This is a genomic window from Bacillus sp. ISL-55 (genome assembly GCF_018613155.1).
Lineage (GTDB): Bacteria > Bacillota > Bacilli > Bacillales > Cytobacillaceae > Mesobacillus.
Map to the genome: position 1 here is coordinate 1 of NZ_JAGGQU010000052.1, position 57671 is coordinate 57671.

The window sequence follows — 57671 nt, forward strand, 5'->3', positions numbered from 1 at the left end:
AGGTCTAAATCTCCATTTAAATTTTTCATGTTTACTTCGATATGTGTCTAGCTCCAGCGCCTAGCCCCTCGAGTCGCATGTTTTGTGTCGCCTCCTAGAAACTCCGAAACTTCAACTCCGCCGGCAGAAGCAAAAAGCGCTTCTTTGTCGGAGTCTCCAGTTTCTGCGTTTCTGGGCAGTCGGCTATACTTTTCGATTTCGAGCCGCCCATTGAAGTCAAAGAACGACTTCATTGGGCGGCCCTCCGAGGCACACGACGTGCTAGACCCGCCAGCCACACGATGTGGCGTTTCAGGCGGGCAGCGCTTGTCGGGGCTGAACGAGGCGCTTGCGCTTTTTGTTCCTAGGGAGGAAGAACTGTTTTTCACTGATGTTTTGTCGAAATATTTCGAAAACGATAAAGAAAAAATGATTCTTTTAACATATTTCTATGGATTTTTATCTTTGTCAAATTCATTTGAATAATAATTTAGACCTATTTTTCTGGATAAAGACTGGATTTGACTGTCGAATTCATTATATTGCTAAAGTGTAGTTTTTGAATATAATGAAAATTAAGATAAAAGGAGGGGTAATATGTCGACAAGAAAAAAGCTTTATGCAGGAACACTCGCTGTTCTTCTGGGAGCGGCTACCATTTTTAATGCAGGCGTTACAAAAGGGGAAGCAGAAACAAATACAGAAAATACATACCTGGTCATCTTTAAAGACCAGCAGGGACTTCCAGCAGGTTACGCGGATGCGATCAAAAAAGCCGGCGGCCAAGTGGAAGATAAATTAGACAAGCTTGGTGCTGTAGAGGTTAGCTCAAAAAATACCAACTTTTTGAAGGAAGTAAAGAAGTCATCTCTAGTTTTAGAAGCTGGTGTAGAAAATACTGTTTATCCGGAACAGACGATTGATGGAGAGACAGTGGCTGTTGATGACCTAGCTGATGGAGCTGATATTTACAATAATTTTATGTGGGATATTAAACAGGTAACCAACGATGGTGAGTCCTGGAAATTGCCAGGAGGAACTGGTTTGTCTGTAGATGGCGAGGATATTGTGGTCGGTGTTATTGATACAGGCATTGATTACAATCATCCAGATTTAAAAGAAAATTACGTTGGCGGTAAGTCATTCGTACCTGGTTATGATGATCCGATTGACCAGAACAGCCACGGTACGCACGTTGCTGGTTCAATTGCAGCGAATGGAAGAGCCCTGGGAGTAGGGCCGGATCTGAAAGTGGCCTCATACAGAGTATTCGGTCCATCTGGCGGTGCAGCAACTTCGCATATTGCTGATGCACTAATGGCAGCAGCAGATGATAATGTAGACGTTGTAAATATGTCCCTTGGCGGATATGACTGGTTCCAGGACCCAGCATACGCAACGAAAGATATTGTAGCAGACGTTCAGTTATTCAACCGTGCAATCCAGTACGCAATCAAGAAGGGTGTAACGGTTGTCGGTTCTGCTGGTAACAATGCAGTGGATATTAGCAGTCCGGGAAAATTATCAGGGGATGATGGTGGTGCAACTCACAGGAGTCCTAGCAGCCAGACAATGATTAGAGTTTCTGCTGGCGGTGCTTTAAAGAATCTTGCATTTTACTCTAACTATGGCGTAGGTAAAATTGACGTAATGGCGCCGGGCGGCGATCTTGGACCGAACTATGATCCTTCAACAGGTGAGGGAAGAGATAATAGCTACCTAGCTTTGAGCACAGTTCCGGTTTTTAATGATAATAAAGAGGTTATTGGTCACGCATATGGCTATAAAGGCGGAACTTCAATGGCAGCGCCAAAAACTGCCGCACTTGCAGGTGTTGTCATCGCTAAGCACGGCAAGGATAAGCTTACTCCTGCTCAAGTCAAGGCGATCATCCAGAACTCTGCTGAAGATTTATTCAAGCCGGGTTATGACGAGCAAAGTGGGCATGGTCTGATCAATGCAGTAAATGCACTGAAATTGAAATAAATTCAATGCAAAACCGGACAGGAACTTTCCAGTCCGGTTTTTATGTTGAAAAAAGGTAGAATGATTGGGCTCTTTGATTAATAGACTTAGAATGACGAAGTAGATTTTCCCCAAGGAGATAATAGATATGAGTATTCAGCAATATTACCAGCAGACAGCCTATATCAGTTTAAACGGTTCTATTATATCAGCGGGTCTTCTTACGATGATTTTGGCGGCAAGCCTGCTGTTTTCCTGGAATATACCTCTGTTCCTGGTGGCAGTACCATTCTTGTTTTTAGTTTTCCTCCATTACAATCGCTTTATTTTATATAAAAACAAATCAGAAGAGAGTGCGGAAGCATTTCATCGATATGATGATAAACAAATTTTAAAGCAAAATCACCTGCTTATCGCTTTTGCTCCTGCACCAGCAGTACGACTACTATTTTTTACTCCGGACGGAATGCTGGCTGGCGAATTAAGAGAACTCAGGACTAGAAGCTACCGCTGGCTTATCCCTTATTTTTTAGATAAAAGAATCATGAAAGAATTTGGAATCTATGATTCCAAAGGAAAACTTCAAGGAATGCTAAAACAGGAGCGTTATAGATTTAAAATACTGAATGAGCAAAAAGATATTATTGGTATATTTTTAGAGAAAAAGAGAGACAAAGAGACAATTGGTTCAGTTATCTTAGATGGTGGAAGAAAGTTGAAAATTGATAAGACACCAGGCTCGATTCGTGATTTTAAACTTGTCCGAGAAGACGGCAATACGGCCGCCACGCTGCGAAAAGGCTGGATGCCATTGGAGTGGACAAGGTTTTTCAAAGAAGCCAATACCCCTGTGTTAACGTTCGACTATACAATGGGAAAGGCAGAACGGTTGGCAGTATTTGCTGCTCTTGCAAGCCTTTATATGTATTACGATCATTAATTTGAAAATTGCTCCACTTCCGAAAATTTTGTTTATCTCCGATTCAAAGAGGTTAACAAATAATAGAAACTAGAAGGAGGTTGGGACATGGTAAACCAACAATATCAGGATTGTATCCATGCGTGCTTAGAATGTATTGAAGCCTGTAATGTTTGTTTTGATTCCTGTTTGAAAGAAGAAAATGTGAAAATGATGGCAGAATGCATCAGAATGGACAGGGAATGTGCTGAAATCTGCGGCATGGCAGTAACCGCGATGCAGACAAACAGCCACTTTGTGAACCAGATTTGCGGCTTGTGTGCGGAAATCTGTGAAGCTTGCGGCAATGAATGCAAAAAGCATGACCATGAACATTGCCAAAAATGTGCCGAAGCCTGCTTTAAATGCGCAGAAGAATGCAGAAAAATGGCATCTTAATAACAGGAGAACCAGCAAACCAAAAGCTGGTTCTTTTTATATATATAAAGGTAAAAGTAGAAGCACTGCATTGCCTCAAACTCGACTGAAAAAGAAAAAGGGTAAAAGCAGAAAGCTTGCATTGCCTCAAACTCGACTGAAAAAAGAAAAAGGGTAAAAGCAGAAGGCTTGCATTGCCCCAAACTCGTCTGAAAAAAGAAAAAGGGTAAAAGCAGAAGCGCTGCATTGCCCCGAAATCGCTTGAAAAAGGAAAAAGGGTAAAAACAGAAAGCTTGCATTGCCCCAAACTCGTCTGGAAAAAGAAAAAGGGTAAAAGCAGAAGCACTGCATTACCCCAAACTCGTCTGGAAAAAGAAAAAGGGTAAAAGCAGGAGGCTTGCATTGCCCCGAAATCGCCTGAAAAAGGAAAAAGGAAAAAGGAAATCGTAAAAAATAACACGAATTTTACCCCATATTACCTTCCGTATTGAACAATTCCAATATTTATGGCATCTTGTAATATAACGAAGTATTTTGGGGGCGTTAAAATGATAATCGATTTGATTAAATGTCATGGTTCAAATAATGACTTTCTATTGATAGATGAAACGGACCGGAATTATAAATTTGATGATTTTAAAAGGCGTGATCTTGCATTGATGCTTTGTGACAGGGAATCATCACTGGGTGCAGATGGCATCTTGTTCATCCGTTCAAGCAAGGTTGCAGATGCACAATATCGAATTTTTAATTCTGACGGTACAGAGGCTTCGATGTGCGGCAATGGCCTTCGCTGTGCAGGACGTTATGTCTGCGAAAAGCTTGGCGTCGAGGAAGCCGTGATTGAAACGATGAAAGCAAACCTCAAGGTGAAGAAGCATGAGGAGATTTTCATTGATATTCCAACTTACCAGGTGGAAATTTCCCCTGTAACTTTTAAACTAAGGGATTTGCCGTTAAATCTTGACCAGGAAACACTGATTCAGGAGAAGATTCCGCAGTTGTCTGAGGAATTGACGTTTTCAGCACTCGCAGTCCCTAATCCTCATTTGGCGGCTGTAGTCAGTAAAGAGCAATTGGAATCCGATTTGCAGACCAGATTGAGTGAAATGGTAAATAATCCTAATGATTTATTTCCTGACGGAGTCAATGTCAGCTTTATCAGGCTCCTTGAAAAAGGGAGTATCTATGTGAGAACTTATGAACGAGGAGTAGGCTATACGAATGCTTGTGGAACAGCGATGTCAGCATCCACTCTTGTCACATGCCTGATGGGGGAGAATGAAATTGACCAGCCAATAAATGTGTACAATAATGGCGGGATGGTTCAATGCGCTGTCCGTAAAGAGGAGGAGACTTATACAATCGATTTGATCGGCAATGCTACTTTTGTATACTCGGCTCAAATTGAAGTTGATTTTTCACAAGAGGGTTTACTTGAGGAAATCCTGGAACAGGAAGATTTTAACGAAGATATCCTGTACAGCAAGTTGCAGGAGCATGCTAAAAAGTATCTAAGTAAATTTTAAACGAAGAAAATCCTGAGGAACTTCCTCAGGATTTTTTTGTCTTTAAAACATTCAACACCGGTTCGAAATTCTGCTCTTCTTTTGCAGTAAAGTACGTCCTGAACGGACAGCCTAACTTCTGCACGCGCTGGATAATTGATCCTAAATGAAAATCCTCAATATTTAACTTATCGTCCACTTCCTCCCAGAATAGCGGAGTGGCTACACCTGCATGTGACTTACCGCGGGCTGAATAGGGACTGACAATTGTCTTGCCTTCAGCATGCTGGATGTAATCAACATATAGTCGGCCGCCCCTGTTTTTCTTCAATCGCTCAATCGTGAACGATTCTGAGTCTTTTGAAACAAGATAGTTCGCGATAAAGGCGGTGAACAATTTGGTATCATCATAGCTATAAGTATTATCCGGGAGCGGGATATACACCTGCAGTCCTTTATTTCCAGAGGTTTTTATAAAGCTGATCAGTTTTAATTCATCCAATACCTCTTTAATATAAAGAGCAGCTTTAATCGCCAAATGGAAGTGATCCCTTGATGGTGGATCCAGATCAAAGACAATTTCATCTGGCCCTTTGCTGTTAATTGTTTGGAAGGGGATATGAAATTCAATGGCGATTTGATTCCCGAGCCAAAGCAAGGTTTTCATATTATTGCAGACTATATACTCAATTCCTTCAGATTTCGAAGTTTCGACGAAGTCTGGTGCATAATCGGGAACGTTTTTTTGGTAAAAGGCTTCGCCAAACATGCCGTGAGGATAGCGAATCACTGTTAATAGCCGGTCTTTCAGAAAAGGTAACATATAGGGAGAAATCTCCCTTAAATAATGAATGTAATCAACCTTTTGAATCGGCGGTTCTTCCCAAATTGGCTTGTCTGGATGGGTGATTTCAATATCGAGTGGCAGATTCTTCTGTTGGAATACGAATTTTTCATACGTACATGAATCTGGACTTAAATCGAACCGGAATTGATGGAAATGAGGCTCACGAAGCTGCTCCTCATAGATTTCTAAGTATTTAACATCAAGGCATATGCCTGGTTCTACATAGATGAATTGGTCGTTTTCGCCACTTTTATTTTGCTTGATAATCTGATGAAGAGCATTTTTTTCTTCTGGCTTAAAGCCGAAAATCACAAGACCGATTTGGTGAATACTTGAGTCTTTATAAACGGAGATATAAAAGTATCCATTGGATTTCTCATATGCCGTCACAAAGCAGGAGACAAATTTCCAGTTTTTTGTCTTAATCCATGCTTCCGTCCGTTTGCCTTCCTCCCATTTGCTATTGTGTTGTTTGGCAATTATACCTTCACCATCGTAGATAACGACGTTTTCCCATAAGCCTTTCAAATCCGTTTCACTTGGGACAAGTTGTACCAAGTCCGGGTTTTGGTGGTCGGGAGAGAGTGGGAGACCAATCTCGGAAAAAAGGGATTGAAGTTTTTTCCGCCTGTCTTTGTAACCTGCAGATGCTATACTTTTTCCTTCTATCCTCAAAAGATCGAACACCATCAGCCTGCATGGATTCCTATCTCCTTCTGCTTTTATTTTTCCCTGAGACCTCATTCTTCCCCTGATTTGGATCGCGCCAAAATTCGCCTTATATGGATTCTCCATGTAAACGAGCTCTGCGTCCAATGTCAGAGGGAGATATGGCTGGAACTTTTCCTTTTTGGCAGCCAGGAACTCAGATAATTCCGGAAACAGCGGAAGCAGCGGTTTCCCATTCCGGCTTGTCAGTTCAATTTCCTGATCCCAAGTCAACAGGGCTCGGAAGCCATCAAATTTTATTTCATAACGCCATTCATCCCCTTGTGGCGGTTCGAACGCAAGTGTAGGGAGCATTGGTTTCAGCATTTTCGCCATCCTTTCACCAGTCGTATTTATATTGTTCCTGTTTAAGCTCAAACTAGTACGCTGGCAAATGTTTTAATGCATGATAAATCCATTCTTAAGCACATTAGTAATAAAACGATAAGGTGGAGAACGTAATGCATACAATTTGGAAAGGGAGCATCAGCTTTGGGCTCGTCAATATCCCAATCAAGCTTCATGCTGCGACTGAGGATAGAGATATTAAACTGCGTACCCTTCATAAAGAGTGCCACTCACCAATTAAATATGAGAAGACATGTCCTGTGTGTGATGTTGAAGTAAAAAACGAAGACATCGTGAAGGCTTATGAATATACGAAAGGAAAGTTTGTTGTCCTTGAAGAGGAAGACCTTGAAGCATTGAGGAAGGAAAACGAAGATAAAGCCGTGGAAATTATCGATTTTGTAAAAATTAATGAAATCGATCCAATTTACTTTCAGCGGAGCTATTTTATGTCCCCAAACGAGGGTGGCGGCAAAGCATATTCTCTTCTCAGGAAGGCTTTGGAGGAATCGCAAAAGGTTGGTATTGCCAAAATAATCATAAGGGCAAAAGAGCAGCTCGCAGTAGTTAGAGTCTATAACAATACACTCGTAATGGAAACGATCCATTTCCCCGATGAGGTAAGAAATGCTGTAGATGTGCCGAATGTACCGGAAGAAGATAAGGTTACGGAAAAGGAACTGGACACCGCGATCATGCTTATCGATCAGTTGACAACTGAGTTTGAACCAGAGAAATACAAGGATGATTATCGTACAGCATTATTAGAGCTGATTGAAGCAAAGCGTACCGGTAAAGAACTTGTCACTCCTACAGAAAAAGAACCTGTTTCCAATGTTACAGATCTTATGGCTGCACTTCAGGCCTCCATAGACCGTACGAAGCCAGAAAAGAAGAAAGAGACAGCTCCAGCAGCAAAGAAGAAAAAAACTGCCGCGAAACCAAAGGCAAAGGAAAAGAAACAAGCATAAAGAAAGCACCTGTTATGACCGAACCGGCCCCCCTGTATTGAGGCCGGTTTTTCAATTTCTGCAGTACACTTTAAAGGAAAATCACAAATCAAAGAAGAATAAGTCATTATAGTAAAAGGGGGATTTTTTTATGAGGAGAGTTCTTGTGCTTGGTGGAACCCAGTATTTCGGGAAAAAGCTGGTCCAAAAGCTGATAGAAAATGGCGATGAAGTAACGATAGCCACAAGAGGAAGTAAAAGTGATCACTTCGGTGAAAAAGTGAAGCGTCTTGTGGTTGATCGTGAAAAGAAAGAGACGATGGCAGCAGCCTTCGAAGATAAAGAATGGGATCTGGTGTATGACCAATCCTGTTTTTCACCAATTGAGGCGAGGGATACTGCAGAGGTGTTGAAGGGAAAAGCGGGTCGCTATATTTTCACTTCTACTCAGGCTGTGTATGAGTTTGGTACGCTCCATGCAGAAGAAAACTTTGATCCGTATACATACAAATTTACATACAAAAGCAGACAAGAGTACCCAGGATATGAAGGATACAAAGAGGCAAAAAGAGCTTCTGAAGCGGTATTTCACCAGCTTGGTTATTTTGATGTTGTTTCAGTCCGATTCCCGATTGTCGTCTCTGAAGATGATTACACAGAGCGCTTGAAATTTCATTTTGATAAAATCCTTGCGGGTGAGCCAATAGGCATTCCAAACCCTGATTTCCGCTACAGCTTCATACATGCTGATGAAGCGGCAAGCTTTTTGTTGGAAATTGGGAAATCAACCTTTGAAGGGCCAATCAATCCAGGATCGGCAGGAGATATTAGTTTACGAGAATTGGTCGATAAAATCACTTTGCTGGCCAATAAAGAAGCTGTTGTGGAGAACAGCAACACAAGCGGTACTGTCTCACCTTATGCATTGCCTGGGTCCTGGTCGATTGACACTTCCCTTGCAGAAGGGCTTGGCTATAAATTCACCGATTTGAATAAATTGCTGGATCAGTTGGTTAAGTATTATCTTCAATAAAATGACTAAATGGTAAAACCAGGTGCTGATATCCCGTACACCTGGTTTTTTTTATTCTGCTGTGTACCTTACTGAATGGGAAGACATATTTATTTCTCCTCACTGTTAATTTCTTTTTAGGATATTTATGGAAGAATTGGAGGCTTGAAAGGAAAAAATAAAAGGTTTTTGGGTGCTGGCTGTCAAATAATATTAAGACTAGATTTATTTGCGGTGTAAGAACGATAAGTTTTTAACGGGGGGGCAGGCAGATGGAAAAGAAAAGCAAATGGAAACTTATGATTTTACCTGCAAGTCTGTTTTTGCTGGCTTTTGGTTTATATATCGGCTATTCAATGTGGGAGACGGGTAGTCTTCAAGAAGTCGGGGGAAAAAGTGGTTCAAGCAATCTTAAAAACGGAGGTCAGACTGTCGCTGTGTTCCAGGAAGAGTCTGAACAGGAAAACTATTCAACAGTTGGCAGTTTCATTAGTGAATTTCATACTAAATATAACGATACTCTCGGCTGGGGCAGAATAGATTCTGTTGATTGGGAAGAGCAAAGGGAGATCGCTTCTGAAATCCTGTCTGTTCTGGTAACTGTCGAAACAGACAATACTGCACTCCAAACTGATTTTGATTCGATTTTAAATTACTCTAAGACTATTGTAGATGGGAAAAAAGATAAGAAGATATTACTTCAGCTTCACCGATATTTTCATGACCTTGATATTGAGTTTAACAGTTATAATAGGACGAGTGATTATTTTAATGTGACTAAATATAAAGACCCTGAGAATGGTTAATCCATTTCCACCAGGGTAACATAACAAAGAAAAGCAGGCGAAGGGAGTGGGCAGCCGTGAAAATCGTTGTCATTTCTGACACTCATATGCCGAAGAAGGCAAAGAAGTTACCTGAGAGGCTGCTCCTTGATTTGGAAGATTGCGATTACATAATTCATGCTGGCGATTGGCAGACCGAGGAACTATATAATCAGCTTAAACAGTATGGACCCGTTATTGGGGTTACCGGAAATGTGGATGGCCCTGAACTCAAAAGTCTGTTCAAAACGAAAGCATTATTCCGAGCTGGCGATTTTCATATAGGTATTGTCCATGGACACGGCACCGGGAAAACTACCGAAAAAAGGGCACTGGAAACATTCGAGGATGACGAGGTCGATTGTATTATTTATGGCCATTCACATATTCCCGTCCTAAAGGAAATCAATGGCGTAATAGTTTTTAATCCCGGCTCACCGACTGATAAAAGAAGACAGCAGGAATTCTCTTATGGTATCCTGACAGTCGGAGAGGAAATTAGGGCAGAGCATATCTTTTTTAAAGATAAGATTTAAATCAACATATGAAATTGAAGACAGGAGTGTTATACAATAATGAAAACCTTTGAAGTGAAGTTTCACGCAGAAGACCAGGTGGAAACAATGAAGATACAGAAATTGAGCAGTGGAGATTATGACCAGGCTACTGAAGGCGGAACACGTCATTTATTTGATTTAGATACGAATATAGGGTTTTTTGTCTTTTTTGATGCAGAAGATAAAGATGGAAAAGAATATTATTTGATGCTTCAGTATGAGGACCAGAATGAAGAGCCATCGAATTGCTACGGATTCGAACTAAAGGATTTCTATGAATTTTCAGCATTATATTTGAATGATCTGGAATTTACTGAAGAACTTAATGAAGATGCAGGTGAACTTGGTCCTGTACAACACCTTGCTCACCTCCTTTTTCATATCGTTGAGGAAGGTAAGTCAGTCGAAGTATAAAATCAAATTGAAAAAAGAGCAGAAATTCTGCTCTTTTTTAATTGGCATCCTCAACCGTTTCATCCTCAGCAGGCAAGTTTTCCTCACAATAGTTCTTTGCTTGTGCCACTTCATCATCCTCAAGTTCAAAATCGAGAACCTTTTCCGTTTCCTGTTCAATGAAGTAGCTCTGCAGAATCCGTCTCTCATCGCCGTTTACGAGGAAAAGAACCTTCAAAAGCAGACCTTTTTCAGTATAGAGCTCGTCCTCCTCGTCAACCTCAATATTTAAAAAGTATTCATATCTGTTCCCTGTAAGAAGTCCGAATGGATCTTCAAGGAGTTCGACAGTATGTCCGGTAATATTCATGAATGCTCATCCTTTTAATTTTGTCACCTCTATTATATATCGAAAACATCAAAAACAATCAAGAAATTCGCCGTGAAGCGAAAGAATGCAGGATAGAGAGCAGCTTTTCAGGACTTAATGAAAACGGGGAAGTATGTAGAAATTGAAACCAGGAACATATCTATTTTTTAGAGAACTAGGGCAGAAACTGAGAATATAACTGGTCTTTATATGTTCCGTTGCATGCGCTGGGATAGAGACCAATACCACATCTGCAATTATAAACAAAGAAAATCCAGTGTTGTTTAAACAGCTTTTTGATTTGAGGGCAATGCTGGAAAGAATCGATTATTATTGTGAAAGGTTTCAGGTGGTAGACCCCTAAGCTGTCAAGAAAACATGGTTATTGTGACAGGTTTCAGGTGTCAGAGCACAAAGCTGTCAAGAATCCGCCGTTATTATGACAGGTTTCAGGTGGCAGAGTCCAAAGCTGTCAAGAAAACGTGATTATTGTGACAGGTTTCAGGCTGAAGAGCCCAAAGCTGTCAAGAAAACGTGATTATTGTGACAGGTTTCAGGCTGAAGAGCCCAAAGCTGTCAAGAAAACTTGATTATTGTGAAAGGTTTAAGGTGACAGAGCCCAAAGCTGTCAAGAAAACGTGATTATTATGACAGGTTTTAGGTGTTAGAGCTCAAAGCTGTCAAGAAAACGTGATTATTATGACAGGTTTCAGGTGTTAGAGCTCAAAGCTGTCAAGAAAACGTGATTATTGTGACAGGTTTCAGGTTGTGGAGCCCAAAGCTGTCAAGAAAACATGATTATTGTGACAGGTTTCAGGTGGTAGAGCCCAAAGCTGTCAAGAAAACGTGATTATTATGACGGGTTTCAGGTGTTAGAGCCCAAAGCTGTCAAGAAAACGTGATTATTATGACAGGTTTCAGGTGTTAGAGGTCAAAGCTGTCAAGAATCCGCCGTTATTGTGACAGGTTTCAAGCTGAAGAGCTCAAAGCTGTCAAAAATCCGCTATTAATAAGACACCTTCCGGAAATGTGACGCTCCAACACCAGAGTGTACTCTTATTCAAAGAAACAGCTTCAGTGCCTGATAGCCAAAAAACAGAGCAAAGCCAATTAATGAAAGTCCGGATATAAGAGAAATGAAAGTCAGTAACCTTGTTGTAAGAAGCTTTCGGAAGCTGCTGGAAATAGCGGCCATAATGATATCCCAGAGAACAAGCCCCAGTATGATACCTAAGCTGTATATGACAAGTTCTCCGGTGCTGGACGAGGAAGCAGTCTTGGCAAGCACTGATCCGTAAATTCCCAGCCAAAATAAAATGGTAAGCGGGTTGGAAATGGACATGATAAACCCGGATAAAAAAGACTTGAAAGTGGAATTCTCACTTCGATTATCCATGACGATTTTCCCGGAGTTCATGATGGTTTCTATTCCTGTATACATCAACACAAAGAATCCAAACAGCCAGAGAAAAGATTGCATGAACGGGGTCTCAAGAAAATTAACCACTCCAAGATAAACAGTCAGCATGTAGATAATATCTGCCGTGAGAGCGCCTAGACCAAGAAGCCACGCCTGGAAAAAGCCGCTCTTGATTCCTTTATCCATCTGCGCGGCATTTACGGGCCCAATCGGGGCGGCGAGTGATAATCCAAGAATAATATAGCCTAAGAAGACATTCACTTTTAAAAATACCTCCAATAGTTAAAGCGTAATTTGCTTGTACTATTTCTATTCAGACATCTGAAGGTGTACAACCTATTTTTGTATAAAGTAAATATTTTTTTTAGGCAGTTTTAATAAATTTTGAAGCTGAAGAATATACTAGTAACTGTTGCTCCGGCACTACCGGAGTGTCTCTTTTGGTAAAAATAAGAAAGTGTGGTAAAATGGAATAGATATCAACTTTCGGATCATTCATTTATTATAAAAAGTTTCATTTGCCAGCTTTTTATAATAAATGAATCTTTTTATCAATCGAACGATGATAAGGTCTTTTGATTATTTTGTTGCCTGCATTTTTTCAAGTGATGCTGACAATCAACTTGATTATATGTAGGGGCTACTAAATCGAAAAGGACCATAACTAAACCTATAGGAGCGTGAGGAAATGGCATTTGGAAGAAAACCGCCTGAAGAGATCGTAACCGCTGAAACGAAAGTATGGGTATGTACTTCTGATGATTGCAAATGCTGGGTTCGCGACAACTTTAAAAGCAGCAATGTCCCCGCTTGCCCAATTTGTCAAAGTGATATGGAGCAGACAATTAAGGTTCTTGAAGTGGTTAACAACCACAGCCAGAATTTAATTGGATAATCATAAGGTAAAAACAGTCTGGTTGAATTTCCAGGCTGTTTTTTTGCTTTTTTGAAAGGTTGTTTGCCGCGGGCATGGAAGTTCTGTGCCATAGGCCTCATAAGAAATTAAGCGTAAAGTTTACTACAACAAAGTTTTTAATAAACAAAAAAAGTGCCCATTGTATAGGCACCTTTTCTGTATGCGGATGAGAGGACTTGAACCTCCACGGTGTTGCCACCACTAGAACCTGAATCTAGCGCGTCTGCCGATTCCGCCACACCCGCGTATTTATATAAGAATTATAGCACATAAACTATTGAATACAATTATAAAATTTCACTCACTTAAGATAATATGATTTTTAAAAAATTGGACAGGTTGTATTAGGATTGGATTCCCACACATACAATGTACAAAGTTTTTGTGTGGTGGGGGATGAGGTCTTGAGTGTCAGTTTACTAGTCAGTTATATATTCCTTGGATTAACATTGGCAGCCCCGATTGGTCCGGTAAATTCAGCCAGGCTGGATAAGGGGATTAAAAATGGTTTTTGGCATGCCTGGATTGTAGGGACAGGCTCAATGATCGCCGATGCTATTTTTATGCTGTTAATCTATTTAGGTCTTGTGAATTTTTTGGACATGCCTATCATTCAGATATTTCTATGGTTATTTGGCGGATTCGTCCTCATCTACTCTGGAATTGAATGTATTGTAAAGGCGAATAATATTGATCTAGCTTTCAGCCGTGGTAAAGAATCGATGTTCAAATGTTTCCTTACGGGATTTATCATGTCGATCAGCAGTCCTTTATCAATCCTTTTCTGGTTGGGTATCTATGGTTCGGTACTTGCAAAAACCGCCAGCAACTATGGACGTACAGATCTTTTGATTTATAGCAGTATGATTTTTCTTGGCTTGGCACTGTGGGATATTTTTGTCGCGGCAATCACGACCGGCTTCAGGAGATTTTTGAATTATGGCAGTTTGAGGGCTATTTCAATATTGTCTGGCCTCTCTTTGCTTGGTTTTGGAATATATTTTGGATACCAGGGCATCAAAGCCTTAATACTATAGAGATACTATTAGCTGAACCTCCGTTTTGGAGGTTTTTTTATTTTCTGATAACGGTCAAAAACATTCATAAAATCTTTATTTTTGATTAAAATTGATTGTTTTTGAAAGAAAATGATTGATATTTGAAATCGATTACATTATGATGAAAATACGAAGCAAATAGGAGGAATGGCTCATGTTAACACCTGAGCGCCACCAGCTCATCTTACAAATGATTAAAGAAAAGCCAATAGTAAAAATACAGGAAATAGTTGATCTCACTGAAGCTTCGGAATCAACCATTCGCCGCGACCTGACAATCCTTGAAGAAGGGAAGTTCCTCAAAAGAGTGCATGGGGGAGCAGCCAGGTTGAGGGGGAAACTCCAGGAGCCAAGCATGATTGAAAAATCCACCAAAAACCTTCAAGAAAAAAAGCAAATCTCTCAATATGCTGCAAGTCTTGTCGAGGAAGGTGACAGTATTTATCTTGATGCCGGATCGACTGTTTTTGAGATGATCAGTTCTCTTCATGTTAAAAATATTGTGGTGGTCACCAATGGTCTCATGCATTTACCGCAGCTGCTTGAAAGAGATATAGAAACATATGTGATTGGCGGATATGCCAAGCCAAAAACGAACGCGATCATCGGAAGGGGAGCTTTGGCAAGTCTTGAACAGTATCGCTTTGATAAATGCTTCCTCGGAGTGAATGGTATCCATCCTCATTCAGGGTATACGACACCAGACCAGGAAGAAGCAATGATCAAGCAAAAAGCGATGGCTTTATCTCGAGAATCGTTTGTGCTTGCTGATGACAGCAAGTTTTCGGAGATTACATTCGCGAAAATAGCAGACTTGCATGAAGCGACGATCATCACCAATACAATTGATGAAGATCATAAAGGTCAATATACGAGCAAAACTTCAATAAAGGTTGTGACATCATGATATACACTCTGACTCTTAATCCATCAGTTGATTACATCGTTGAAGCAGATGAAATCCAGCTAGGCAGTTTGAATAGAAGTTCAAATGAAACAAAGCTTCCCGGCGGCAAAGGGATTAATGTTTCAAGGGTCCTTCGTTCCCTTGGAGTTGAAAGCAGTGCAACTGGTTTTATTGGAGGCTTCACCGGCAAGTATGTCGAGGAGTTTCTTAACCGGGAAGGCGTACAAACAAGATTTGTCAATGTCGAAGGTGATACCCGTATTAACGTTAAGCTTAAGGCCGCAGCAGAAACAGAAATAAATGCCCGCGGTCCTGAAATCTCAACAATGGCAATGGAGTCATTGAAGAAGCAGATCATGCTGCTTGGAAATGGCGATTTTCTGATCCTTGCTGGAAGCATTCCCTCCAGCATGCCAGAATCGATCTATAAAGAAATTGTCCAAATCTGCAAGAAGAGTGGGGCAGAAGTAATCGTAGACGCTGAAGGTGACTTGCTAAAAAGCATTCTTGATTACAGGCCATTCCTGATCAAGCCAAATCACCATGAATTGGGACAGTTGTTCAACAAGCAAATCACTAGTACTGACGAGGCCATTTTTTATGGGAAAAAACTAGTTGAAGCAGGTGCTAAAAATGTCATTGTCTCATTGGCTGAGAAAGGTGCCGTCTATATCAATGAAAACGAGGCCTATAAAGCCGATGTTCCTCAAGGTGAAGTCAAAAGCTCAGTAGGTGCCGGGGATTCAATGGTTGCTGGTTTCGTGGCCCAGTATCTAAAAACTGGAGATCGAAAAGAAGCATTCCGCTATAGTGTTGCATCTGGAAGTGCAACAGCGTTTTCAATCGGATTATGTACACCTGATAAAGTTGAACAACTTCTTCTGGAAGTAAAAATACAAAAAGCCTAGTAAGGGGGAGAAACCATGAGAATTACAGAACTACTAACTAAAGAGACGATTCTGTTATCCATGAGTGCTGCATCAAAGCAAGATGCAGTGAATGAGCTCGTAGGAGTGCTAGAGCGGGCGGGGAAAATTACAGACCGAAATGCTTTTGAAGAAGCGATCCTAAAACGTGAACAACAAAGCACCACAGGCGTAGGGGATGGGATTGCTATTCCGCACGCGAAAACTTCAGTCGTGAAGGATGCGGCAATTGTATTTGGACGGTCAGAGGCTGGAGTCGATTATGAATCGTTGGACGGACAGCCTGCACACCTGTTCTTCATGATTGCAGCACCTGAAGGCGCAAACAACACTCATCTTGAAGCACTTGCACGACTTTCCTCCATTTTGATGAATGCCGATGCCCGTAAAAAACTGCTTGAGGCAAAAACAGCTAATGATGTCATTGGAATCATTAATAGCTACGATCAGGAAGAAACCGAAGAGAAGATTGAACGGAACAATAAAAAATTCATTGTAGCAGTAACTGCATGCCCTACTGGAATAGCTCACACATATATGGCTGCTGATTCATTAAAAGCGAAAGCGGCTGAAATGGGCGTTGATATCAAGGTGGAAACGAATGGCTCTGGAGGGGCAAAGAATGTCCTGACACAAGAAGACATTGAAAACGCTGAAGCAGTCATCATTGCTGCTGATACAAAGGTTGATATGGACAGATTTGCCGGAAAGCCATTAATTGATGTACCTGTTGCAGACGGAATCCGCAAGCCAAAGGACCTGATTGAAAGGGCTGTCAAAAAGGATGCTCCACTCTACAAGGCATCAGGCAATGCAGCTGCAGAAAAGAAAGAAAGCCGGGGCGGAGTCTATAAGCATCTGATGAATGGTGTATCGAATATGCTTCCTTTCGTTGTCGGGGGCGGTATCTTAATTGCTATTTCCTTTATGTTCGGCTATAACGCCTTTAATCCAGATGATCCATCTTATCACCCAATTGCCAAAGCGTTGATGGACATAGGCGGAGGAAGCGGTGCGTTTGGATTACTAGTGCCAATTCTTGCAGGTTTCATTGCATTAAGTATTGCTGACAGACCAGGTTTCGCTCCAGGTATGGTCGGTGGATTGCTTGCTGCAACTGGCGGTGGTGGATTCCTCGGAGGTTTGGTTGCCGGATTCCTCGCTGGCTATCTAGTGTTGGGATTGAAGAAATTATTCGCAGGACTTCCTGCTTCACTTGAGGGAATCAAGACCATTCTCTTGTATCCATTGTTCGGTATTGCTTCAACAGGATTCATCATGTTGTTCTTGGTAAACAAACCAGTCGGTGCCCTGAATCAGGCAATCACAGACTGGCTTTCTGGATTAGGAACTGGGAATGCTGTAGTGCTTGGAATTGTTTTGGGATTAATGATGGCATTTGACATGGGCGGTCCAGTTAATAAAGCAGCCTATGTATTTGGAACTGGCTTGCTTGCAAATGGTGTATATGAGCCAATGGCTGCGATTATGGCAGCAGGTATGGTGCCTCCGCTTGGTATTGCGCTTGCGACAACTTTCTTTAAAAAGAAGTTTACCAAGGAAGACCAGGATGCTGGAAAGGCTAACTATATTATGGGGCTTTCTTTCATCACTGAAGGTGCTATTCCATTCGCAGCAGCAGATCCACTGCGAGTTATTCCTTCAGTAATGGCTGGATCAGCTGTTGCCGGCGGATTGACGATGATGTTTAACATTGGACTGAGAGCCCCACACGGCGGATTGTTCGTAGTACCGCTCGTTGAAGGAGGATGGCTGTTATACCTTGCTTCAATTCTCATCGGTTCTGTTGTCACAGCAATTTTGCTTGGAATTTTGAAGAAACCAGTTGCCAGATAAAGCGAAAGACCTGCAGGGTTCATTCTGCAGGTCTTTTTGTACATATGAGAATATTCCCTCCTCCTTCCTTAATATGCTTATGTGAGGTGAATTTCAAAGGAGGAGAAGGGATGGAGAGGGATTACAAAGCTGCTGCCTTGTATGAGCACCGTTTTTGGCTACAGGTTCTTGGTGACCACGGGAGATTCCTGCATGAGGCGCTGGTACCTGTAGAGCAGGAGGAAATAGAAACGGCAAAGTACTTTATTAATACTTTTGACAGGCTGCTGCAAAGGGTGGAAACAACTGATCTCATTCATTTGAGCATGAGAGCGGACGAAGAAGCGAAGAAAATCAGGCAATTTAAGCTGGACCTAATAGAAAAAATGCTGACTGGCAATGTGAAAATTCATTTTGGCCCAACTTTTATCAACCATATGGTCAATGAGGTTGAGGAATATATCAGAGTTCTTGAGTATCTTAAAAGGGGTGAAGTGCCGCCGGTGTTCCACGAATTACACCATCATACTGTCTGGCTGCTTGATGCGGCAGGCCATGCTGGTGCTATTCAAAGTAACCTCGATCAGGTTGAAAAGCGCCTGAAGACAAAAAGTGAGAAATACATGAAGCATTTTGAGGATTTCTATTTAAAAGCAGTCGAGATGACTGGTTACTTGAGAACGAATTTAACTTCCTTTCCAGCTTTGCAAAGAATGAATCAAGAAGTATCATTGGAAATTCAGCTGTTCATGAAATTTCTTGATGAGTTAAAGGAGCTGGAGTTAACTGAACAGGCATTGGGAAGCTTTGCACCGCTGATGGCTGATCATATGTTCAGGGAAGAGTGCTATTATATTTCTAAAGTTGCAGAAGCCGCCTCGCTGAATATGCCGGACTGTGATCCTGGCAAGCCTAGATTGAAGACAAACTGAACACGGCGGATACTGGATGAGTCCTGATTCATCTAGTATCTTAGCCCTAATTTCGTTTTATAAAGAACATATGTTCTCGTTTTGGACAAGATTATGGTATACTTTAGAAGCAATAGTCAAACCTCCAGGTTGATCGGCTAGCCCCAGAGGAAGGGGGTGATGCCTATGACAGTATTCGAGAGCTTTATGGCAATGTTTTCTTTTGCCAGTCTTATCCTCGCACTCCTGACGTTAAGCCAAAAAAAATAGACCTCTCATAACCGTAATACAGTGAGAGGTCCATCTGCTTATTTGCCGATCTTCTAAGGGAACGGCTATTGCGGAGACTGTCGGTGGGCCAACACCGGCAGTCATTCTGTACAAATATACAATACAAGGATACCATACAGGACTGGTAAAGTCACGATTATAAGCACCTTTATGCATGAGATGTTTTGCCATTTGGTTATACTGAGGAAGTTATGTTAATCCATGCATAGGGAGTGAATGGGAAGTGACTTTATGCAGTTTAGAGTATGGTGATCTCTTTTACGAAGAGATTGGGCAAGGAAGTCCAATTATCTTTTTGCACCCACCGGGAATGGGAAGGAAGGTGTTTCATTTTCAAAGGCCACTGGGCCAACGATATAGACTCATCCTTCCTGACTTAAGCGGTCATGGTGATTCCACAGCTGTACTAGAAAAGGTTACAATCCAAAAGTATGCCGAAGAAGTTTTGAGGCTGGTCGATTCTATAGGAATGGAAAAAGTCACATTGTGCGGCTATTCCTCCGGAGGCAGCATCGCACAGGAATTTTCCCTGACATACCCGGAAAGAACTAAATCGCTTATCCTTTCCGGAGGCTTTGCAGAAGTACAATCACCCGCATTGAAATATGAGCATTTGATGGGAATGTATTTCGTTAAACATTCCCCTGAAACCCTTGCAAAGGTGATTGCAACTGCACATACCTTTGATAAAATTTACAGGACTGAACTCATTGAACATATGTTGAAAACAGATTTGAATACATGGTTCCACTTTTACAACGAATCATTGAATTACTCTTGCAGCAGAAGACTGAAAAATTTAAAAGTTCCTTTGCTGCTTATTTATGGTTCGAGAGATTTCATCAACCAGCACATAAGGGCCTATGAAAGAGAGTTGGGACATTTTCAAAAAGCCATTATTCCAAAAGTCTCACATCAAGTTCCTGTTAAGAAATGGCAGGAGTTTAACGCTAAAATTGAACAGTTTATGGAAATGCAATCAGACTGTCCTTGAAAAACGCATTGTTCAGTTAGACAATGCGTTTTTTACGTCCCTTTTTTATCTGGTTTTATGGCAAGAAATGTTGCCAAAGCGGCAGCGATGCTTAAAGCGGTTAGGATAATGAACATTAGTTTATTTGAATTTTTCATCATAAGAGCGATGATGGGAGGACCTGCGGCCACTCCTATGAACCTCATTGAGCTATATATGGATGTGATGGTACCTCGTTCTTCTTTTTCAATACTCTCAGTGATTAAGGCATCCAGTGGCGGCAGGCTTGCACCTATACCGATGCCGGCAACAAGGAACATGGAAATCAAAAACCATAACTCTCTTGAGAAACTCAGGAGGGCCACTGCTATACCAAGCAAAACTAAGCTGGAGAACGTAATCCATTTCATAAGGACCATATTCTTTTTTATTACTTTACCTGTAATAAATGATGAAAGGCATAGAGCTCCTAACGGCAGGGCAAGAACCAGTCCTTTTTTCAAATCCTTTATACCATATTTGTTCTCCAGAATATCGGACAGGTAAAATAAGACTCCAAACAACACGAACATGACAATCGCACCAATAAAAAAGATGGCATACAGCCAACGCCCATTTTCAGTGAAAATCAATTTTATTTTCTTAAGGAAATCCTTGAATGGCAGTGGTTCTTGTTTCTTTTTTGGACTTTTAACCAGGAAGATCATCATGATTATAGACAGGGCGCAGAAAACTGGTATTGAAAAGAACGGGATAAACCAGATGATTCCTGCCAGGAATGACCCTAATACAGGGCTGAGAACCTTTCCAAGTGTGTTAGCAGTTTCGATTTCTCCCAGAGCTCCGCTTACTTCATCATCGTTTTTGAACATATCTCCAACCAATGGCAAAACAATTGGAAAAGCACCGGCTGCTCCAACGCCCTGCAAGGCTCTTCCGATTAAGACAACCCAGTAACCATCGTTCATTTGCCATGAGGCCCACCCTGATATAGTGCCGCCGATACCAGTTATGATCAGGCTTGGAATTATGACTTTCTTTCGACCAATATGATCAGATAAATACCCGGCTAACGGGATTAAAAATATTGCTACAATTGAATATACGGTTATGATCAGGCTCGATTGAAAGGCGGTAATACCCATCTTTTTCTCCATGACAGGCAAAACTGGAATCAGCATCGAATTTCCAAGTGTCATCACGAGTGGAATGGAAGCGATCGAGACAATTGCCCATTTTTGATTATTGGCACCATCCTTTTTCGAGTCCTTTTCTTTTTTATTTGAAACTCCTCCAGCTTTAGGAAACAAGTTTTCAATATAATTCATGATCGTAACCTGCCTTTTTTCATACTAATTTTAGTGTGGACTTAAACTAGAGAAAAAACAGATGTCTTTTTATGGGAAAGGTTTTTCTGTGAAAATCCTTATGGAGTTTTTGGAGTGAAAAGGATAAAATAATTGGAAAAGGCTTGAAGGTTGGTGGAATTATGCCCCAAATATTGTACTTGAATGTCGGGAAGCCGGAGCTTAAGAACTGGCACGGCAAACAAGAATTATCAGCAATTGATAAAAAAAGAGTGATACAAGCTTTACTGACAAAAGAATCCTTTCAGGGAGATGGCGTGGCAGCAACAGAGTTTCATGGAGGACCTGATAGAGCTGTTTGCTTTTATCCTGCACAGCATTATTCAAAATGGTCTGTTGAATTTGGAAAGGAATTAGCACCTCCAACCTTTGGCGAGAATATTTCAGCTCAGGGAATGTTGGAAGATGATGTCTATATAGGTGATATCTATAAGCTTGGAGAAGCTGTCATCCAGGTGACACAGGGAAGGATACCGTGTTCAAAGATTTCGAAGAATAACCAAATTGACACGCTGCTGAAAAGGGTGGTGGAGACTGGCTATACCGGCTATTTTTTCCGTGTTCTCCAAGAGGGTATGGTTTTTGAGGACTCCGAAATTAATTTCTTAGAGAGGAAACAAAACAAGTTTTCGATTTTAATGGCTAATGAAATTTATTTTCATAATAGGAAGGATTACCAGGCAATTGAAGAACTCTTGGGGATCGAGGAACTGGCAGAAGACTGGAAGGGTAACCTTGAGAAACTTTTAAAGCAGAAAAATTAAAAATATTTCAATTTTTGTTTGACATTTGTGTATTACCGCTTTAATATAATGAATAATATATGAATGAGCGATGACGAAGAGTAGTAACTGAAACGGGTACTCAAGAGAGCTGATGGTTGGTGAGAATCAGTGTAACTGTTGCAGCGAATGGACTTCCGAGCTTCCAAACCGAACCCTTCAGGCAGTAGGCTTTGGCGAAAGGCCTTATCGTTACAAAAGGCAGGCATTAAGCATTCAGTGCTCGATGCTGTTAAGTGAGCTGTTTTACAGCTAATTAAGGTGGCACCACGGGTCTCTCGTCCTTATTGTATTCAATAAGGATGGGGGCCCTTTTTGTTTATACTGAAAAACCCCATAATTTTATTATGTAAACTCGATGAGCAAGAAGAGTAAGCAGGATTTTTCTGTTACAGAGAGCCGGGAATGGTGTGAACCGGTACAGAAATACTTGTCGAATGGCCTTGTGAGAGGCAGCCTGAAGTAATAGTAGGGCTGCCCGGATTCCTCCGTTAAAAGGATAGGGTATATCGAAAGCTTTTTTTGGTTTTCCTGTACCTGAAGAGAGGGAGTCTCTAGGCTCCAATATGAGGTGGCACCGCGGTCCAATCGTAATCGTCCTCTATACAGCACAATCTTTGTGCATGTATAGGGGACTTTTTTATTTTCTGAAGGAGGATTTATATGAAGGTTGAATCACCAAATATCTTTATTGAAGAGATTGAAGGAGATACATTAACGCCTATATCCATCTATCAAATGATTTCCGGAAAGAAAAAATTCCTTCTGGAAAGTTCTCATAAACATAATGATTCCGGTCGTTTTTCTTTCATTGGCTGTGACCCCGTTTATGAGCTATTGAATGAAAAGGGAGAGACTTATCTGGCAAGGAAAGGTATTAAGGAGCGAATACAGGGTTCTTTTTCTGAGGCGCTGAAGGAGTTGCTTCCAAAATTAAATACTGAAATTGATATTCCTTTCATAGGAGGCGGTGTAGGTTTTGTAAGCTATGATTTCATTCGCGATTTTGAGGAAATTGGCCCGCTAAAAGAGGACCCTCTTGATATGCGTGAAGCGCATTTGATGTTCTTCAATGAAGTCATTGTATTTGACCATCTTAAACAAAAAATCAACCTGATTGGCATTCCGTTTCCAGGATTCAGCAATGATGATCTTTTTAAGAAAATCAAGAAACGGAAGAAAGAACTTGATTCGCCAGTCAAAAAGCAGCCAGTCATTCGATTTTCACTTTCTGATTTTAAATCATCGCAAAACAGGGAGGAGTTTGAGAAATCGGTCAGAGTTGCAAAGAGCTTGATTGAAGAGGGAGAAATCTTTCAGGTTGTACTGTCAAGAAGGCTTTCCGGTGATGCAAAAGGAGATCCATTTTCGTTTTATCGAAAGCTTCGAGTCGATAATCCTTCACCTTACATGTACTTTATAGATTTTGAGGAATATGTGGTTGCCGGCACATCCCCTGAAAGTCTCGTGAAATATCGTGATGGAACAATGATTACCAACCCAATTGCTGGCACCAGACCAAGGGGTAAAACAGCTGATGAAGATCTAAAACTGGAAGCGGAATTAATCCAGGATGAAAAGGAATTGGCCGAACATAAGATGCTCGTCGATCTGTCAAGGAATGATTTAGGGAGGATAAGTGAGGTTGGGAGTGTGAAAATTGATAAATTCCTGGCTGTTGAGAGATATCAGTTTGTCATGCATCTTGTATCCGAAGTAAGCGGGAGGCTGCTGCAAGATGCTCACCCAATCGATGGTCTGGCGGCATGTCTGCCTGCAGGAACAGTATCAGGAGCTCCAAAAATTCGCGCGATGCAAATCATCAACGAGCTTGAAGCTGAAAAAAGAGGGGTTTATTCAGGTGCAGTCGGTTATTTCTCTGCTTGTGGAAGCATGGATTTTGCCCTCGCGATCAGAACATTGGTTGTCAAGGATGGCAAAGGATATCTTCAGGCGGGTGCCGGTATTGTATATGATTCTGATCCTGCAAAAGAGTTCGATGAAACCAACCATAAATTAAAAGCATTGATGGAGGCAGCCAATGATCCTACTGATCGATAATTACGATTCATTTACCTATAACCTATACCAATACTTGAGTGAAATGGGCGCTGAAGTGGAAACGGTCCGGAACGATAAAATATCGGTTCGGGAAATCTCCAGCATGCAGCCCGAAGCAATCGTCCTTTCGCCCGGTCCGGGAAGGCCTGAGCAAGCAGGCATCTGTGTCGAGGCTGTTAAACAACTGACCCCATCAATCCCAATCCTTGGTATATGTCTTGGCCATCAGGCGATAGCCCATGCATTTGGCAGTTCGATCATCAAGGCTAAAAGAATCAGGCATGGCAAGGAGTCGAAGCTTGTGCATACCGGAACTTCACTAATGAATGAATTGGAGAAACATCCTGAAGTAATGAGATATCATTCTTTGGTGATCGAGCGGGCGACGTTGAATGAAGATTTTGAGGTTCTGGCTGAAGCAGCTGATGATGGGGAAATCATGGCTATCAAACATAAACTTTATCCTTTATACGGACTTCAATTTCATCCGGAATCAATTGGCACGAAGAGCGGAAAGCAGATTTTATCAAATTTTCTAAGTGAAATCAGAGAGGGGATTTTAACTCATGAAACATTATCTTGAAATGGTGGTCGAAGGGAAATCGTTGTTGGAGCATGAAATGGAAGAAGCTGTACAGGAAATTTTTAACCAGGATACAACAGATGCCGAAATAGCATCGTTTTTGACAGGACTCAAGTCAAAAGGAGAAACCGCCGAGGAAGTATCTGGGCTGGTTAAGGCAATCAGAAAACATGCGCTGAATTTTACAAAAAATATACCGAATGTTCTGGATAATTGCGGAACAGGTGGAGATGGATCCAAAAGCTTCAACATTAGCACCACTTCTGCATTTGTCATTGCAGGGGCCGGTATTACAGTAGCAAAGCATGGGAACAGAAGCGTATCGAGCAAGACCGGGAGCGCGGATGTATTGGAGGCACTCGGTGTCAGCCTTGACTTCTCTCCAAAAGCAACAGAAGAAACTCTTGAGCAGAATGGGATTGCTTTCCTTTTTGCACCCCATGTCCACCCAAAATTGAAACAAATCATGAAGGTAAGAAGGGACCTGAAAATCCCTACAATCTTTAATTTAATCGGGCCGCTTACAAATCCAGTACAGCTTGATTACCAGCTGCTCGGGATCTACCGCAGGGATATGCTCGATAAGTTTGCCCATGTGCTTTCGAACCTGAACAGGAAGCGGGCGATCGTCATTAACGGAGCTGGAGGAATGGATGAAGCATCTCTTGCTGGTGAAAACGAAATGGTCATCGTTTCAGAAGGAAAAATCAATCGTTTCAAACTTCAGCCAGAAGAAGTGAACTTGCCAGTTTACGATAACAGCAAGATCAGGGGTGGGGATGCACGAGATAATGCAGATATTTTACTCCAGGTCCTTCAAGGTAAAAAAGGCGCACACCGGGATACTGTGCTGCTGAATGCAGGTCTTGGAATTTATACCGCCGGGAAGACAGAAACGATTCTTCAGGGAGTGAATCTCGCAGCGGAAAGCATTGATTCAGGCAGAGCATTGGCAAAACTTGAGAACTTAATCAGCATCAGCAATCGAAACAAAAAGGCGGTAGGGTGAGATGGGGACAATACTTGATTCAATCATAGAAAGAAAAAAAGCGGAGGTGGAAGAGCTGAGGAAGTCAGCCAAGGATATATCTGAAATTTCCTCGAAGCCACGCTCTTTGCTAAAGGCCTTAAGAGAGGCAAATAATGTTGCCATCATTTCTGAATTTAAGAGAGCGTCACCTTCTAAAGGAGACATTAATCTTTCATTGGATCCTGCTCAGCAAGCCAAACTCTATGCGCGGGCAGGTGCATCGGCTATATCGGTGTTAACGGATGAAAAAGGTTTTAAAGGAACCTTCACTGATTTGAAAAAGGTCAGAGAAGCAGTAGACCTTCCAATTCTTTGCAAGGATTTTATCGTTGATCAAATTCAAATAGACATGGCCCGTTCTGCAGGAGCGGATGTCATTTTGCTTATTGCCTCCGCATTGTCTCTAGAGAAATTGGCAGAGCTTTACGATTATGCTTCAGAAAAAGGGCTTGAGTGCCTCGTTGAAATCCATGACGAAACAGATCTGGAAAAAGCTCTCTATATAAAAGCTCAAATCATCGGAATCAATAATCGCGATTTAAAATCATTCGAGGTCAATCTCATAAACACCGAGAAGCTAGGACCGCTTATAAAAAAGGCAGGAGCGTTTCTGATCAGTGAAAGCGGGATGAAATCAAGAGACGACATCGTCCGTGCAGCAGCAGCTGGCGCAGACGGAGTCCTGATAGGGGAAACATTCATGACTTCCGCTGATCTGATTGAAACCTTTCATGCATTCACTGTTCCAGTAGTGAGGGATTCTCATGAAGGTTAAAATTTGCGGAATAAGAACAATCGAGGCAGCACAGCATGCGGTTCAATGCGGGACTAATGCTTTGGGTTTCGTTTTTGCAGCCAGCAAAAGAAAAATAACAGCTTTAGAGGCAAAGAAAATCATTGAAGCTTTACCGGAACATGTCTGGAAGGCAGGGGTTTTTGTGAACGAAGATGCTGCAACAATAAAGAAAATCGCCGAAACTGCCGGCCTTACACATATTCAGCTTCATGGTGATGAGAATCCTGATGACTATCGATCAACTGGCCTGCCATTAATCAAGGCTGTTTCCGTTAAGTCACCGGAGGACCTCGAAAAAATTGATACTATAAGAGCTGATTATATTCTCCTGGACAGTCCTCCAGAAGAATATCGGGGAGGAAACGGTTCACGTTTTGAGTGGGATCTGGCAAAAGCAATCGGAAAGTCAAAGGGCAACATCATTTTGGCGGGTGGATTGGACCCTGGGAATATCAGCGAAGCAATCGCGAAGGTCAATCCCTTTATGGTTGATGTCAGCAGCGGTGTCGAAACAAACGGAGAAAAAGATTTAGCTAAAATAAATGATTTTATAAATAATGCAAAAAAAGAGAGGGAGGAAGTTTGAATGATTACAAATACTTATAATTTGCCCGACGAAAAAGGCCATTTTGGAAATTATGGCGGAAGGTTTGTACCCGAAACGCTGATGCATGCTGTTCTTGAATTGGAGAAGGAATACAACAGAGCTTTGGCAGACGAGGAGTTCCATGTCGACTTGCAAAAATTAATGAAGGATTATGTTGGGAGGGAAACGCCATTATACCTGGCTGGTAATCTAACAGAGCATGCTGGTGGAGCAAAAATATACCTAAAGCGAGAGGACCTCAACCATACAGGTGCACATAAAATAAACAATACAGTCGGGCAGGCCTTGCTGGCAGTAAGGATGGGCAAGCGAAAGATTGTTGCTGAAACAGGGGCGGGACAGCATGGAGTTGCTACTGCAACAGTCTGTGCCTTGCTCAATTTGGAATGTGTGATTTTCATGGGGAAAGAGGATATCAGACGCCAGCAATTAAATGTTTTCAGAATGGAACTTCTTGGAGCAAAGGTCATCAGTGTAGATGCAGGCAGCGGTACATTGAAGGATGCGGTCAATGAAGCTCTCCGCTACTGGGTGACACACGTGCGCGATACTCACTATATCCTTGGATCAGTAATGGGTCCGCACCCGTTCCCAAAAATGGTCCGTGACTTTCAAAGTGTCATCGGCAAAGAAACGAAACAGCAATTTTTCGAAAAAGAAGGGAAGCTTCCTGATGCACTAGTTGCTTGTATTGGCGGCGGCAGCAATTCGATTGGCTTATTCTATCCATTCATTGATGATAAAAGCGTGTCGATTTATGGAGTAGAAGCTGCTGGTCTCGGCCTGGCAACTGACAAACATGCCGCATCACTATCTAAAGGGAAACCAGGTGTCCTTCACGGTGCGATGATGTACCTTCTTCAGGATGAAGACGGACAAATTCAGGAGGCGCACTCGATATCGGCTGGACTGGACTACCCTGGCATCGGCCCTGAACACAGCTATCTGCATGATATTAATAGAATCACATATGAATCGGTAACGGATGATGAAGCACTTCAAGCATTTCAACTGCTTTCAAAGTTAGAGGGAATCATCCCTGCTTTGGAAAGTGCACATGCCATTGCGTACGCAGTCAAGCTAGCTGCTGGGATGAGCAAAGATGAGAGTATCGTTGTCTGTTTATCTGGCCGTGGTGATAAGGATGTGCAGGCAATTAAGGACAGGATAGGAGGAATGGAATGATGGATAGAATTCAAAAGGCTCTGACTGAAAAAGGAAAAAAGGCTTTTGTTCCATATATAATGGCTGGAGATGGAGGGCTCGAAACCCTAAAAGAAAAGCTGCTATTTTTACAAGAATGTGGTGCAGATGCCGTAGAAATTGGTATCCCATTTTCTGATCCCGTTGCAGATGGGCCTACAATCCAGGAAGCTGGTATCCGGGCGCTTAGCAGAGGAACTACGTTGAGAAAGGTGCTGGAGAAGGTTCAAACTTTCAAAACTGAAATCTCAATCCCTCTTATTCTAATGACCTATTTGAACCCCCTTGTGGCATATGGGCTCGAGAAGTTTGCCGAGGATGCTGAAACGGCAGGAATATCAGGCTGCATTATCCCTGACCTGCCTATTGAGGAGGAAGATTTCATTCTACCGTCGCTTAAGGAGCATGAAATCTCTTTAATCCGGTTAGTGACGCTCACAACTCCAGTTGAGAGAATAAAAGAAATCGGCTCCAAGGCCACAGGATTCATTTATGCTGTTACCGTAACTGGTATCACTGGTGCAAGAAACAACTTCAGCGGGGATTTGACTAATTTCCTCAATATGGTAAAAAGTAACAGCTCTGTCCCTGTGCTGGCAGGGTTCGGAGTTTCAAACGCTGATCAAGTAAGAGAAGTGTGCAAGCATTGTGATGGTGTCATAGTTGGGAGTAAAATTATTGATTTATTCGAACAAGAAGATCTGGATGGAATAAGACAGCTTGTGGGAACTGCTGTAGAGGTTAGGGTATGACTTTATTAGAATGGATGAAAAACACCAACCAGTAGCAAACGAAAATAGCCGCTGCATATCAAGCAGCGGTTACTTCTTTTCTGCGGTTACACAAACCGTCAAAACTGGTCTTACCTGCAGATAAGAGATCTCCGGGTCTTTGAAACCGGCACTAAGCAAATCTTTTTTCATTCGTTCTCCCAGTTGTTTTGTAGTTTGAGCCGTCGACCCATCTTCGCGAGGCTGGACAGTAAGGACGATTCTCCCACCTGGTTTCAACAATCGATGCAAGTGATTTAAGGAAGTCAGCGGCTTCTCCCAAAGTGGGTAATTGTTAACAGAAATGATTTTATTATAGGAATGTTCGGGCTGGAAGTTGGCGACATCCCCAGTAGTTAGTTGTACTTTACCTTGTTCAATCCAATCTTTATTTCTCTTTTCCGCCTCGTTTTTCATTTTGGCAGATAGATCTATTCCGTCGACTTCTATTCCGCGGTAATTGGACATTAAAGTCTTAATTCCATATCCAGGCCCAAATCCAATTTCTAAAATACGGTCATATTTATGGACTTGAAGCTTTTGTATGCTCCACTTATTAATTTTCCGGTTCTCAAAATACATGATCGTCCCTGCTAGCTTTCCTAGAATTCCTTTTGGTTGCTCGAACTGCTTCGCCATTGAATCTATCATTTTAGTCACTCCTGATTTGATTATCCAATATTTGAACTGTTTTTCTCTTTTATACCAGTTTTCCTTTATTATTAAACTTAATGACGTCCATTAACCTATAATTGGAACCTTTTTGAGAGATGACTAGGAAATAGATTGATTAAAGACAGTCTATTCTGAAAATTATTTCTCGGGAAAGCGCAGAAAAAGACAGGATCCTACATTAAGACGATGATTGATGAAGAATAATGACTGAATTTGTCGTATGCAAAATCGATTTTTTTTAAAAAAGCGTGCGATTTGTTACAGTACAATACAATATTTGTTGTTTATACTTTACTTAAAGTTTTCCATGGATGAAGCCGAAAAGGACGAAATATATAGTTTCTTATAAAGGACGTTGGACGAGATGAAAATGTACGAAGCTCTTCTCGATATTTTAGAAAAAAAAGGAAATGCCACGATTCCAGTGATCTGCATGGAAATGAGTGAACAAGACCCTGGCATTGTTAGTGATAGGCAGGGTATGGTTGAACCTTCATATATAAAAACACTTGTCAGCAGCAATAAAGAATTATTCCTTGTGAAAGATGATATCGTATCAATTAGGCCTGATAGAGAACCCGTTCTAATGACTGTCGTGCTGCACGGATATCCTGGTCCTGAAATGAGGGTTAGGATCGATTTTAAAAGGAATACTTTTACCTACTTTGAATGGCATCTCGACTCCAAATCTTCCGGGCCGCTGAAGGTAGGCACCTTTGGCAGCGTAGAGGATTTCAAGAAGAAATTGTATCCCTTGAGATTGTGGGATTGGGAAGAAGATTACCAAACAGAAGGTATTGTTGTAGACGGTACCAGCTGGTCAGTAAAATTAAAAACAAAAGGAAAGACCTATGAAAGCAGAGGCCTTGATTCCTTTCCGGATCAGTGGAAGGAATTCTGCCAGTCAGTCAGTATACTTGTCGGCAAAAACTTTTACTGTTAACCGCGGAGATTCTGCGGTTTTTTTCTATTTAAAATTTGAAAGGATTGTTTGATTTAAGGTTATAATGGTGAAAACTCTGCTAGTTTTAGGTACAATAGATAGATGTAGGTTTAAACATACGACCATGGAGGTCAATCGGATAATGAAAGACATATCAGTACAAGAATTAGTCAACTCAAAGGAATATATACCAGTCGATGTCAGGGCGCCGATCGAGCATCGTGAATCGGCAATACCTGGGTCGGTCAATATACCATTATTCACTGATGAGGAAAGACAAGAGATAGGGACGCTTTATAAGCAATCAGGTGAAGAAGCTGCCAAATGGCGAGCTATGGAGATTGTTTCTCCAAAGCTGCCACATTTGCTTGGTGAAATAAAGGACCTTAAGAAGACAGGTGCTGAGCCTGTGATTCATTGTTGGAGAGGCGGGATGAGGAGCAAATCTGTTGCATCCTTCCTTGGATACGCAGGATTGCCGGCTCTGCGCCTGGAGGGTGGTTACCGGGCATACAGGGAATATATTTTGGAAAGAATTCCTCAACTTTTGCCAGGTAAGGCCATCGTCCTGCATGGGATGACAGGAACTGGAAAAACCGACATTTTGCATGCTCTCCAGGAACAGGGATATCCTGTTGTTGATCTTGAAAAAATGGCAAACCATAGAGGATCCATTTTTGGCATGATTGGCATGGGAGAGGCACACAATCAAAAAACATTTGATGCATTGTTATTTGAAAGGCTGAATGAAATTAAAGGCTCTGCCTACTTTATTATTGAAGCGGAGAGCAAAAGAATTGGGCGTGCAGCTCAGCCGGAGGAAATGCTCGAGAAAAAGGTGAACGGAATTCATTACATGGTCAAAAGCTCAATACCTAAAAGAGTACAACGGATATACAATGAATATGTTCAGCCTTTCCTCGGAGAAGCCTGGTTTGAAGAGGAAGTCAGGGAGAAGGTATCGAAATTAATCAAACGAATCAACCATGAAGTTTCTCCATCCCTTGCCATGGCCATGGAAGAAAAAAACTATAAAGAATTAATCGAGATTTTACTCGTCCATTATTATGACCCTCGCTACAACCATGCACTTCTGGAATATAATGGACCTTTTAAGGAAATCGATGCAGATGACCCGGAGGTTATAGAGAATATTGTAAAAGAAATACAGAAGACATTTTCTGATTCAACAGCGGTTTAAAATAATTGAAAAAAGGTAATTAAAGAAGGAAAGCAGGTAGATGCTTTCCTTCTTCTTTTTTGCTCTTGTCCTGGAAGTTCTAAATTTGAATTTATTTAACAGATTGAGATTAAATTATGATTTTTGTCACGTAAAATTTCTGAATATTTGATATATAATTAAATGAGAACCATTTAACAGGAGGATTAAATATGCGCGAATCGAAAAATTGCCACCACCGTTTTTCAATGCACGAGGAGAATGCGGGATTTAGAACGAATGATGGTGTAGACATTTTTACAGCTGGAGCAAGATTTCAAAAGTGTATCACATGCGGGCATATTGAATTGCCTGTAGAACAAAGTGAAATGATTGAGCCTAGTCAGATTGAAAAAAGAAATAACCTTTTTGCACCAAAAAATATGTATGCAACTTTAATGAGTTTATAGATAGGATAAGCAACAAATCTAAAAGCCGGTCTAACCGGTTTTTTTGTTGTTCTTTTTTAATAGGAATAGTTTTACTGCGATAATAAAAGCATGTTATTGAATTAACACTATATTGATAGTCAAAACCTTTGGTTAAAAGAAAATATCATGTTAGAATATTAATGTAAACGGTTGATATCTGAATAATAATATTATTCTTTGAAATTACAGTTAAAAAAGAGCACTACAGGGTAACAGATAATTAGTGAATATTAGAAATGGCAAGGGGGTTTTTTTGTGAAAAAGCCAGTGTCGGGAAACAGGGTTATATGGCCGGGTTTTCATGGACCTAACCAGGGATATGTCGAAGAATTATATGAAATGTTCCTACAAGATCCGGATTCCGTTGATGCAGATATCAGGGAATATTTTGAAAAAAATTCTAATCTACAATCTTCATCTTCATATGAAAGTAATCAAGTAATTCCTGCAGTAAAGGCAGCAGGATCTCCGGCAAAAATTGCAGCTGCATTAAGATATGCTGATTATATCCGTTCTTATGGCCACTTATCTGCCAATATTTATCCATTACAGTTTGGAAGCAAAGATCCGCAACTTGAAGATTATGAGAAATGGGGATTGACTGAAGCTGACTTGATGGATATGCCAGTGGAGATCGTATGCCCTAGTGCTCCTTCTTCCATTAGAAATGGCAAAGAGGCCTTTCAATTTCTTCAAAAGGTTTACTCCGATACGATTGCGTACGAATTTGAACATGTAAATGAAATGGCTGAAAAAGAGTGGCTTAGGCAGAAGGTTGAGTCTGGCGCACTAATTCCTAAAATTAATAAAGATAGAAAAACCAGTTTATACGAACGCCTTACAGAGGTCGAGAATTTCGAAAAGTATTTGCACCGGACCTTTGTAGGACAAAAGAGGTTTTCAATCGAAGGACTGGATTCAATGGTTCCGCTTCTTGATGAGGTCATTAGTGGAGCAGTCAATAATGGTGTTGAAACAATCAATATTGGCATGGCCCATAGAGGAAGGCTTAATGTCCTTGCCCATGTTTTAGGTAAACCATATGAAATGATTTTTGCTGAATTCCAGCATGCCCCAAATAAAGAGCTTGTTCCATCAGAAGGTTCGATTGGAATTAATTTCGGCTGGACTGGCGATGTGAAATATCACCTTGGACTTGACCGGAAAATCAAGTCGGATACTACTGCCAATGCGAGACTGACATTGGCTAATAACCCAAGCCACCTTGAGTTTGCAGGTGCAGTGGTTGAAGGTTTTACTCGTGCTGCGCAGGATGACAGGGATGAACCGGGTTATGCGAAATATGATCCTGTGAAAGCAATGGCTATCCTGATCCATGGTGATGCCGCATTCCCGGGGCAGGGTATTGTGGCTGAAACTCTGAACCTAAGCCGTTTGCACGGATATAAAACTGGCGGAACGATTCATGTTATTGCCAATAACACGATTGGATTCACAACCGAATCAATGGATTCTCGATCCACACGTTATGCCAGTGACCTGGCGAAGGGATATGAAATACCGATCGTCCATGTCAATGCAGATGATCCGGAGGCATGCTTGATGGCAGCCAGGCTGGCATTTGAGTACAGAAGGAATTTCGGAAAAGATTTTTTGATTGACCTGATTGGGTATCGACGATTTGGCCATAACGAAATGGATGAGCCAATGACAACAAATCCTGAAATGTATGTGCTCGTCCACAAACATCCGACAGTGAAGAAAATCTATGGTGATAAACTTATAGACCAAGGATCTATGTCAGAAGAGACAAGAACCGAAATTGAGCAGAAAGTATCGGGCAGGCTGACAGAAGCATACGAAAAAGTCCCGAAAAAAGAGAAGGAAGTAACGAACGAACCAGATATCCCGGATGTAGTGGAAATGGGAATACCACAGATAGAAACTGGCGTGCCAATCGACGTACTAAGAAAAATAAATAGTGATCTCCTTAATTGGCCTGAAGGTTTCAATGTCTTCAATAAATTAGAGAAAATCCTTCAAAGAAGAAAGGATGCATTTTCTGACAACGGTAAAATAGATTGGGGTCTGGCAGAAACTTTGGCGTTTGCTTCAATAATAAAAGATGGAACACCAGTCAGACTTACTGGACAGGATTCTGAGAGAGGAACCTTTGCCCAGAGGAACCTTGTCTTGCATGACAGCGAAACTGGCGAGCAATTTTCACCGCTCCATGTTTTGCCCGGCGCAAGAGCATCCTTCTCCATTCATAACAGTCCGCTATCTGAAGCAGCTGTAGTGGGCTTTGAATATGGGTATAACGTATTCGCCCCAGAAACTTTAGTCCTTTGGGAAGCACAATATGGTGATTTTTCTAATGCTGCCCAGGTACTGTTCGACCAGTTTGTGGCGGCTGGCAGAGCGAAGTGGGGACAAAAATCAGGTCTAGTCATGCTTCTGCCTCACGGATATGAAGGACAGGGACCAGAGCATTCCAGCGGAAGAGTTGAAAGGTTTTTAACACTAGCAGCTGAAAATAACTGGACTGTTGCCAACCTTTCTTCTGCGGCTCAATATTTCCATATTCTACGCAGACAGGCTGCGATTTTAAAGCAGGAAGCTGTTCGTCCGCTGGTTTTGATGACACCTAAAAGTCTTTTGAGGAACCCTACGGTTGCTGCGGATCCGCGACAATTGGCAGAAGGTAGTTTCAAGCCGATCATCGAACAGCCAGGACTTGGCAGCCAGCCAGAGAAAGTGGAGCGGGTGGTGTTGTGCACTGGAAAAGTGAGCATAGATATCGCTGAAAAGATCCAGCCGGAAGAGCATGGATGGCTGCATGTATTGAGAATCGAGGAAATCTATCCTTTCCCGCTTGAATTATTAAAAGAAAAGTTAGAACGTTATCCGAACTTAAAAGAAATTGTCTGGGTTCAGGAAGAACCTAAGAATATGGGAGCATGGACATTTGTTGAACCTAGAATCAATGAAGCAGCACCGAATGGACTGGAAGCTTCCTATATTGGTAGAAGAAGACGTTCAAGTCCGGCAGAGGGAGATCCGAACATCCATAAGTTGGAGCAAGCAAGAATTGTAAATGATGCACTGACAAGGACAAATGGAGGAGGAAATGAAAATGGCAGAGATTAAAGTTCCTGAATTAGCCGAATCAATCACCGAAGGAACGATTGCCCAATGGCTGAAAAAAAAGGGTGATCAAGTCGAGAAAGGTGAATATGTCGTTGAACTGGAGACCGATAAAGTTAATGTTGAAATTATCTCTGACTTTGATGGAGTATTAACAGAGCTCCTCGCTGAAGAAGGAGATACAGTGAAGGTTGGGGAAGCAATCGCCATTGTTGGTGAACAGGGCAGCGCAGCAAACGATCAGCCTACTGCAGAAGCAGGCAGGGTGAAGGAATCCCCAGATGAATCTGCTAAGGATGAAAATGGCTCGGTCGAAGGACAAAACACCGACAAAAAACCTACTGTTGACCAGGCTAGTAATGAGGCAGCCTCGGAACGTATCATTGCTTCACCTGCAGCAAGAAAACTGGCAAGGGAAAAGGGCATTGACTTGGGCAAGGTAGTTTCCCAGGATCCGCTAGGCAGAGTAAGGAAACAGGATGTCGAGTCATATTCTCCAGAGCAAAAAAATAACCAAAAGCCAGCTGTGGAAAAAATTGAAGCTGCGAAGGCTAGCCCTGCAGGCAAATCAGATGATGATAGCCGGGTTGAGCGAATCAAGATGTCACGGAGACGCCAGACTATTGCCAACAGGCTGGTTGAGGTTCAGCAGACAGCGGCAATGCTCACGACCTTCAATGAAGTCGATATGACAGCGGTTATGGAGCTAAGAAAGAGATGGAAGGATCGTTTCTATGAAGAGAATGATGTTCGTTTAGGATTCATGTCATTTTTCACGAAAGCTGTGGTAGCCGCCTTGAAGAAGACTCCTTACTTGAACGCCGAAATCCAGGGAGACGAAATTGTCCTCAAAAAGTTCTATGACATCGGAGTCGCTGTTGCTGCCGATGAAGGACTTGTTGTTCCAGTCATCAGGGACGCGGACAGGAAAAATTTTGCCGAGATTGAAAATGATATTAACGAGCTAGCTGAAAAGGCTCGTACAAACAAACTTTCCTTGAAGGACCTTCAGGGAGGAAGCTTTACTATTACCAATGGAGGCGTATTCGGGTCATTGCTATCTACACCTATTATCAATGGTCCGCAAGTAGGAATCCTTGGAATGCACACAATCCAGTTGCGCCCCGTTGCCATCGATAAAGAAAGAATGGAAAACAGGCCAATGATGTACATCGCATTATCCTATGACCACAGGATTGTTGATGGCAAAGAAGCCGTCACTTTCTTAAAACGAATTAAGGAACTGATGGAAGACCCAGAATCACTGCTGTTACAAGGATAACTTTTAGAAGCACTGCCGCGAATTTTTGTGGCAGTGCTTTTTGGGGCTTGAGAACTCTATGAAAAAAGGAAGAGCAGTTGGAAAGCGATAGAATTTTGGTAGATATTAAAATGTAGAAGTCAAAGCTGTCAAGAATGTATAGTTATTATGACAGGTTTCCGTGTTGAGAGCCAAAACTGTCAAGAAAATGTGATTATTGTGACAGCTTTCCGGGTTGAAAGCCCAAAGCTGTCAAGAAAACGCCGTTATTGTGACAGGTTTCAAGGTTGAAAGCCCAAAGCTGTCAAGAAAACGCCGTTATTGTGACAGGTTTCAGGGTGTAGAGCCCAAAGCTGTCAAGAAAACGTGATTATTATGACAGGTTTACGGGTGTAGAGCCCAAAGCTGTCAAGAAAACGCCGTTATTGTGACAGGTTTCCGGGTTGAGAGCTCAAAGCTGTCAAGAAAACTTGATTATTATGACAGGTTTACGGGTTGAGAGCCCAAAGCTGTCAAGAAAACGTGATTATTGTGACAGGTTTCAGGGTGTAGAGCCCTAAAATGTCAAGAAAACGTGATTATTGTGACAGGTTTCCGGGTGTGTAGCTCAAAGCTGTCAAGGACTGCCCGCTGATTCAGAACAGCTACTCGAATTACTCAAAATAGGTATCCTTGGTCGTTCCCGATGCTCGATAGTTCTTTTTTAACACCCTCAAAAACGTCCTCCTACTAACCTTCCCATTACACCACTCATAAACGGTTTGCGTAGTGATTTTCTGTTCAGGAAACAGCACTTTGATTTCCTCTATGTGCCGCACGATTGCCTTTTCTATTCTTTCATGGGTACCGCACTTGCCGCAAACAAGGTCATAGTCAGCGATTTCGGAATTCAAAGACCCGCATTCCGAGCAATTCATTCCTTTTTCCAGTTGATCGTATTGGTAGTCAGGCAGTGTGGCGAATGGATTTTTAACCTGGTGCAGTGAAAGCAATGATTGGGCGAGTTTCTTGTGGCTTTCGTCCAATTTTGAGGGGGTACTGTTTAACTCTTTTAGGAATCGATTAATTTGTGTTGGTAGAATGATCGGTTGGTCCATTGGGGCATGGTATAGGGTGAACTCAGGATTGTTGAAAACAACGGAGGAACGGACTAGGTGATTCATCTTAAGGGTTTGCAGCAGCTGGCGGAAAAGAGTCTCACTCCGTGTCAACTGAATGATGGGGTTTTTGTATTCTCGACTGCTGCGGACGGAAAATAATTTATCTCCTTCGAGATAGTAATCGCCTTCGTGATATTTGACATCGATAAGATAGACTCCATCCTGGGAAATGATTACTTTATCCAGCTGGAAATATGAGTTATTCACTTTAAGCAGGAGATCGTCGATGATAAATCTTTCTTCCGCGAGGGTTTCGGTCATCCGGTCGAATAACACTTCTCCAGTAAAACCCTTTTCCATAGTCCAAAGCTGAAATTTTTTCTGGGATGACAACTCCATCCGCCTGTTCAAATGCCGTAATGCGATTAATTCAATTGGTTCAGTGCGTGATTTTAGTAGCATGGTTCACTTCCTTTCTATAAGCTAATTTTAAGCTAAACTCACAAGTAGATATGTGAATTCTTTGTTAACTTTTCATCTCGTTATGTGTCAGCAAAGCATCTTAACTTTTCCCCGGATAATCAGACAAACTCTAATAAGCTAAAAAAAAACAAAAAAACCGCTTAACTGCCAATCGGCAGCAAGCGGCTTTGTCACCAGGGTACAAAGGTTTTTCTTGTTTCTTTTTTAACGGTTTTTAAACGGTCTTAGTCCTCTTTTGGATATTTCTGTTTTTAAAACTTTTGCCCATTCTTTATCACTTTCCGACTTTAATGCATCACGATACGAGACCACCAACTGTTCATTGCTCATAATTTTCATTTGCATTCCTCCTCGGTAAGAATGGATTGAATTTTCAAACTATATTATATAGTTTCATTCATTGTAAAGGTTTATTAAAGATTTGAAAACCCATTATGAATATTTTTTATTAGAAATATTTTCTTGTTCTGGAAGCATGCAAAAAGGACAAAACATCATAGTCACATTATTAAACAAAAAAAGCTTGCATTTTATTATTCGAAATTATAATATATACCCATAAGGGTATTAAATGGGGATTTGATACTCGACCTAATCAATTTTTTACACTGGGAGGAATTATTATGGGTATGAAGGCTATCACTGCTGAAAAATTAAATGAATGGGTAGTAGAAAAAAAGGACTTTTTTATATTTGATGTAAGAAATGTGAAGGACTTCGAAGATTGGAAGGTTGAAGGTGCAAATATTGAATATCTCAATATCCCTTACTTCGACTTAATTGATGGTGTAGACGAAGTGGTTGGTCAGCTTCCGAAGGATAAAGACATCGTAGTGATTTGTGCTAAAGAAGGCTCTTCTGTTATGGTGGCTGAAATGCTTGCTGATGCTGGATTTGAAGTTTCTTATCTATCTGGCGGAATGAAGTCTTGGAGCGAATACTTATATCCAGTTGAGGTATATAAGGATGAAAAAGTTAAGGTCCTTCAATTCATTCGTGTTGGAAAAGGCTGTCTTTCTTACATGGTTCTTTCTGAAAATGAGGCACTTGTTGTGGATCCATCAAGGTTCACCAACCGTTACACTGAAGTTGCACAAAGGGGAAATGTGAAAATCACTCACATCGTTGATTCTCATCTTCATGCTGACCACCTATCCGGCGGCAAGGAGCTGGCTGATGTCACAGGAGCGAAATACTACCTGATGAAGAGTGAAGGCGCAGTATTTGACTTTGAAGCGCTGGAACAGCATGATAAAATTGAATTTGAGAATATCACACTTGAAGTGTTGGCTGTTAAGACACCTGGACATACCCCGGGAAGTGTTTCTTTCTTTGTGAATAATAAACTTCTTTTCTCAGGCGATACTATCTTTGTAAATGGTCTTGGACGCCCGGACCTAGGCGGAAAAGCTGCAGAGTGGGCAAAAGACTTGTATGATACCGTTTATAGCAAGGTGTCACAAATCGCTGATGACGTTATTGTTTTACCTGGCCACTATGCTGCGTTTGATGACGAAGTAAATGCAGAAGGTTTCATTGGAAGCCAGTTAGGTTTGATTCGGAAGCAAAATGAAATCATGGAAGGCAAGACAGTTGAAGAGTTTGTCGATCATGTAGCACAATCAGCATCCAGCGAGACACCACCAAACTTTGAAGATATTGTTGCGATCAACCGCGGTGTAAAAGAAGTGACAGCAGAAGAAGCGATGGAGCTTGAAATCGGCCCTAACCGCTGCGCTGTGCACCACGCTCACTAAAAAACAAGAGAGGAAAGCCCAGCTTTCCTCTTTTTAAGTCTTGATTGCTTGTGAGGTGAGAATTTGGAAGAAAATAAGAAAAACAACCATTGTGAAGGCGGGTCCTGAGGCATCGGACCAAATCGTACAAGGCAAGAGGGAAAAGGAAAGTTTTCAGGCTTTCCTCCTATATGACCGGCCACGTACGTATGGCTCCTGGCAGGAGTCATTTATTTGATTTCTAAATTATTTTAATTACGATTTTCGAAAAAAACCGCCCTTTTCAGTTAAAAAGGCGGCTACATAATCAGGAGGAGTATTAGATGCTAGATGTATTAGTGATTGGAGGGGGGATTTCAGGTGGATCGGCAGCAATTTACACTTCCCAGGGCGGGTTGAAAACTGCCGTCATTGATTCAGGGAAATCCCAGATCAAACAGGTTTCGAAGCTTTTTAATTATCCGGGAATTAAAGAAATTACCGGTTCGAAACTCCTCGAAAATATTAAACACCAGGCTCTCGCTGCAGGCACTGAATGGATTGAGGGGGCAGTGGAAACTGTCAACAAGAATGATAACGGCTATTCAGTTATTTTGGCTGACGGTAAAGAGTTTGCTTCCAAGCATTTGGTTATTGCCACGAATCTTCATACTTCGCTGCTTGAGAGCCTTGGGTTCGAACTGGAAGTAAATGAGAAGGTACCAAGTGGGAAGATTAAAAAGGTACTGGGAATTGATCATGATGGAACTACAAAGCTCCCTAACCTTTATATCACAAGCTTGTTAGCGGGTCTTTCCAGTCAATCCGTTATTGCTGCGGGACATGGCGCTTCTATAGGTATATCGATAGTGTCAAAGGAAACCGGGAAAAGTTATATGTGGCACGACAAATAAGGATAAGCAGGGAATTTTTTTTCCTGCTTTTTTTTATTTTTAGAAAAAAGGAAGGAATACATTTCAAAAATATTGAATATTCAAACTAAGGTGGTATAGTAATAGGTAAACGCTTACATAATTTAACTTATCTAGGAGGTTAATAGATTGGAGAATTTGCTGCCATATACTGTAGGTGAATTATTGGAGGTTCAAGCCAAAAAGTACCCAGAACACGAAGCGGTTGTTTATGCTGACCGCAACCTGAGGATGAATTACAAAGAGTTCAATAGGCTATGTCGAAAAGCTGCCAGAGGATTGATGAAACTGGGAGTGAAAAAAGGAGAGCACATTGCTGCCTGGTCTTCTAATACCCCGGAATGGGTAGTGTCGCAATTCGCCACCGGAAAGATGGGTGCAGTTCTTGTTACTGTCAACACAAATTATCGGACTGCTGAATTGGAATATCTTCTAAAGCAGTCAGACTCAACGACCATCATTTTGATGGAACAATTTAAAGACGCCTCTTATATTGACATGGTGTACGAAATTGTTCCAGAACTGAAAACGAGTCAGCCAGGCAAGCTTGAAAGCAGCAATCTTCCATATTTGAAAAATGTCATTGTAATGGGAGAAAAGCGTTTTCCGGGGACATACAGCTGGCAGGATATCCTGGATATGGCGGATGATGTGACAGAGGAAGAACTCGACGAGCAAATGGCAACGCTTAAACAGAGTGAAGTCATCAATATGCAATATACTTCAGGTACAACTGGATTTCCAAAGGGAGTTATGCTGACCCATAGCAATATTGTAAATAACGCGTATAATGTTGCATCCGCCATGAAGCTTACGGACCAGGATAGACTTTGTATTCCGGTGCCCTTTTTCCATTGCTTCGGCTGTGTCATGGGAACACTGGCTTGTGCCACAGTGGGCGCCACAATGGTGCCGGTCCAGGAATTCAGTCCGAAGGCAGTTCTTGAGACGGTTGAAAAAGAAAAGTGTACAGCGCTTCACGGCGTTCCTACTATGTTCATCGCCGAGCTGAATGACCTGGAATTTGAAAAATACGACCTGTCTTCCTTAAGGACCGGCATCATGGCTGGTTCCAATTGCCCGATTGAAGTGATGAAAGCTGTCAATGAAAAAATGGGGGCTAAGGAAATAACAATTGCCTACGGCCAAACTGAATCCTCCCCTGTTATAACGCAGACAAGGACGAATGATCCCCTGGAACTTAGGGTAGAAACGGTAGGAAAAGCGCTTCCGGAGGTCGAGGTGAAAATCGTCAAGCCAGGCACGATGGAGGAAGTTCCAAGAGGAGTCCAGGGAGAACTTTGCACACGTGGCTATCATGTAATGGACGGATATTATAAAAATCCTGATGCAACGAGGGAAGCGATTGATGCAGAAGGCTGGCTCCACACAGGAGACCTGGCAGTAATGGATGAAAACGGGTATTGCCGTGTAACCGGCCGACTAAAAGATATGATCATTAGAGGCGGGGAGAATATCTACCCGCGCGAAATCGAAGAGTTCCTTTACAGACATCCAAAAGTTCTTGATGTCCAGGTAGTAGGCATCCCAGACAGCGTATATGGTGAGGAAGTCATGGCCTGGATTATTTTAAAGGATGGAGAGTCTGCCACAGCAGATGAAATCAAAGAATATTGCAAAGGAAAAATCTCGAAACACAAGATACCGAGATATATAGAGTTCACGGAAAGCTATCCAATGACCGCTTCAGGTAAAATTCAAAAGTTCAAGCTTAGAGAACAGGCGATGGAAGCTGTAGAAGAGCTAAAGAGAGTATAAATGTAGAGGATGGAATCTCAGGATTCCATCCTTTTTTACTCGTGTTTCCCGTTGATTTCTTAGAATCGATGTTCACTCTGTCTTGAACTTTTCCTTCTATATACAAATTAACTCTATATGTCTAAAATTAACTAAAGAGTATATTATGGAGGAACAAGTATGCTTATAAGTGAAAAGGGTTTCAATATTAAGGATATGAAGTATACAATTCGATCTGCAGTAGAAGCGGATGCAGAGGCTTTGTCTGATTTAAGGCTGAAAATCGATGGTGAAACTGAAAATCTCGATAGGGAACCTGGTGAGGCATTCATTGATCCGCAGGGTTTTCAATCTATTATAAAAGCAGACAGTGAGAGTGCCAGAAACATATTTTTGGTGGCAGAAACGAATGGAAGGCTTATTGGGTTTTCGAGGTGTGCTGGATATGATTTGAAGAGGTTTAGGCACAAGGTGGAGTTCGGGGTAGGTGTTTTGAAAGAATTCTGGGGTTATGGTATCGGAAAAAACCTTTTACAGGCATCGATTTCCTGGGCAGACGAGAACGATATTAAAAAAATGACTCTCCATGTGATGGAATCTAATGAAAATGCCAGGAGACTTTATGAAAAGCTTGGATTTGAAATCGAGGGCATTTTGAAGAATGACAAACTACTGTCTGATGGCGAATTCTATAATATGATTGTAATGGGACGGTTAAATAATCTGAATAGAGGGATAAACAATGATTAGTGCATTACAGGAAGCTTTTGATAAATCGACCTATCCATTGCCAGGCCATGGCAGACGGAACGTTCAAGTCCTGAAGGATGCTTTTGAAAATATCGACGGACAACTAGATAGTGATATTTACGGAACTGGAAAGGTAATCGATGCCTTTCAGGATAAAATCGCAGCTTTCCTGGGCAAGGAGAAGGCAGTTTTCTTTCCGAGCGGAACGATGGCCCAGCAAATCGCAATGCGTATTTGGTGTGATGAAAAAGAATTGCAAACAGTAGCATACCATCCGTTAAGTCACCTGGAAATCCATGAGGAAGATGGACTAAAGGAATTACATAATATTAAAACAATCTTGATTGCAGACGAAACACGTGTTATTGAGCTTGATGACGTTGTATCAATGGATGAGGATGTTGCTTGCCTTTTGCTGGAATTGCCGCAAAGGGAAATAGGCGGGCAACTGCCTAGCTACGAAACTCTCGTGGAAATTTCAAAACATTGCCGAAAGAATGGCATTAAGCTGCATCTAGATGGAGCCAGACTACTTGAGGTGCTGCCCTTTTATGAGAAGGCAGCTTCTGAAGTGTGCGAGCTTTTTGACAGTGTCTATCTTTCTTTTTACAAAGGAATCGGAGGGATTGCCGGTGCAATCCTTGCGGGGGAAGCTGGGTTCATTTCTGAATCAAAGGTTTGGAAAAGGAGGTACGGCGGCGATTTGATCAGCCTCTACCCGTATATCATTTCGGCAGACCACTATTTCGATCAGAAATCACACAAAATGCCGGAGTATTATGAAAATGCCAAGGAGCTTGCGGGTTTTTATAATTCTTGTCATAACGTTACCACACTGCCGCAAATTCCAGTTTCGAACATGTTTCATGTCCATTTCCCTCATTCTAAAGAGAAAATAGAAACAATTTTGGTAGAAGTGATTCGCGAAACAGGAGTGGGAATCATTAATCACCTGAAGGCAACTGGAGAATCTTCATGTTATTTTGAAGTGAGCATTGGGGACCGCTATCAGGAAATCCCAAAAACAGCTGTTAAAAATGCATTTCTGCAGCTGGATAGATTGATGAAGAAGAAATTTTCTTATTGATTGTATTTAATTTTGCAAATAATTAGCACCTTATTGACGAAATTAAGAACATCATTATGAACATTTTGTTACAACTGCGCTAGCTTTATATTAATTAATACCATTTCTCCCTATAATATAGTGTATACACCTGAACTTGATGAGGGTTTAGGGATTTTGGAGGTATGGTCGTATGAAATGGCTATGGGTTTTATTGCTGTCGATCATAAGTGGTTTGTTCCTTATTAAAGGGATTGAGCTTTGGTCGGTCATTGACCATGTGGATCGGGATGGCATCGGTATAACATTTCTTGGCTTTAGCATAAACGATAGAGTTTTAAATGAAAGTATATCAGGTTATGCACTTGGATTTACCATTGCATCTATCATTCCATTCCTTGTAGCAGCGAATATTGCACTTAGGGTTAAAATGAAAAAGAATCTAAATGCTGAAAAAATATAGATAAGTCAGGCTCAAAGAAGCTTGGCTTATTTTTTTATCGTTAGGGATTTAGATGTAGATTAACACATGGAGTATTCTTATTCTAGCTCCAGCGCTTGTAGGGGCTGAACAAGGCGCTTGCGCTTTTTGTTCTGACAGAAGATGTTACATCGTGAAAAGGACGGGAACTATAATAAAAAACACCATTTGGAGGAGAGAACATGTGTGGAAGGTTTTCGCTATTTGAGGACATAGGTACGTTAAAGGAGCAATTTGGGTTCGAATATCCGGATGATCTTGATGCAAGGTACAATATAGCTCCCGGACAGGACATCTTGACGGTGTTTGATAATGGGGAAGGCAGGATAGGGACTAGAATGAGGTGGGGATTGATTCCTTTCTGGGCGGATGACGAAAAAATCGGTTACAGAATGATCAATGCACGCGCTGAGACAGTTGATGAAAAAGCGAGTTTCAAGCATGCCCTTAAACAAAGGCGCTGCCTGATCCTTGCTGACGGATTTTACGAATGGAAAAAAGACGGCAAACAAAAACAGCCATACCGATTCGGTATGAAAAATAAAAAGCCTTTTGCGTTAGCCGGGCTTTGGGAGAATTGGAATAAGAATGGTAAGGAGATTACTTCCTGTACGATTATCACGACTAGTCCAAATGAAGTTACCGAGAAAGTTCATGACAGGATGCCTGTGATTCTTCCGGAAGACAAGCTTGATATTTGGCTCGACAGTTCTATTGCTCAACCTCAAAAACTTAAACAGCTTTTGCTCCCATTCGATGCCGACGCGATGGAAGCCTACCGAGTTTCGACCGAAATTAATTCTGCCAAAAATGAAGGAAGGGAGCTGATTGCTCCAATTAACAGTTTATAGGTAAAAAATACCTTTTACTCCGGGATGTTTAATACAAGTCTTGATTGTGGTAAAGAAAGACACAGCCAAACACCAAGATGAAAACATCCTGGAAAGAGGGGTTAGCATGAATGGTTTTACTAAAACAGGATTTTATGAACTGATTTACAAAAATGAACGTTTTTCTTTTTTACAATATATTCGTAAAGATGTAATCTGTGATGTTTGTTATATAACTTTGAAAAATGTGATTACGGGCGAAACAATGACATTTGATCAATCGGAAGTGCGTGGTTTGAAAATAGCGGGCGAGGAAGCGAATGCCAGCTAACTGTTGCCTAATGGATCATCTTTTCTTTATACTATAGTATAAGAATTTATTTAAAGGAAGTGCAGAAGATGATCCATACGAACTGGCACGAACGCGAAACGATTAAAACTCTTAAGTGCGTTCACACAGATGCAAAAAAATACATTGTAAATAACAAGCTGACAACTGGAAAGGTATATGAAGTGAAAAACGAAACCGAGGAATTTTATTTCATTGTTGATAATTCCGGCAAGGTTGGCGGCTATTACAAAGAATATTTTGAAGAGGTAGAATAAGTGCGCAGGCTGTCCGGGAGACCGGGCAGCCTTTCCTTTGGGAATTCTTTTTTACATTAAGCCGCTATCTCCCTTACGTACATGTTCATATATACATATTAATAAACGTTCGGGATTCTTTTCGAGGCGGCTTCTGAAGAAAGACTAGTTTTACTATTGTTTGAGAAAACGAAAGAAGAACATTTACTAATGGAGGAATTCCCAGATGATCTTCTCCAGTGGTATGATAAAGGAATATAAAACCAATTGGGAGTTGGGAAGATGGATAAAAAGGTCACTCTAGATGGTGAAACTGTAAAGCTTTTGCCAATGGAAATTAGTCAGCTTGATGGTTTGTGGGAAGCCGGGCAAAATCAGGCTATATGGGAATTTACATCTTCGAAGGTCAAAAGCAAAGAAGACATGAAAAAGGTTATTGAAGCTGCAATGGTTGAGAGAGAGAAAGGAACACAGATACCATTTGTTGTCCTTGATAATAAATCGGTTAAAATAGTTGGCAGCTCAAGATATCTTGATATTTCAGAAGGGCATAAATCACTTGAGATAGGATGGACATGGTACAGTCCAGAATACTGGAGAACAAGTGTGAATACAGAAACAAAATTGCTCATGCTCCAATATGCTTTTGAAAAAATGAAAGTAAACAGAGTGCAATTTTGTACTGATTTCAGGAATTTACGCTCCCAGAATGCTATTTCCCGTCTCGGTGCCCAAAGAGAAGGGGTATTGCGCAAACATCGAATTATCGCTGACGGTTATGTCAGGGACACCGTTGTCTTTAGCATTCTAAAAGAAGAGTGGCCACAGATTAAAACAGCATTACAAGATAAATTGAATCGAAAATAGCATGGCAAAAGGAAGGTTATTTCATTGGTATATCTAGGAGTAGGGCTTGGGGGAATGTTAGGAAGCCTCTTGCGGTACTTGGTCAGCCTTAGCACAAGCGAATTATTTAATAATGGATTTCCCATGGGTACATTAATTGCCAATTACACAGGCTCTTTGTTCTTGGGGTGGTTCACAGCCCGTATCATAGCAAGAAGAAAACTGAATCCTGTACTGTCGGCAACAATTGGTACGGGTCTAACAGGATCATTTACAACATTCTCAACCTTCAGCCTTGAAACGCTGGTAATGATAGAAAACGGCAGTATAGGGTTGGCAATATTCTATGTGGTGATCAGTGCTATCGGCGGACTGGCCCTTGCCGCGGCAGGTTATAAGCTTGGTGCTGGACTTGGCAGGGAGGCGGGAAAATGAGTGGGTTTTTTCTGGTTGCTTTAGGTGGAATGGCTGGAGCCTTATCAAGGTTCGGTGTCCAAAAGGTAATGCCCCAATCGGTGCTGCCTGTCGCTACACTTACGGTGAACCTCCTTGGGTCTTTTCTGCTTGGGTGGATTGTTGGTCAAGGAATCCAGGGTAATTTATATCTTTTTGCAGCCACAGGATTCATGGGGGCATTTACCACTTTTTCGACACTGAATGTTGACTTAGTCAAGCTAGTCAACAGCAAAGAAAACAAAGCTGTGGTGTTGTATGTAGTCAGTACTTATATCGGTGGTCTATTGAGTGCAGCTGCAGGACTTGTTATTGGGAGATTATTATAAGAATGGAAAACTGCACAGCAGATGTTAGACACATAATCTAACCTCTGCAGGTGCAGTTTTTATTTTGCTATGAACAGATTATGATAGATCTCTTTTCTTTTTCAATAGCTCGGTAAGGTCCTTGTCGAGCTGCTCATATCCAGGCTCACCCTTTGCCATGAAAGACAATCTGCCAATGAGGGCGTTGATTTCATTTTGCAGAACCATCAATTGTTCTTCTTTTTCCTTACTTTCTGCAATCGGAGAAGCGTTTTGGTTGTTAAATTCCTTCATCCCATACTCTTTCCTGCTAATCTTTCCGTGTTCAATCAATAGAAGTTTATTGCTGATCTTCTCCTGAAAATAAACATCATGTGAGACTGTTATTATAGATCCCTTGAAATCCAGCAATGTTTTTTCAAGACTTTCCCTGCTGGCCAAGTCGAGATGGTTCGTAGGTTCGTCTAGAATCAGCAAATCGATTTCTGCCAAAAGCATCATCACTAGCTTTACTCTCGTTCTTTCACCAAGACTCAGCTGGCTGATTGGAACTGTGAGTTTTTCTTCTGGAAGTCCAATATTGGAAAAAATCGTCCTCGCTCTGCCAATCGATTCTCTATCAGTTAGTCCAGTAAACTCCAGGGCCGTTTTAAAGGGAGGGAGATCTGAAACATCCTGGCTGAGATAACCAACCCTTATCGTTTCGCTGACCCAAACTTCCCCTGATGTAGCTGGTTCTTGCCCAAGCAGTATTTTAATGAAGGTTGTTTTTCCGCTGCCATTTTTACCTAATAGAGCCATTCTTTCTCCGTGATTCATATAAAAATGGCTCTCTTCAAACAAACAGCGGCTGCCGAAGGATTTGGAAAGCTCGCGGGCTTCTAAAATGCGTTTTCCTCTCTTTCGGCTATCCTGAAATTCGAAGCGCACCTTGGCTTCCTCCTGGGGTGCTTTAATCTCATTTTTTTCAAGCTCCTGATTCAGCCGTTTCATCTTTGACTTTATTTGATTATCCATCTTCTTTGCTTTCACACGATGGTATTCCTTGTATCCTATTTGTCTTCTTTCAGAGGCCGAACCTTGTTTCGTCGAATCCCGGTGAGCTTTTTCAGACCAGTTTTTAAGATTAGCCATTTGCTGTTCAATTTGTTGTTTATGTTTTTGTTGTATTTCATATTGATGCAGCTGAATTTCATATAATCTTTCTTTTTCCTGACGGTATGAAGAGTAGTTGCCTTTGAATGATTTTGTTGCTCCATCCTCGATTTCGATAATCTCTGCCACGGTCCGGTCGAGGAAATATCGGTCATGGGAAATAATGATTACGGCGCCCTTAAAAGTTTTCAACTCGTCAATCAGCCACTCTACTCCTTGCAAGTCAAGATGGTTTGTTGGCTCATCTAATATGAGAAGTTCTGGCCTGCTTGCCCATACACTTGCAAGAGAAATTTTCAATTTTTCCCCGCCGCTTAACTTACTCCAATCAGGATCAGCCAAATCAATATCCTTGTTAAGACCTAACTGACTTGAAAGCTGAAAGAGTCCGTTTTCAGCAAGAAAACAGGTGTCCTCAAAGTCATGGATAGAATATTCAGTGGATTGTTTAAGGTAGCCAATGTTCACGCTGCTGTTAAAAGTGTCGATTATTCCTTTATCAGGGATGATGCTCCCGTATATAATATTCGCCAATGTAGTCTTGCCGGCGCAATTATTGCCGACCAGTCCAATACGGCTTTTTTGTTTTATCTCAATATCAGCATTTTGCAATATTTGTTTTTCATTAAAGCTCTTCTGAATACCTCTTATTTTCATGATTGTCATAAAAAAATTCCACCTTTCGTTTTGTGACTATTGAATGAAGGTGAGTATTTTATCCATTTAAAAAAACCTCCCAGGTGTCACCCGGAAGGTTCTGCAATACATTCACAATAGATTTAAACGCCACAAAACAAGCATAGTTGCGCCAAAAGGCAACATGCTTTGATCAGGTTAAAAATCGACTGGGAATGGCAAAAAGAGCAGACTAATCCTATTTTCGGGCAACACGTTTTTCATATTAGAAAAATCGGGCAGAAAATAAGATTAGTATTTCATCGGCTCTTTACCATTCCCTTCAGATATCATTAATTTAAAGTATAACTGGATGGAAAGTAGGGTGTCAACCATATAATTCCATTAAAAAAGCCTGGGGTGCAGCAATTTCCCAGGCATTAATGTATTAAACTTGGTTCTCAACCCTAATTGGACTTTCTTTTTGGGCATAGACCTTTCTAGCCAGTAAGGTTTGTACAATCAAGAACATCCCGCCAACTGTCCAGTAAAGGGGCAGGGCAGACGGGGCGTTTAATGAAAACATCACAATCATAACTGGTGACAGCAACCCCATGAACTTCATCTGCTTTTTCTGTTCCTCCGTTACATTGGACATCGAGACCTTAAACTGAAGGTAGTAAATCAGCCCGGCAGCTGCCGTGATCCAAATATCAGAATGTCCCAGGTTGAACCAGAGGAAGGAGTGACTGGCAATTTCGGCAGAACCTCTAATCGCATAATAAAGGCCCATCAAGATTGGCATCTGGACCAGCATCGGCAGACAGCCAACAGAAAGGGGATTTACTCCATGCTTCTGATAGAGTCCCATCATTTCCTGCTGTAATTTTCTTTGCTCGGCCGCATCCTTAGTGGCTTTAATCTTTTTCTGGATCTCATCCATTTCAGGCTTGAGGACTTCCATCTTTTCTTTCATGTTCTGCTGGTTTTTGTACTGTTTTAACATTAAGGGCATTAACACCAGCCTGATGAGCACTGTAATCAAAATAATCGCCAGACCGTAGCTTTCGCCTGTGATGCCGGCGAATAGCTTGATGAGCCAGGTGAAGGGATTGATGAATGTTGATTGGAAGAACGATCCCTCGCTTGTCAACGCCTGGCAGCCAGTTAATAGTGCTGGTATAAGTAGAACAATAATCATGGTGAAAAGCTTTTTCATTTTTCTCCTCCTAATTTATATCTAGTTAGCAACTAAAGGAGAAAAATGACTGTCCTCATCACCCGGATCGATTTTAATTTTTATTCGCTTAAGAAATTGAAGGTGAAACTTCAAACCAAGTTCAGCTTTATTGTTAAAAGCTGTTTGAGAAGTGGATGGCTTTAACTTGATCCGCAATAAACACGATTGGATATTAGAGGCGTCACGGTATAACCAGAAGACGGACATCGACATGCTGATGAGCAAAGTCAAATAAGCGCTGTAAACGGCGGTTGCATCAACGGACTGAGCGTATATTTCCAATAGCATGTCATCACCTCTTTTCAATTATTGCTTAATTATATTAGAAAAATCGACTCAGAGCAATCCATATAATATATACGGAAATAAGCTTAGAAGGTTTCATTTCCTAAATAGTGGGGGTTTCAAAAGTTAGAATAGTGGCTATGTATATAAAACAAACTTCCCAATCCGAAAAGGAGTGGCAAATAATGAAAAAAGTAGTATATGGGCTAATGATTAATTCAGGTGACGCTGACGAAATGCTGTGGGACCATGGTGTGTGGGAAACAGAAGAAGCAGCGAATGAATATATTGAAAATGAAATGTCAACGATAAGCGGCGTTTGGGCGGGAGAGCTAAAGGTCAATGACTCCATTCCAGAAGCAGCAGGTTTTGATGGAGAAGAAATGATAGAATGCCCACTATGTGGGATCGAGTACAATCCAGAGGACGTAAACACTGTTGATTACGATGAAGCTGTGTGCATCAACTGTGAGCCCGGATATAAGGAAAATATGAATATAGCATAAGACGGATTGCCATGGACTAGACGTCCATGGCTTTTTGATAACAGATTGTTATTTGGTTAAGAAGGCTGGAATTATTGCATTTCAAATGTTGTTTGCTTTCTTGAATAGGTATCTGCTTAGTCATCAACTTTAGTTCCGTATTTATCTTAGCTACGGAACGACTTAGTAATTATTAGGATATTTAGACAGGGTTTCTAAAAAAGGGTCAATGCTGTCAAGAAAGTCTCGGAATTGTAACAGCTTTTCAGGGAAAGGGGTCAAAGCTGTCAAGAAAATCCCGTTATTGTGACAGCTTTTCAGGGAAAGGAGACAAAGCTGTCAAGAAAATCTCGTAATTGTGCCAGCTTTTCAGGGAAAGGAGGCAAAGCTGGCAAGAAAAGCTCGTTATTGTGACAGCTTTTCAGAGAAAGGAGGCAAAGCTGTCAAGAAAAGCTCGTTATTGTGACAGCTTTTCAGAGAAAGGAGGAAAAGCTGTCAAGAAAGTCCCGTTATTGTGACAGCTTTTCAGAGAAAGGAGGAAAAGCTGTCAAGAAAGTCCCGTTATTGTGACAGCTTTTCAGAAAAAGAGGTCAAAGCTGTCAAGAAAGTCCCGTTATTGTGACAGCTTTCAGGGAAAGGAGGCAAAGCTGTCAAGAAAAGCTCGTTATTGTGACAGCTTTTCAGAGAAAGGAGGAAAAGCTGTCAAGAAAGTCCCGTTATTGTGACAGCTTTTCAGAAAAAGAGGTCAAAGCTGTCAAGAAAGTCCCGTTATTGTGACAGCTTTTCAGAAAAAGAGGTCAAAGCTGTCAAGAAAGTCCCGTTATTGTGACAGCTTTTCAAAAAAAGACGAACAAGCTGCCAAAAGTGCTGGTTATTGTGAAAAAAATTACAATCCCTAATAAGTGACTGTATCAAAGATTCCAACGATTATTAAAGTGTATCCTGCTAATTTTTGCACCACTGAACCCAGTTTGCGACTTTTTTTCATCAATGACCCGTTCAGGCCGATGTAGGAAATGATTGCAGCAAAGATAATCAGCGGGATGGAAGTGCCAATGGCAAAGACTGTAGGCAGAACTGCTCCGTATGATGTATTCAGGACAATCGGCATAAGTGTAAAGAAGAATAAGGAAAACATTGTAGGACAGAATGCGATTGAAAAGCTTACCCCCATTAAAAAAGATCCTGTTTTTCCATTGCCTGTCCATTGTGGCAAAACTGAAGTGAAGCGATTGATCCAATTAAATGCGAAGACTCCAATAAGTGACAGGCCGATCAAAATGAAAAGAGGTCCCATCAGTTTTCGGAACCAGGAAAAGAAGCCCGGCAACATTTGCTGGAAACTCTGGCCTGCTAGCCAGACTGCATGGCCTAGCAGTGTAAAGACGAATATTTTCCCCAGGATGAAGAACATAATCTCGATCCACTGGCCTTTCGTTTGCAGACTTCGGTTGCCATAGTAAGTGATTGCACCGAGATTGCCTGTCAGCTGGCATGGAGCAAGAGCGCCGACAAGACCCAGCAAAAAGCTAGCCAATAATGGAATTTGTTCAGTCTGGTTCACAAGGGTGAAAAATGGTCCGCTCAGAAAATTACTGATTTCTGTAAACAGTTGATACATAAAGTACCTCCACTAAACTATTACCACTATGATACTAAAAATATATCCAAAATGTATGCAGAGAAAAACAGCAGGAGAGAATCCTGCTGTTATTTCACTGCTATATGGGCTGTCAACAGCTTATATGCATTCTCCACTTCATCGTCTGAAGGAGGTTCAACATTTTTAAGAGGGTACTCGAGCCCTAATGCTTCCCATTTATATACACCAAGCTTATGATACGGCAAGACTTCAAGTTTTTGGACATTGTCCAGTGTCCCAATAAACTCACCCAATTTTGAGAGATCCTCGATTTCATTTGTGACCCCAGGGACCAGAACGTGACGAATCCAAATTGGAACTTGATGATCAGATAAAAAGCGGGCGAAATCCAAAATGTGATCATTGGCCATACCTGTCAGTTTGATATGTTTTTTTCTATTGATATGTTTTAAATCTAATAGAATCAGGTCAGTGTAATTCAATAGCTCAGCCAGCTGCTCTTGAAAAAGAGGGGCCGTTGAATAACATCCACCTGAAGAATCAATAGTGGTGTGCACTCCGAGCTTTTTGCACTCCTTAAAAAGTTCAGTAATAAAAGGGATTTGTAATAGTGGCTCACCTCCGCTTACAGTGATGCCGCCTCCAGATGATTCAATAAAAGGGAGATAGGATTTCAGATCATCAATGATTTCGGAAACAGACATCTGTTTTCCGGTGCCGATCTCCCAGGTGTCTGCATTATGGCAAAACTGGCAGCGCAGCAGGCACCCCTGTGTGAAGATGACATAACGAATCCCCGGTCCGTCTACAGTCCCAAAAGTTTCAATAGAATGAATGTTTCCGATCATGATGATTTCTCCTTTCATTAAAACAGGAGTTCCCGCCATGGGAAAGGAGAGAAGCTCCTGTTTCGGTACACTTGTATTATTTACATTGTTTCATGGAAGGTCCGGTTGATGACATCCATTTGCTGTTCACGTGTAAGCTTGATGAAGTTGACTGCATATCCAGATACACGGATTGTCAGCTGTGGATATTCTTCAGGATGCTCCATAGCATTTAACAGAGTCTCCCGGTTAAACACGTTTACGTTTAAGTGATGGCCATCTTTTATTGCGTAGCCATCAAGGATGGAAACTAGGTTATTTGTACGGCTGTCTTCATCTTTTCCAAGCGCTTTTGGCACGATGGAGAATGTGTTTGAAATTCCGTCCAAAGCATAGCTGTATGGAAGCTTTGCAACAGATGACAGGGAAGCGAGTGTTCCTTTAGTATCGCGGCCATGCATTGGGTTGGCACCTGGAGCGAATGGTTCACCAGCACGTCTTCCATCCGGTGTATTTCCTGTCTTTTTACCATACACGACGTTGGAAGTAATCGTTAAGATTGACATCGTATGAACAGAATTGCGATATGTCGGATGCTTGCGCAGCTTTGTCATGAAGTTTTTCACAAGTTCAACTGCGATGCTGTCAACACGGTCATCGTTGTTTCCGTATTTAGGGAAGTCGCCTTCTGTTTCAAAATCAACGGCAATGCCGTTTTCGTCACGGATTACTTTTACCTTTGCATGCTTGATTGCGCTCAATGAATCTGCTACAACGCTTAAACCTGCAATTCCTGTTGCCATTGTGCGTAAAACTTCCGTATCATGCAGCGCCATTTCGATTCTTTCGTAGCTGTACTTATCATGCATGTAGTGAATGACATTAAGAGTATTGATATAAAGGCCGGCAAGCCACTCCATTACAGTATCGAATTTAGCCATGACTTCTTTATAGTCGAGAACATCGGAAGTGATCGGGCTTAAAGCAGGAGCAACTTGGATCTTAAGCTTTTCATCGACACCGCCATTGATTGCGTAAAGCAAAGCTTTCGCCAGGTTGGCGCGTGCTCCGAAGAACTGCATCTGCTTACCGATTTCCATTGCGGAAACGCAGCAGGCAATTCCGTAGTCATCGCCATATTCACAGCGCATCAAGTCGTCATTTTCATATTGGATAGAGCTTGTTTTGATTGACATCTCAGCACAATACTTCTTGAAGTTCTCAGGCAGGGCAGGGGACCATAACACAGTCAGGTTTGGCTCTGGAGCCGGTCCAAGGTTATCAAGTGTATGAAGGAAGCGGAAAGAGTTCTTCGTTACAAGCGATTGCCCGTTATGTGCCATACCGCCGATTGACTCGGTTACCCATGTAGGGTCACCGCTGAATAGCTCGTTGTAGTCAGGAGTACGTGCAAATTTCACCAGGCGAAGCTTCATGACGAAATGGTCGACAATTTCCTGTGCTTCTTTTTCAGTAAGTGTACCGTTTTGCAGATCACGTTCAATATAGATGTCCAGGAATGTTGCGACACGGCCAAGGCTCATAGCTGCTCCATTCTGTTCTTTGATTGCTGCAAGGTATGCAAAGTAAACCCATTGGAATGCTTCTACCGCATTGGATGCTGGCTTGGAAATATCATAGCCGTAGCTCTGGGCAAGCTGCTTCAATTCATTCAATGAACGGTATTGCTCCGAAATTTCTTCCCTCAGGCGCATTGTGTCCTCAGTCATGACACTGCTCGTCGTTCCATGATCTTTCTTCTTTTTCTCCATCAGGAAGTCTACGCCATAAAGAGCTACACGGCGGTAGTCACCAATGATGCGGCCGCGTCCATAAGCATCTGGCAAGCCTGTGATGATTCCGGCTTTACGAGCCTGGAGCATTTCTTTTGTATAGACATCGAATACACCCTGGTTATGAGTCTTACGGAAGTCAGTAAAGATTTTTTCTACTTCTTTATCCAGTTCATAACCATATGCCTCGCATGCTGCTTTCGCCATACGAATACCGCCAAAAGGCTGCATAGAGCGTTTGAATGGCTGATCGGTCTGGAAGCCTACAACTCTCTCTTTGTTCTGATCAAGATAGCCAGGACCATGGGAAGTAATAGTGGATACCACTTTGGTATCCATATCAAGAACACCGCCATTTTCACGTTCCTGCTTTGTTAATTCCATAACCTGCTGCCAAAGTTGAAGAGTTTCCTCAGTTGCCCCTTCAAGGAATCTGGAATCACCGGTATATTCAGAAAAGTTTTTTAAGATAAAGTCCCGAACATCGATTTCTTCCTGCCAAGCACCATTTTTAAAGCCTTTCCATTGTTCCATTTAAATTCACCTCTAAAGTAGATGTTTATATAACAGTTACCACACTTTTATCATACTACGGATATAACAGATTGAGTGTGACATATTTGTGAAATTATGAACAAGGTAATATTGATATGAGTTTTGTTGATGTATTTAGATTAGGTTTTTAAAACTGTTCTATAATTGTGTAGATTTTTCCTGGTGCTGTTATATAAGAAGTTCTTTATATATATAATTCTATCAGGAAAATTAATACTGTGTTTATAGTGTTATGTATGTTTTGTGTCAATTACGGCAAAAGAAAAAACAGGATACAATATCCTGTTTCAGTGTGATTCCATGCGGAACATTATACCGATTATCTAATCGACAACAATATAGGCGATCATTGGCCCATTATGTTCAGCTGAAGGATGTGTCAGACAGATCAGCCTGTAGGTCCCCTCTTTATCAAATTGTAAAGGGACGACTGTTTCCTCACCTTTTTTCACTACGCCTTTTATATCGGTTCCTTCAATGATGAAAGGGTGTTCTTTTCCGTTGACTCCTAGAATCTTTAAACGAACTTTTTCGCCTTTTTCCAAAAAGATTGTTCCTGGATCCCATCGGTATGCTTCGATTTCCTTGCCATCATCTGTGGTAGATTTGAACTCGCCTGTCACCAAGTGGATTTCGCGGATTTGTTCATTTTGTCCGCCTATTGCCGGAGTGGCATCAGGCTTTAGACTCAACCAAAGAGAACCGATGATGGCAATAAAAACGATTAAGCCAATAAAATATAATGTTTTTCTTTTTAACACAAAGAAATGCATGTTTTCACCTCCTTACTATCCTCTATAAATATCTATGCTCGTCCCCTTGCTGAACTTGTCTACTTTTTTTGATATTCTCTTGAATAGATTATCAGGGCAAAAACAAACTATAGATTAGATACAAACCAAGGAGGCAAATATGTACCGTTTATTTACTCATAA

Annotated in this window: 60 protein-coding genes, 1 tRNA gene and 2 other annotated features (1 of these 63 running past the window's edge); of the genes, 44 read left to right on the forward strand and 17 right to left on the reverse strand. The window is 41.5% G+C overall.

The genetic code is table 11. The features are described from left to right. Positions 1-47: 47 nt before the first annotated feature. Positions 48-233, reverse strand: coding sequence for a hypothetical protein (locus tag J7E32_RS20835; RefSeq protein ID WP_214911370.1), 186 nt, complete (start codon positions 231-233; stop codon positions 48-50). Between the two features lie 343 nt (positions 234-576). Here J7E32_RS20835 and J7E32_RS20840 point away from each other — a divergent pair, with 343 nt between their 5' ends. From J7E32_RS20840 to J7E32_RS20850, 3 genes are all read left to right on the forward strand, one after another. Further along, on the forward strand, positions 577-1965 hold the full coding sequence (locus J7E32_RS20840) for a S8 family peptidase (RefSeq protein ID WP_214911372.1): 1389 nt from the start codon (positions 577-579) through the stop codon (positions 1963-1965). A gap of 127 nt (positions 1966-2092) precedes the next feature. Next, complete coding sequence (locus tag J7E32_RS20845; RefSeq protein ID WP_214911374.1) at positions 2093-2884, forward strand: hypothetical protein; 792 nt, start codon at positions 2093-2095, stop codon at positions 2882-2884. An 87-nt stretch (positions 2885-2971) separates the two neighbouring features. Continuing rightward, entirely contained in the window at positions 2972-3301 is a 330-nt protein-coding gene (locus tag J7E32_RS20850; protein WP_214911376.1) for a four-helix bundle copper-binding protein, read from the forward strand. On the opposite strand, the gene J7E32_RS20855 is transcribed toward J7E32_RS20850, so the two are convergent. Next, entirely contained in the window at positions 3264-3740 is a 477-nt protein-coding gene (locus tag J7E32_RS20855; protein WP_214911378.1) for a hypothetical protein, read from the reverse strand. The two genes, J7E32_RS20850 and J7E32_RS20855, sit on opposite strands and share 38 nt — an antisense overlap. Before the next feature lie 88 nt (positions 3741-3828). Here J7E32_RS20855 and dapF point away from each other — a divergent pair, with 88 nt between their 5' ends. Beyond that, on the forward strand, positions 3829-4809 hold the full coding sequence (gene dapF / locus J7E32_RS20860; protein ID WP_214911380.1) for a diaminopimelate epimerase: 981 nt from the start codon (positions 3829-3831) through the stop codon (positions 4807-4809). Between the two features lie 25 nt (positions 4810-4834). Here the strand turns inward: dapF and J7E32_RS20865 are convergent, their stop codons facing one another. Then, a complete protein-coding gene (locus J7E32_RS20865) occupies positions 4835-6667 on the reverse strand; it encodes a DNA ligase D (protein ID WP_214911478.1) in 1833 nt (610 codons plus the stop codon). Between the two features lie 137 nt (positions 6668-6804). Between J7E32_RS20865 and ku the strand changes: the two genes are divergently transcribed. The 5 genes from ku to J7E32_RS20890 all read left to right on the forward strand — a co-directional run bounded on the left by ku (position 6805) and on the right by J7E32_RS20890 (position 10448). Then, a complete protein-coding gene (gene ku, locus J7E32_RS20870) occupies positions 6805-7662 on the forward strand; it encodes a non-homologous end joining protein Ku (protein ID WP_214911382.1) in 858 nt (285 codons plus the stop codon). A gap of 130 nt (positions 7663-7792) precedes the next feature. Next, positions 7793-8674 carry an NAD-dependent epimerase/dehydratase family protein gene (locus J7E32_RS20875; protein ID WP_214911384.1) on the forward strand — a complete coding sequence of 294 codons (882 nt, stop codon included), beginning with the start codon at positions 7793-7795 and terminating at the stop codon, positions 8672-8674. A gap of 251 nt (positions 8675-8925) precedes the next feature. After that, entirely contained in the window at positions 8926-9459 is a 534-nt protein-coding gene (locus tag J7E32_RS20880) for a hypothetical protein (RefSeq protein ID WP_214911386.1), read from the forward strand. A 56-nt stretch (positions 9460-9515) separates the two neighbouring features. After that, the gene (locus J7E32_RS20885; RefSeq protein WP_214911387.1) at positions 9516-10013 is read left to right on the forward strand and encodes a metallophosphoesterase family protein; all 498 of its coding nucleotides are present in this window, start codon (positions 9516-9518) and stop codon (positions 10011-10013) included. A gap of 39 nt (positions 10014-10052) precedes the next feature. After that, positions 10053-10448 carry a cytosolic protein gene (locus J7E32_RS20890; RefSeq protein ID WP_214911389.1) on the forward strand — a complete coding sequence of 132 codons (396 nt, stop codon included), beginning with the start codon at positions 10053-10055 and terminating at the stop codon, positions 10446-10448. A 37-nt stretch (positions 10449-10485) separates the two neighbouring features. Here the strand turns inward: J7E32_RS20890 and J7E32_RS20895 are convergent, their stop codons facing one another. Both J7E32_RS20895 and J7E32_RS20900 read right to left on the reverse strand, forming a co-directional pair. Next, positions 10486-10797 carry a DUF6509 family protein gene (locus J7E32_RS20895; RefSeq protein ID WP_214911391.1) on the reverse strand — a complete coding sequence of 104 codons (312 nt, stop codon included), beginning with the start codon at positions 10795-10797 and terminating at the stop codon, positions 10486-10488. Between the two features lie 1060 nt (positions 10798-11857). Beyond that, positions 11858-12478, reverse strand: a complete 621-nt coding sequence (locus tag J7E32_RS20900) for a LysE family transporter (RefSeq protein ID WP_214911392.1) — start codon at positions 12476-12478, stop codon at positions 11858-11860. 427 nt (positions 12479-12905) lie between these two features. On the opposite strand from J7E32_RS20900, the gene J7E32_RS20905 reads away from it, so the two are divergent. Then, positions 12906-13112 (forward strand): cold-shock protein, encoded by a 207-nt coding sequence (locus J7E32_RS20905; RefSeq protein WP_214911394.1) that lies wholly within the window; start codon positions 12906-12908, stop codon positions 13110-13112. Positions 13113-13294: 182 nt separating this feature from the next. On the opposite strand, the gene J7E32_RS20910 is transcribed toward J7E32_RS20905, so the two are convergent. Further along, positions 13295-13378 (reverse strand) — tRNA-Leu (locus J7E32_RS20910). 159 nt (positions 13379-13537) lie between these two features. Here J7E32_RS20910 and J7E32_RS20915 point away from each other — a divergent pair. The 7 genes from J7E32_RS20915 (at position 13538) to J7E32_RS20940 (ending at position 20056) form a co-directional block, all read left to right on the forward strand. Further along, entirely contained in the window at positions 13538-14170 is a 633-nt protein-coding gene (locus J7E32_RS20915; RefSeq protein WP_214911396.1) for a LysE family transporter, read from the forward strand. A gap of 175 nt (positions 14171-14345) precedes the next feature. Further along, positions 14346-15098 carry a DeoR/GlpR family DNA-binding transcription regulator gene (locus tag J7E32_RS20920; protein ID WP_214911398.1) on the forward strand — a complete coding sequence of 251 codons (753 nt, stop codon included), beginning with the start codon at positions 14346-14348 and terminating at the stop codon, positions 15096-15098. Then, positions 15095-16006: a 1-phosphofructokinase gene (gene pfkB, locus J7E32_RS20925; RefSeq protein WP_214911400.1), complete on the forward strand. Its 912-nt coding sequence runs from the start codon at positions 15095-15097 to the stop codon at positions 16004-16006. Before J7E32_RS20920 ends, pfkB begins: the two co-directional genes overlap by 4 nt. Positions 16007-16021: 15 nt before the next feature. Then, the gene (locus J7E32_RS20930; RefSeq protein WP_214911402.1) at positions 16022-17881 is read left to right on the forward strand and encodes a PTS fructose transporter subunit IIABC; all 1860 of its coding nucleotides are present in this window, start codon (positions 16022-16024) and stop codon (positions 17879-17881) included. Positions 17882-17991: 110 nt separating this feature from the next. Further along, positions 17992-18792, forward strand: coding sequence for a DUF2935 domain-containing protein (locus tag J7E32_RS20935; RefSeq protein ID WP_214911404.1), 801 nt, complete (start codon positions 17992-17994; stop codon positions 18790-18792). A 165-nt stretch (positions 18793-18957) separates the two neighbouring features. After that, positions 18958-19041, forward strand: a complete 84-nt coding sequence (locus J7E32_RS23225; protein WP_353654090.1) for a putative holin-like toxin — start codon at positions 18958-18960, stop codon at positions 19039-19041. 244 nt (positions 19042-19285) lie between these two features. Next, complete coding sequence (locus J7E32_RS20940) at positions 19286-20056, forward strand: alpha/beta fold hydrolase (RefSeq protein WP_353654089.1); 771 nt, start codon at positions 19286-19288, stop codon at positions 20054-20056. Between the two features lie 32 nt (positions 20057-20088). Here J7E32_RS20940 and bcbE read toward each other — a convergent pair whose 3' ends face one another. Next, complete coding sequence (bcbE, locus tag J7E32_RS20945; protein ID WP_214911405.1) at positions 20089-21363, reverse strand: bacillibactin exporter BcbE; 1275 nt, start codon at positions 21361-21363, stop codon at positions 20089-20091. A gap of 161 nt (positions 21364-21524) precedes the next feature. On the opposite strand from bcbE, the gene J7E32_RS20950 reads away from it, so the two are divergent. The 8 genes from J7E32_RS20950 to trpA all read left to right on the forward strand — a co-directional run bounded on the left by J7E32_RS20950 (position 21525) and on the right by trpA (position 29216). Continuing rightward, positions 21525-22166, forward strand: coding sequence for an MOSC domain-containing protein (locus tag J7E32_RS20950; RefSeq protein WP_286183666.1), 642 nt, complete (start codon positions 21525-21527; stop codon positions 22164-22166). A gap of 61 nt (positions 22167-22227) precedes the next feature. After that, positions 22228-22473 (forward strand) — a binding site (T-box leader). Between the two features lie 60 nt (positions 22474-22533). Next, positions 22534-22789 (forward strand) — a binding site (T-box leader). Positions 22790-22847: 58 nt separating this feature from the next. Beyond that, the gene (gene trpE / locus J7E32_RS20955) at positions 22848-24245 is read left to right on the forward strand and encodes an anthranilate synthase component I (protein ID WP_214911407.1); all 1398 of its coding nucleotides are present in this window, start codon (positions 22848-22850) and stop codon (positions 24243-24245) included. Further along, positions 24226-24828 (forward strand): anthranilate synthase component II, encoded by a 603-nt coding sequence (locus tag J7E32_RS20960; protein WP_214911409.1) that lies wholly within the window; start codon positions 24226-24228, stop codon positions 24826-24828. The genes trpE and J7E32_RS20960 overlap by 20 nt, the downstream gene beginning before the upstream one ends. After that, entirely contained in the window at positions 24812-25837 is a 1026-nt protein-coding gene (trpD, locus tag J7E32_RS20965; protein WP_214911411.1) for an anthranilate phosphoribosyltransferase, read from the forward strand. The genes J7E32_RS20960 and trpD overlap by 17 nt, the downstream gene beginning before the upstream one ends. Position 25838: 1 nt before the next feature. Continuing rightward, a complete protein-coding gene (gene trpC / locus J7E32_RS20970; RefSeq protein WP_214911413.1) occupies positions 25839-26633 on the forward strand; it encodes an indole-3-glycerol phosphate synthase TrpC in 795 nt (264 codons plus the stop codon). Further along, positions 26623-27240, forward strand: a complete 618-nt coding sequence (locus J7E32_RS20975; RefSeq protein ID WP_214911415.1) for a phosphoribosylanthranilate isomerase — start codon at positions 26623-26625, stop codon at positions 27238-27240. Before trpC ends, J7E32_RS20975 begins: the two co-directional genes overlap by 11 nt. After that, positions 27241-28446: a tryptophan synthase subunit beta gene (trpB, locus tag J7E32_RS20980; protein ID WP_214911417.1), complete on the forward strand. Its 1206-nt coding sequence runs from the start codon at positions 27241-27243 to the stop codon at positions 28444-28446. Continuing rightward, positions 28446-29216 (forward strand): tryptophan synthase subunit alpha, encoded by a 771-nt coding sequence (trpA, locus tag J7E32_RS20985; protein WP_214911484.1) that lies wholly within the window; start codon positions 28446-28448, stop codon positions 29214-29216. The genes trpB and trpA overlap by 1 nt, the downstream gene beginning before the upstream one ends. A gap of 69 nt (positions 29217-29285) precedes the next feature. On the opposite strand, the gene J7E32_RS20990 is transcribed toward trpA, so the two are convergent. Further along, positions 29286-29885 carry a class I SAM-dependent methyltransferase gene (locus J7E32_RS20990; RefSeq protein ID WP_214911419.1) on the reverse strand — a complete coding sequence of 200 codons (600 nt, stop codon included), beginning with the start codon at positions 29883-29885 and terminating at the stop codon, positions 29286-29288. A gap of 388 nt (positions 29886-30273) precedes the next feature. On the opposite strand from J7E32_RS20990, the gene J7E32_RS20995 reads away from it, so the two are divergent. The 5 genes from J7E32_RS20995 (at position 30274) to odhB (ending at position 36892) form a co-directional block, all read left to right on the forward strand. Continuing rightward, positions 30274-30852, forward strand: a complete 579-nt coding sequence (locus J7E32_RS20995) for a hypothetical protein (RefSeq protein WP_214911421.1) — start codon at positions 30274-30276, stop codon at positions 30850-30852. Between the two features lie 142 nt (positions 30853-30994). Beyond that, entirely contained in the window at positions 30995-32053 is a 1059-nt protein-coding gene (gene mnmH / locus J7E32_RS21000; protein ID WP_214911424.1) for a tRNA 2-selenouridine(34) synthase MnmH, read from the forward strand. Positions 32054-32244: 191 nt separating this feature from the next. Next, a complete protein-coding gene (locus J7E32_RS21005; RefSeq protein ID WP_214911425.1) occupies positions 32245-32481 on the forward strand; it encodes a hypothetical protein in 237 nt (78 codons plus the stop codon). 276 nt (positions 32482-32757) lie between these two features. Next, positions 32758-35613 (forward strand): 2-oxoglutarate dehydrogenase E1 component, encoded by a 2856-nt coding sequence (gene sucA, locus J7E32_RS21010; RefSeq protein WP_214911427.1) that lies wholly within the window; start codon positions 32758-32760, stop codon positions 35611-35613. Beyond that, positions 35600-36892 carry a 2-oxoglutarate dehydrogenase complex dihydrolipoyllysine-residue succinyltransferase gene (gene odhB / locus J7E32_RS21015; protein WP_214911429.1) on the forward strand — a complete coding sequence of 431 codons (1293 nt, stop codon included), beginning with the start codon at positions 35600-35602 and terminating at the stop codon, positions 36890-36892. Before sucA ends, odhB begins: the two co-directional genes overlap by 14 nt. A gap of 632 nt (positions 36893-37524) precedes the next feature. Here odhB and J7E32_RS21020 read toward each other — a convergent pair. Both J7E32_RS21020 and sda read right to left on the reverse strand, forming a co-directional pair. Continuing rightward, positions 37525-38433, reverse strand: a complete 909-nt coding sequence (locus J7E32_RS21020; protein ID WP_214911431.1) for a nuclease-related domain-containing protein — start codon at positions 38431-38433, stop codon at positions 37525-37527. A 225-nt stretch (positions 38434-38658) separates the two neighbouring features. Further along, entirely contained in the window at positions 38659-38793 is a 135-nt protein-coding gene (gene sda / locus J7E32_RS21025) for a sporulation histidine kinase inhibitor Sda (RefSeq protein ID WP_023627756.1), read from the reverse strand. Positions 38794-39077: 284 nt separating this feature from the next. Here sda and J7E32_RS21030 point away from each other — a divergent pair, with 284 nt between their 5' ends. From J7E32_RS21030 to J7E32_RS21085, 12 genes are all read left to right on the forward strand, one after another. Continuing rightward, complete coding sequence (locus J7E32_RS21030) at positions 39078-40211, forward strand: MBL fold metallo-hydrolase (protein ID WP_214911433.1); 1134 nt, start codon at positions 39078-39080, stop codon at positions 40209-40211. A gap of 302 nt (positions 40212-40513) precedes the next feature. Further along, on the forward strand, positions 40514-41083 hold the full coding sequence (locus J7E32_RS21035) for an FAD-dependent oxidoreductase (RefSeq protein ID WP_214911435.1): 570 nt from the start codon (positions 40514-40516) through the stop codon (positions 41081-41083). Between the two features lie 156 nt (positions 41084-41239). Beyond that, positions 41240-42880, forward strand: a complete 1641-nt coding sequence (locus tag J7E32_RS21040; protein ID WP_214911486.1) for an AMP-binding protein — start codon at positions 41240-41242, stop codon at positions 42878-42880. Between the two features lie 159 nt (positions 42881-43039). Then, positions 43040-43609: a GNAT family N-acetyltransferase gene (locus J7E32_RS21045; protein WP_214911437.1), complete on the forward strand. Its 570-nt coding sequence runs from the start codon at positions 43040-43042 to the stop codon at positions 43607-43609. Continuing rightward, positions 43602-44696, forward strand: a complete 1095-nt coding sequence (locus J7E32_RS21050) for a threonine aldolase family protein (RefSeq protein WP_214911439.1) — start codon at positions 43602-43604, stop codon at positions 44694-44696. Before J7E32_RS21045 ends, J7E32_RS21050 begins: the two co-directional genes overlap by 8 nt. A 172-nt stretch (positions 44697-44868) precedes the next feature. Then, complete coding sequence (locus J7E32_RS21055) at positions 44869-45138, forward strand: hypothetical protein (RefSeq protein WP_214911441.1); 270 nt, start codon at positions 44869-44871, stop codon at positions 45136-45138. Between the two features lie 200 nt (positions 45139-45338). Further along, positions 45339-46007 carry an SOS response-associated peptidase gene (locus J7E32_RS21060; RefSeq protein ID WP_214911443.1) on the forward strand — a complete coding sequence of 223 codons (669 nt, stop codon included), beginning with the start codon at positions 45339-45341 and terminating at the stop codon, positions 46005-46007. Positions 46008-46047: 40 nt separating this feature from the next. Further along, positions 46048-46317 (forward strand): hypothetical protein, encoded by a 270-nt coding sequence (locus tag J7E32_RS21065; RefSeq protein WP_214911445.1) that lies wholly within the window; start codon positions 46048-46050, stop codon positions 46315-46317. A 68-nt stretch (positions 46318-46385) separates the two neighbouring features. Then, on the forward strand, positions 46386-46592 hold the full coding sequence (locus J7E32_RS21070) for a DUF6501 family protein (RefSeq protein ID WP_214911447.1): 207 nt from the start codon (positions 46386-46388) through the stop codon (positions 46590-46592). Positions 46593-46853: 261 nt separating this feature from the next. Continuing rightward, positions 46854-47438 (forward strand): GNAT family N-acetyltransferase, encoded by a 585-nt coding sequence (locus J7E32_RS21075; RefSeq protein ID WP_214911449.1) that lies wholly within the window; start codon positions 46854-46856, stop codon positions 47436-47438. Positions 47439-47462: 24 nt separating this feature from the next. Continuing rightward, complete coding sequence (gene crcB / locus J7E32_RS21080) at positions 47463-47852, forward strand: fluoride efflux transporter CrcB (RefSeq protein ID WP_214911451.1); 390 nt, start codon at positions 47463-47465, stop codon at positions 47850-47852. Next, positions 47849-48199 carry a fluoride efflux transporter FluC gene (locus tag J7E32_RS21085; protein ID WP_214911453.1) on the forward strand — a complete coding sequence of 117 codons (351 nt, stop codon included), beginning with the start codon at positions 47849-47851 and terminating at the stop codon, positions 48197-48199. The genes crcB and J7E32_RS21085 overlap by 4 nt, the downstream gene beginning before the upstream one ends. A 78-nt stretch (positions 48200-48277) precedes the next feature. Here the strand turns inward: J7E32_RS21085 and abc-f are convergent, their stop codons facing one another. The 3 genes from abc-f to J7E32_RS21100 form a co-directional block, all read right to left on the reverse strand. Beyond that, a complete protein-coding gene (gene abc-f / locus J7E32_RS21090; protein WP_214911455.1) occupies positions 48278-49999 on the reverse strand; it encodes a ribosomal protection-like ABC-F family protein in 1722 nt (573 codons plus the stop codon). Between the two features lie 397 nt (positions 50000-50396). After that, positions 50397-51167 (reverse strand): membrane protein insertase YidC, encoded by a 771-nt coding sequence (yidC, locus tag J7E32_RS21095; RefSeq protein ID WP_214911456.1) that lies wholly within the window; start codon positions 51165-51167, stop codon positions 50397-50399. 21 nt (positions 51168-51188) lie between these two features. Then, positions 51189-51476 (reverse strand): hypothetical protein, encoded by a 288-nt coding sequence (locus J7E32_RS21100; RefSeq protein WP_214911458.1) that lies wholly within the window; start codon positions 51474-51476, stop codon positions 51189-51191. Positions 51477-51658: 182 nt separating this feature from the next. Between J7E32_RS21100 and J7E32_RS21105 the strand changes: the two genes are divergently transcribed. Further along, entirely contained in the window at positions 51659-51979 is a 321-nt protein-coding gene (locus J7E32_RS21105; RefSeq protein WP_214911460.1) for a hypothetical protein, read from the forward strand. 874 nt (positions 51980-52853) lie between these two features. Here the strand turns inward: J7E32_RS21105 and J7E32_RS21110 are convergent. From J7E32_RS21110 to J7E32_RS21125, 4 genes are all read right to left on the reverse strand, one after another. Continuing rightward, entirely contained in the window at positions 52854-53579 is a 726-nt protein-coding gene (locus tag J7E32_RS21110) for an urease accessory protein UreH domain-containing protein (RefSeq protein WP_214911462.1), read from the reverse strand. Positions 53580-53668: 89 nt separating this feature from the next. Beyond that, complete coding sequence (pflA, locus tag J7E32_RS21115) at positions 53669-54409, reverse strand: pyruvate formate-lyase-activating protein (protein WP_214911464.1); 741 nt, start codon at positions 54407-54409, stop codon at positions 53669-53671. Positions 54410-54489: 80 nt separating this feature from the next. Then, positions 54490-56715, reverse strand: a complete 2226-nt coding sequence (gene pflB / locus J7E32_RS21120; RefSeq protein WP_214911466.1) for a formate C-acetyltransferase — start codon at positions 56713-56715, stop codon at positions 54490-54492. Positions 56716-57059: 344 nt separating this feature from the next. After that, positions 57060-57509 (reverse strand): cupredoxin domain-containing protein, encoded by a 450-nt coding sequence (locus J7E32_RS21125; RefSeq protein WP_214911468.1) that lies wholly within the window; start codon positions 57507-57509, stop codon positions 57060-57062. Between the two features lie 139 nt (positions 57510-57648). On the opposite strand from J7E32_RS21125, the gene J7E32_RS21130 reads away from it, so the two are divergent. Beyond that, positions 57649-57671, forward strand: partial view of a DHH family phosphoesterase gene (locus tag J7E32_RS21130; protein ID WP_214911470.1) — the start only. The gene runs 1171 nt beyond the window's last position; the window shows 23 of its 1194 coding nt (coding positions 1-23); it begins with the start codon at positions 57649-57651; its stop codon lies off the right edge, out of view.

Bases quoted from the DNA above. Each gene is read 5' to 3' on its own strand.
- mnmH (WP_214911424.1), top strand. From the start codon at position 30,995: ATGAAAGACATATCAGTACAAGAATTAGTCAACTCAAAGGAATATATA.
- trpD (WP_214911411.1), top strand. From the start codon at position 24,812: ATGAAACATTATCTTGAAATGGTGGTCGAAGGGAAATCGTTGTTGGAG.
- J7E32_RS21050 (WP_214911439.1), top strand. From the start codon at position 43,602: ATGATTAGTGCATTACAGGAAGCTTTTGATAAATCGACCTATCCATTG.
- J7E32_RS21085 (WP_214911453.1), top strand. From the start codon at position 47,849: ATGAGTGGGTTTTTTCTGGTTGCTTTAGGTGGAATGGCTGGAGCCTTA.
- J7E32_RS21070 (WP_214911447.1), top strand. From the start codon at position 46,386: ATGATCCATACGAACTGGCACGAACGCGAAACGATTAAAACTCTTAAG.
- J7E32_RS20880 (WP_214911386.1), top strand. From the start codon at position 8,926: ATGGAAAAGAAAAGCAAATGGAAACTTATGATTTTACCTGCAAGTCTG.
- J7E32_RS21020 (WP_214911431.1), bottom strand. From the start codon at position 38,433: ATGCTACTAAAATCACGCACTGAACCAATTGAATTAATCGCATTACGG.
- J7E32_RS20845 (WP_214911374.1), top strand. From the start codon at position 2,093: ATGAGTATTCAGCAATATTACCAGCAGACAGCCTATATCAGTTTAAAC.
- J7E32_RS21030 (WP_214911433.1), top strand. From the start codon at position 39,078: ATGGGTATGAAGGCTATCACTGCTGAAAAATTAAATGAATGGGTAGTA.
- J7E32_RS20835 (WP_214911370.1), bottom strand. From the start codon at position 233: ATGAAGTCGTTCTTTGACTTCAATGGGCGGCTCGAAATCGAAAAGTAT.
- J7E32_RS20890 (WP_214911389.1), top strand. From the start codon at position 10,053: ATGAAAACCTTTGAAGTGAAGTTTCACGCAGAAGACCAGGTGGAAACA.
- J7E32_RS20935 (WP_214911404.1), top strand. From the start codon at position 17,992: ATGGAGAGGGATTACAAAGCTGCTGCCTTGTATGAGCACCGTTTTTGG.
- sda (WP_023627756.1), bottom strand. From the start codon at position 38,793: ATGAAAATTATGAGCAATGAACAGTTGGTGGTCTCGTATCGTGATGCA.
- J7E32_RS20850 (WP_214911376.1), top strand. From the start codon at position 2,972: ATGGTAAACCAACAATATCAGGATTGTATCCATGCGTGCTTAGAATGT.
- J7E32_RS20920 (WP_214911398.1), top strand. From the start codon at position 14,346: ATGTTAACACCTGAGCGCCACCAGCTCATCTTACAAATGATTAAAGAA.
- J7E32_RS20990 (WP_214911419.1), bottom strand. From the start codon at position 29,885: ATGATAGATTCAATGGCGAAGCAGTTCGAGCAACCAAAAGGAATTCTA.
- trpB (WP_214911417.1), top strand. From the start codon at position 27,241: ATGATTACAAATACTTATAATTTGCCCGACGAAAAAGGCCATTTTGGA.
- J7E32_RS23225 (WP_353654090.1), top strand. From the start codon at position 18,958: ATGACAGTATTCGAGAGCTTTATGGCAATGTTTTCTTTTGCCAGTCTT.
- J7E32_RS21055 (WP_214911441.1), top strand. From the start codon at position 44,869: ATGAAATGGCTATGGGTTTTATTGCTGTCGATCATAAGTGGTTTGTTC.
- J7E32_RS20995 (WP_214911421.1), top strand. From the start codon at position 30,274: ATGAAAATGTACGAAGCTCTTCTCGATATTTTAGAAAAAAAAGGAAAT.
- ku (WP_214911382.1), top strand. From the start codon at position 6,805: ATGCATACAATTTGGAAAGGGAGCATCAGCTTTGGGCTCGTCAATATC.
- J7E32_RS20975 (WP_214911415.1), top strand. From the start codon at position 26,623: ATGAAGGTTAAAATTTGCGGAATAAGAACAATCGAGGCAGCACAGCAT.
- abc-f (WP_214911455.1), bottom strand. From the start codon at position 49,999: ATGACAATCATGAAAATAAGAGGTATTCAGAAGAGCTTTAATGAAAAA.
- J7E32_RS20840 (WP_214911372.1), top strand. From the start codon at position 577: ATGTCGACAAGAAAAAAGCTTTATGCAGGAACACTCGCTGTTCTTCTG.
- odhB (WP_214911429.1), top strand. From the start codon at position 35,600: ATGGCAGAGATTAAAGTTCCTGAATTAGCCGAATCAATCACCGAAGGA.
- trpC (WP_214911413.1), top strand. From the start codon at position 25,839: ATGGGGACAATACTTGATTCAATCATAGAAAGAAAAAAAGCGGAGGTG.
- J7E32_RS21045 (WP_214911437.1), top strand. From the start codon at position 43,040: ATGCTTATAAGTGAAAAGGGTTTCAATATTAAGGATATGAAGTATACA.
- J7E32_RS21110 (WP_214911462.1), bottom strand. From the start codon at position 53,579: ATGTATCAACTGTTTACAGAAATCAGTAATTTTCTGAGCGGACCATTT.
- J7E32_RS21075 (WP_214911449.1), top strand. From the start codon at position 46,854: ATGGATAAAAAGGTCACTCTAGATGGTGAAACTGTAAAGCTTTTGCCA.
- trpE (WP_214911407.1), top strand. From the start codon at position 22,848: ATGAAGGTTGAATCACCAAATATCTTTATTGAAGAGATTGAAGGAGAT.
- J7E32_RS20960 (WP_214911409.1), top strand. From the start codon at position 24,226: ATGATCCTACTGATCGATAATTACGATTCATTTACCTATAACCTATAC.
- J7E32_RS20950 (WP_286183666.1), top strand. From the start codon at position 21,525: ATGCCCCAAATATTGTACTTGAATGTCGGGAAGCCGGAGCTTAAGAAC.
- J7E32_RS20895 (WP_214911391.1), bottom strand. From the start codon at position 10,797: ATGAATATTACCGGACATACTGTCGAACTCCTTGAAGATCCATTCGGA.
- bcbE (WP_214911405.1), bottom strand. From the start codon at position 21,363: ATGAATTATATTGAAAACTTGTTTCCTAAAGCTGGAGGAGTTTCAAAT.
- dapF (WP_214911380.1), top strand. From the start codon at position 3,829: ATGATAATCGATTTGATTAAATGTCATGGTTCAAATAATGACTTTCTA.
- yidC (WP_214911456.1), bottom strand. From the start codon at position 51,167: ATGAAAAAGCTTTTCACCATGATTATTGTTCTACTTATACCAGCACTA.
- J7E32_RS20930 (WP_214911402.1), top strand. From the start codon at position 16,022: ATGAGAATTACAGAACTACTAACTAAAGAGACGATTCTGTTATCCATG.
- pflB (WP_214911466.1), bottom strand. From the start codon at position 56,715: ATGGAACAATGGAAAGGCTTTAAAAATGGTGCTTGGCAGGAAGAAATC.
- J7E32_RS20905 (WP_214911394.1), top strand. From the start codon at position 12,906: ATGGCATTTGGAAGAAAACCGCCTGAAGAGATCGTAACCGCTGAAACG.
- pfkB (WP_214911400.1), top strand. From the start codon at position 15,095: ATGATATACACTCTGACTCTTAATCCATCAGTTGATTACATCGTTGAA.
- trpA (WP_214911484.1), top strand. From the start codon at position 28,446: ATGGATAGAATTCAAAAGGCTCTGACTGAAAAAGGAAAAAAGGCTTTT.
- J7E32_RS21125 (WP_214911468.1), bottom strand. From the start codon at position 57,509: ATGCATTTCTTTGTGTTAAAAAGAAAAACATTATATTTTATTGGCTTA.
- J7E32_RS20875 (WP_214911384.1), top strand. From the start codon at position 7,793: ATGAGGAGAGTTCTTGTGCTTGGTGGAACCCAGTATTTCGGGAAAAAG.
- J7E32_RS21005 (WP_214911425.1), top strand. From the start codon at position 32,245: ATGCGCGAATCGAAAAATTGCCACCACCGTTTTTCAATGCACGAGGAG.
- J7E32_RS21105 (WP_214911460.1), top strand. From the start codon at position 51,659: ATGAAAAAAGTAGTATATGGGCTAATGATTAATTCAGGTGACGCTGAC.
- J7E32_RS21060 (WP_214911443.1), top strand. From the start codon at position 45,339: ATGTGTGGAAGGTTTTCGCTATTTGAGGACATAGGTACGTTAAAGGAG.
- pflA (WP_214911464.1), bottom strand. From the start codon at position 54,409: ATGATCGGAAACATTCATTCTATTGAAACTTTTGGGACTGTAGACGGA.
- J7E32_RS21100 (WP_214911458.1), bottom strand. From the start codon at position 51,476: ATGCTATTGGAAATATACGCTCAGTCCGTTGATGCAACCGCCGTTTAC.
- J7E32_RS21035 (WP_214911435.1), top strand. From the start codon at position 40,514: ATGCTAGATGTATTAGTGATTGGAGGGGGGATTTCAGGTGGATCGGCA.